The organism is Terrabacter sp. Soil810 (assembly GCF_001429645.1).
Lineage (GTDB): Bacteria > Actinomycetota > Actinomycetes > Actinomycetales > Dermatophilaceae > Terrabacter.
Genome location: NZ_LMSW01000016.1, coordinates 178,044 through 233,814, shown reverse-complemented (window position 1 = coordinate 233,814; position 55,771 = coordinate 178,044). Strand labels below are relative to the sequence as shown.

The 55,771-nt window shown below is 72.4% G+C and carries 55 protein-coding genes and 2 pseudogenes (2 of these 57 only partly in view); 26 read left to right on the top strand and 31 right to left on the bottom strand.

The annotated features are described in order from the left end of the window. From ASG96_RS21860 to ASG96_RS21840, 5 genes are all read right to left on the bottom strand, one after another. Positions 1–764, bottom strand: the 5' portion of a protein-coding gene (locus ASG96_RS21860; RefSeq protein ID WP_082591978.1) for a glycerophosphodiester phosphodiesterase family protein. The gene continues 274 nt to the left of window position 1, outside the view; 764 of the gene's 1,038 nt are visible here — the first part of the coding sequence; its start codon is at positions 762–764; its stop codon lies beyond the left edge, outside the window. A 13-nt stretch (positions 765–777) separates the two neighbouring features. Beyond that, the gene (locus ASG96_RS21855) at positions 778–1,761 is read right to left on the bottom strand and encodes an L-lactate dehydrogenase (RefSeq protein ID WP_057589466.1); all 984 of its coding nucleotides are present in this window, start codon (positions 1,759–1,761) and stop codon (positions 778–780) included. Between the two features lie 44 nt (positions 1,762–1,805). After that, positions 1,806–2,270 (bottom strand): MarR family winged helix-turn-helix transcriptional regulator, encoded by a 465-nt coding sequence (locus ASG96_RS21850; protein WP_056751680.1) that lies wholly within the window; start codon positions 2,268–2,270, stop codon positions 1,806–1,808. Then, the gene (locus ASG96_RS21845; protein WP_056751683.1) at positions 2,267–2,716 is read right to left on the bottom strand and encodes an EVE domain-containing protein; all 450 of its coding nucleotides are present in this window, start codon (positions 2,714–2,716) and stop codon (positions 2,267–2,269) included. Before ASG96_RS21845 ends, ASG96_RS21850 begins: the two co-directional genes overlap by 4 nt. 198 nt (positions 2,717–2,914) lie before the next feature. Next, positions 2,915–4,270 (bottom strand): aspartate aminotransferase family protein, encoded by a 1,356-nt coding sequence (locus tag ASG96_RS21840; protein ID WP_057589393.1) that lies wholly within the window; start codon positions 4,268–4,270, stop codon positions 2,915–2,917. Positions 4,271–4,422: 152 nt separating this feature from the next. Here ASG96_RS21840 and ASG96_RS21835 point away from each other — a divergent pair, with 152 nt between their 5' ends. The 3 genes and pseudogenes from ASG96_RS21835 to ASG96_RS24760 form a co-directional block, all read left to right on the top strand. Then, positions 4,423–5,805: an FAD-binding oxidoreductase gene (locus ASG96_RS21835; protein ID WP_057589465.1), complete on the top strand. Its 1,383-nt coding sequence runs from the start codon at positions 4,423–4,425 to the stop codon at positions 5,803–5,805. Positions 5,806–5,951: 146 nt separating this feature from the next. Then, positions 5,952–6,389 (top strand): VOC family protein, encoded by a 438-nt coding sequence (locus tag ASG96_RS21830; RefSeq protein WP_056754361.1) that lies wholly within the window; start codon positions 5,952–5,954, stop codon positions 6,387–6,389. A gap of 25 nt (positions 6,390–6,414) precedes the next feature. Further along, positions 6,415–6,585 (top strand): annotated as a pseudogene (locus tag ASG96_RS24760) (4-oxalocrotonate tautomerase family protein); the annotation flags it as partial. Between the two features lie 189 nt (positions 6,586–6,774). Here ASG96_RS24760 and ASG96_RS21825 read toward each other — a convergent pair. Then, positions 6,775–7,614: an alpha/beta fold hydrolase gene (locus tag ASG96_RS21825; protein WP_057589392.1), complete on the bottom strand. Its 840-nt coding sequence runs from the start codon at positions 7,612–7,614 to the stop codon at positions 6,775–6,777. Between the two features lie 287 nt (positions 7,615–7,901). Here ASG96_RS21825 and ASG96_RS21820 point away from each other — a divergent pair, with 287 nt between their 5' ends. Further along, positions 7,902–8,450, top strand: a complete 549-nt coding sequence (locus ASG96_RS21820; protein ID WP_157611108.1) for a DUF1062 domain-containing protein — start codon at positions 7,902–7,904, stop codon at positions 8,448–8,450. A 511-nt stretch (positions 8,451–8,961) separates the two neighbouring features. Here ASG96_RS21820 and ASG96_RS21815 read toward each other — a convergent pair. The 8 genes and pseudogenes from ASG96_RS21815 to ASG96_RS21785 form a co-directional block, all read right to left on the bottom strand. Next, on the bottom strand, positions 8,962–9,789 hold the full coding sequence (locus tag ASG96_RS21815; protein WP_057589391.1) for an LLM class flavin-dependent oxidoreductase: 828 nt from the start codon (positions 9,787–9,789) through the stop codon (positions 8,962–8,964). Between the two features lie 155 nt (positions 9,790–9,944). Beyond that, positions 9,945–11,915, bottom strand: a complete 1,971-nt coding sequence (locus tag ASG96_RS21810; RefSeq protein ID WP_057589390.1) for a right-handed parallel beta-helix repeat-containing protein — start codon at positions 11,913–11,915, stop codon at positions 9,945–9,947. Between the two features lie 132 nt (positions 11,916–12,047). Further along, positions 12,048–12,323 (bottom strand): annotated as a pseudogene (locus tag ASG96_RS22990) (NUDIX domain-containing protein); the annotation flags it as partial. Positions 12,324–12,383: 60 nt separating this feature from the next. Next, positions 12,384–13,241: a 2-phosphosulfolactate phosphatase gene (locus ASG96_RS21805; RefSeq protein ID WP_057589389.1), complete on the bottom strand. Its 858-nt coding sequence runs from the start codon at positions 13,239–13,241 to the stop codon at positions 12,384–12,386. 21 nt (positions 13,242–13,262) lie between these two features. Further along, positions 13,263–14,066 carry a CAP domain-containing protein gene (locus ASG96_RS21800; protein ID WP_057589388.1) on the bottom strand — a complete coding sequence of 268 codons (804 nt, stop codon included), beginning with the start codon at positions 14,064–14,066 and terminating at the stop codon, positions 13,263–13,265. A 76-nt stretch (positions 14,067–14,142) separates the two neighbouring features. Next, on the bottom strand, positions 14,143–14,550 hold the full coding sequence (locus ASG96_RS21795; protein ID WP_057589387.1) for an MmcQ/YjbR family DNA-binding protein: 408 nt from the start codon (positions 14,548–14,550) through the stop codon (positions 14,143–14,145). Positions 14,551–14,588: 38 nt separating this feature from the next. Then, on the bottom strand, positions 14,589–15,308 hold the full coding sequence (locus ASG96_RS21790) for a DsbA family oxidoreductase (RefSeq protein WP_056751706.1): 720 nt from the start codon (positions 15,306–15,308) through the stop codon (positions 14,589–14,591). An 85-nt stretch (positions 15,309–15,393) separates the two neighbouring features. Beyond that, positions 15,394–16,233 (bottom strand): alpha/beta fold hydrolase, encoded by an 840-nt coding sequence (locus ASG96_RS21785; protein WP_057589386.1) that lies wholly within the window; start codon positions 16,231–16,233, stop codon positions 15,394–15,396. A gap of 115 nt (positions 16,234–16,348) precedes the next feature. On the opposite strand from ASG96_RS21785, the gene ASG96_RS21780 reads away from it, so the two are divergent. Then, positions 16,349–18,049: an alpha/beta-hydrolase family protein gene (locus ASG96_RS21780; RefSeq protein WP_057589385.1), complete on the top strand. Its 1,701-nt coding sequence runs from the start codon at positions 16,349–16,351 to the stop codon at positions 18,047–18,049. An 88-nt stretch (positions 18,050–18,137) separates the two neighbouring features. Here ASG96_RS21780 and ASG96_RS21775 read toward each other — a convergent pair whose 3' ends face one another. Then, positions 18,138–18,974, bottom strand: a complete 837-nt coding sequence (locus ASG96_RS21775) for a DUF3626 domain-containing protein (RefSeq protein ID WP_057589384.1) — start codon at positions 18,972–18,974, stop codon at positions 18,138–18,140. A 93-nt stretch (positions 18,975–19,067) separates the two neighbouring features. On the opposite strand from ASG96_RS21775, the gene ASG96_RS21770 reads away from it, so the two are divergent. The 3 genes from ASG96_RS21770 (at position 19,068) to ASG96_RS21760 (ending at position 22,460) form a co-directional block, all read left to right on the top strand. Next, positions 19,068–19,808, top strand: a complete 741-nt coding sequence (locus tag ASG96_RS21770; protein ID WP_057589383.1) for a dienelactone hydrolase family protein — start codon at positions 19,068–19,070, stop codon at positions 19,806–19,808. A gap of 88 nt (positions 19,809–19,896) precedes the next feature. Next, complete coding sequence (locus ASG96_RS21765) at positions 19,897–21,612, top strand: alkaline phosphatase D family protein (protein WP_057589382.1); 1,716 nt, start codon at positions 19,897–19,899, stop codon at positions 21,610–21,612. 11 nt (positions 21,613–21,623) lie between these two features. After that, positions 21,624–22,460, top strand: coding sequence for a hypothetical protein (locus tag ASG96_RS21760; RefSeq protein WP_057589381.1), 837 nt, complete (start codon positions 21,624–21,626; stop codon positions 22,458–22,460). On the opposite strand, the gene ASG96_RS23910 is transcribed toward ASG96_RS21760, so the two are convergent. The 4 genes from ASG96_RS23910 to ASG96_RS21745 form a co-directional block, all read right to left on the bottom strand. After that, the gene (locus ASG96_RS23910) at positions 22,457–23,278 is read right to left on the bottom strand and encodes a hypothetical protein (protein WP_200962742.1); all 822 of its coding nucleotides are present in this window, start codon (positions 23,276–23,278) and stop codon (positions 22,457–22,459) included. The two genes, ASG96_RS21760 and ASG96_RS23910, sit on opposite strands and share 4 nt — an antisense overlap. Then, a complete protein-coding gene (locus tag ASG96_RS23905; protein WP_200962741.1) occupies positions 23,254–23,550 on the bottom strand; it encodes an MFS transporter in 297 nt (98 codons plus the stop codon). The genes ASG96_RS23910 and ASG96_RS23905 overlap by 25 nt, the downstream gene beginning before the upstream one ends. Before the next feature lie 208 nt (positions 23,551–23,758). Beyond that, positions 23,759–24,235: a MarR family winged helix-turn-helix transcriptional regulator gene (locus ASG96_RS21750; protein ID WP_057589380.1), complete on the bottom strand. Its 477-nt coding sequence runs from the start codon at positions 24,233–24,235 to the stop codon at positions 23,759–23,761. Between the two features lie 55 nt (positions 24,236–24,290). Continuing rightward, positions 24,291–25,559 carry a sorbosone dehydrogenase family protein gene (locus ASG96_RS21745; protein ID WP_057589379.1) on the bottom strand — a complete coding sequence of 423 codons (1,269 nt, stop codon included), beginning with the start codon at positions 25,557–25,559 and terminating at the stop codon, positions 24,291–24,293. 226 nt (positions 25,560–25,785) lie between these two features. On the opposite strand from ASG96_RS21745, the gene dnaK reads away from it, so the two are divergent. The 9 genes from dnaK to clpB all read left to right on the top strand — a co-directional run bounded on the left by dnaK (position 25,786) and on the right by clpB (position 37,454). Continuing rightward, positions 25,786–27,717 (top strand): molecular chaperone DnaK, encoded by a 1,932-nt coding sequence (dnaK, locus tag ASG96_RS21740; protein WP_057589378.1) that lies wholly within the window; start codon positions 25,786–25,788, stop codon positions 27,715–27,717. Then, the gene (locus ASG96_RS21735) at positions 27,714–28,391 is read left to right on the top strand and encodes a nucleotide exchange factor GrpE (protein ID WP_056751733.1); all 678 of its coding nucleotides are present in this window, start codon (positions 27,714–27,716) and stop codon (positions 28,389–28,391) included. The genes dnaK and ASG96_RS21735 overlap by 4 nt, the downstream gene beginning before the upstream one ends. 89 nt (positions 28,392–28,480) lie before the next feature. Next, positions 28,481–29,491: a DnaJ C-terminal domain-containing protein gene (locus ASG96_RS21730; RefSeq protein WP_056751737.1), complete on the top strand. Its 1,011-nt coding sequence runs from the start codon at positions 28,481–28,483 to the stop codon at positions 29,489–29,491. Positions 29,492–29,527: 36 nt separating this feature from the next. After that, entirely contained in the window at positions 29,528–29,980 is a 453-nt protein-coding gene (locus tag ASG96_RS21725) for a heat shock protein transcriptional repressor HspR (protein ID WP_056751739.1), read from the top strand. Positions 29,981–30,095: 115 nt separating this feature from the next. Continuing rightward, complete coding sequence (locus tag ASG96_RS21720; protein ID WP_057589377.1) at positions 30,096–33,236, top strand: ATP-binding protein; 3,141 nt, start codon at positions 30,096–30,098, stop codon at positions 33,234–33,236. Between the two features lie 153 nt (positions 33,237–33,389). Further along, positions 33,390–34,085: an ANTAR domain-containing protein gene (locus ASG96_RS21715; protein ID WP_057589376.1), complete on the top strand. Its 696-nt coding sequence runs from the start codon at positions 33,390–33,392 to the stop codon at positions 34,083–34,085. 9 nt (positions 34,086–34,094) lie between these two features. Beyond that, positions 34,095–34,352: a hypothetical protein gene (locus tag ASG96_RS21710; protein WP_056751750.1), complete on the top strand. Its 258-nt coding sequence runs from the start codon at positions 34,095–34,097 to the stop codon at positions 34,350–34,352. Positions 34,353–34,361: 9 nt separating this feature from the next. Further along, positions 34,362–34,793, top strand: coding sequence for a VOC family protein (locus ASG96_RS21705; RefSeq protein WP_056754368.1), 432 nt, complete (start codon positions 34,362–34,364; stop codon positions 34,791–34,793). A 99-nt stretch (positions 34,794–34,892) separates the two neighbouring features. Beyond that, entirely contained in the window at positions 34,893–37,454 is a 2,562-nt protein-coding gene (clpB, locus tag ASG96_RS21700; protein ID WP_057589375.1) for an ATP-dependent chaperone ClpB, read from the top strand. Positions 37,455–37,477: 23 nt separating this feature from the next. Here the strand turns inward: clpB and ASG96_RS21695 are convergent, their stop codons facing one another. Together ASG96_RS21695 and ASG96_RS21690 are read right to left on the bottom strand one after the other, a co-directional pair. After that, positions 37,478–38,074 (bottom strand): HAD family hydrolase, encoded by a 597-nt coding sequence (locus ASG96_RS21695; protein WP_057589374.1) that lies wholly within the window; start codon positions 38,072–38,074, stop codon positions 37,478–37,480. After that, on the bottom strand, positions 38,071–38,739 hold the full coding sequence (locus ASG96_RS21690) for a hypothetical protein (RefSeq protein ID WP_057589373.1): 669 nt from the start codon (positions 38,737–38,739) through the stop codon (positions 38,071–38,073). The genes ASG96_RS21695 and ASG96_RS21690 overlap by 4 nt, the downstream gene beginning before the upstream one ends. Positions 38,740–38,858: 119 nt before the next feature. Here ASG96_RS21690 and ASG96_RS21685 point away from each other — a divergent pair, with 119 nt between their 5' ends. Continuing rightward, complete coding sequence (locus ASG96_RS21685; RefSeq protein ID WP_056751761.1) at positions 38,859–39,569, top strand: LppX_LprAFG lipoprotein; 711 nt, start codon at positions 38,859–38,861, stop codon at positions 39,567–39,569. Positions 39,570–39,576: 7 nt separating this feature from the next. After that, the gene (locus ASG96_RS21680; RefSeq protein ID WP_369813648.1) at positions 39,577–41,346 is read left to right on the top strand and encodes an MFS transporter; all 1,770 of its coding nucleotides are present in this window, start codon (positions 39,577–39,579) and stop codon (positions 41,344–41,346) included. A gap of 54 nt (positions 41,347–41,400) precedes the next feature. Here the strand turns inward: ASG96_RS21680 and ASG96_RS21675 are convergent, their stop codons facing one another. Then, entirely contained in the window at positions 41,401–42,291 is an 891-nt protein-coding gene (locus ASG96_RS21675) for an alpha/beta fold hydrolase (RefSeq protein ID WP_056751764.1), read from the bottom strand. Further along, positions 42,288–43,112, bottom strand: coding sequence for an exodeoxyribonuclease III (locus tag ASG96_RS21670; RefSeq protein ID WP_057589372.1), 825 nt, complete (start codon positions 43,110–43,112; stop codon positions 42,288–42,290). Before ASG96_RS21670 ends, ASG96_RS21675 begins: the two co-directional genes overlap by 4 nt. A 52-nt stretch (positions 43,113–43,164) precedes the next feature. On the opposite strand from ASG96_RS21670, the gene ASG96_RS21665 reads away from it, so the two are divergent. After that, positions 43,165–43,941, top strand: a complete 777-nt coding sequence (locus ASG96_RS21665) for an SDR family oxidoreductase (RefSeq protein WP_057589371.1) — start codon at positions 43,165–43,167, stop codon at positions 43,939–43,941. A gap of 17 nt (positions 43,942–43,958) precedes the next feature. Here ASG96_RS21665 and ASG96_RS21660 read toward each other — a convergent pair whose 3' ends face one another. Then, a complete protein-coding gene (locus ASG96_RS21660) occupies positions 43,959–44,759 on the bottom strand; it encodes a maleylpyruvate isomerase family mycothiol-dependent enzyme (protein ID WP_057589370.1) in 801 nt (266 codons plus the stop codon). Positions 44,760–44,889: 130 nt separating this feature from the next. Between ASG96_RS21660 and ASG96_RS21655 the strand changes: the two genes are divergently transcribed. Both ASG96_RS21655 and pyrE read left to right on the top strand, forming a co-directional pair. Beyond that, positions 44,890–45,438, top strand: a complete 549-nt coding sequence (locus tag ASG96_RS21655) for a YciI family protein (RefSeq protein ID WP_057589369.1) — start codon at positions 44,890–44,892, stop codon at positions 45,436–45,438. A 24-nt stretch (positions 45,439–45,462) separates the two neighbouring features. Next, entirely contained in the window at positions 45,463–46,026 is a 564-nt protein-coding gene (gene pyrE / locus ASG96_RS21650; protein WP_056751776.1) for an orotate phosphoribosyltransferase, read from the top strand. Here pyrE and ASG96_RS21645 read toward each other — a convergent pair. Continuing rightward, positions 45,990–46,679 carry a hypothetical protein gene (locus ASG96_RS21645; RefSeq protein WP_200962740.1) on the bottom strand — a complete coding sequence of 230 codons (690 nt, stop codon included), beginning with the start codon at positions 46,677–46,679 and terminating at the stop codon, positions 45,990–45,992. The two genes, pyrE and ASG96_RS21645, sit on opposite strands and share 37 nt — an antisense overlap. Further along, entirely contained in the window at positions 46,676–46,969 is a 294-nt protein-coding gene (locus tag ASG96_RS21640) for a DUF1905 domain-containing protein (protein WP_056751778.1), read from the bottom strand. Before ASG96_RS21640 ends, ASG96_RS21645 begins: the two co-directional genes overlap by 4 nt. Positions 46,970–47,100: 131 nt before the next feature. Here ASG96_RS21640 and ASG96_RS21635 point away from each other — a divergent pair, with 131 nt between their 5' ends. Then, positions 47,101–47,838 carry a LemA family protein gene (locus tag ASG96_RS21635; protein ID WP_057589368.1) on the top strand — a complete coding sequence of 246 codons (738 nt, stop codon included), beginning with the start codon at positions 47,101–47,103 and terminating at the stop codon, positions 47,836–47,838. Here ASG96_RS21635 and ASG96_RS21630 read toward each other — a convergent pair. From ASG96_RS21630 to ASG96_RS21615, 4 genes are all read right to left on the bottom strand, one after another. Continuing rightward, positions 47,828–48,778 (bottom strand): TIGR03086 family metal-binding protein, encoded by a 951-nt coding sequence (locus tag ASG96_RS21630; protein WP_056751783.1) that lies wholly within the window; start codon positions 48,776–48,778, stop codon positions 47,828–47,830. The genes ASG96_RS21635 and ASG96_RS21630 overlap by 11 nt on opposite strands. A 117-nt stretch (positions 48,779–48,895) precedes the next feature. Continuing rightward, a complete protein-coding gene (locus ASG96_RS21625; RefSeq protein WP_056751786.1) occupies positions 48,896–49,624 on the bottom strand; it encodes a DedA family protein in 729 nt (242 codons plus the stop codon). A gap of 258 nt (positions 49,625–49,882) precedes the next feature. Beyond that, positions 49,883–50,509: a hypothetical protein gene (locus ASG96_RS21620; RefSeq protein ID WP_056751788.1), complete on the bottom strand. Its 627-nt coding sequence runs from the start codon at positions 50,507–50,509 to the stop codon at positions 49,883–49,885. Next, positions 50,506–51,414, bottom strand: a complete 909-nt coding sequence (locus tag ASG96_RS21615; RefSeq protein ID WP_056754373.1) for an SPFH domain-containing protein — start codon at positions 51,412–51,414, stop codon at positions 50,506–50,508. Before ASG96_RS21615 ends, ASG96_RS21620 begins: the two co-directional genes overlap by 4 nt. 158 nt (positions 51,415–51,572) lie before the next feature. Between ASG96_RS21615 and ASG96_RS21610 the strand changes: the two genes are divergently transcribed. Further along, a complete protein-coding gene (locus ASG96_RS21610) occupies positions 51,573–52,223 on the top strand; it encodes a TrmH family RNA methyltransferase (RefSeq protein WP_056751791.1) in 651 nt (216 codons plus the stop codon). Between the two features lies 1 nt (position 52,224). Here the strand turns inward: ASG96_RS21610 and ASG96_RS21605 are convergent, their stop codons facing one another. Beyond that, the gene (locus ASG96_RS21605; protein ID WP_082591955.1) at positions 52,225–53,463 is read right to left on the bottom strand and encodes a citrate synthase; all 1,239 of its coding nucleotides are present in this window, start codon (positions 53,461–53,463) and stop codon (positions 52,225–52,227) included. A gap of 37 nt (positions 53,464–53,500) precedes the next feature. On the opposite strand from ASG96_RS21605, the gene ASG96_RS21600 reads away from it, so the two are divergent. Together ASG96_RS21600 and ASG96_RS21595 are read left to right on the top strand one after the other, a co-directional pair. Continuing rightward, entirely contained in the window at positions 53,501–54,673 is a 1,173-nt protein-coding gene (locus tag ASG96_RS21600; RefSeq protein ID WP_057589366.1) for a citrate/2-methylcitrate synthase, read from the top strand. 236 nt (positions 54,674–54,909) lie between these two features. Next, positions 54,910–55,771 carry the 5' portion of an MFS transporter gene (locus tag ASG96_RS21595; RefSeq protein WP_056751800.1) on the top strand. Its footprint extends 380 nt past the window's final position, so only the first 862 of its 1,242 coding nucleotides appear in the window; it begins with the start codon at positions 54,910–54,912; its stop codon lies off the right edge, out of view.

Here is a 55,771-nt window from a genome sequence, read left to right as displayed (position 1 = left end):
GCGTCGATGTCGAGGCCGCCGAGCCACGGCGACGCGCCCTCCTTGCCCCGCTCGAGGCGTTCCGGCGAGACGAGGGCGACGAGCCGGGCGTGGGGGGCGATGCGGTGCACCGTCGTCAGGCTCGCCCAGTCGAACGACTGGATCGTGACCCGGTCGGCCATGCCGCCCTCCTCGAGCACCGACCACACCTTCTCGGCGTAATGCTCGCGCGGGACGGTCAGGTCGAGGTCGTCCGCCTGGACCTTGATCTCGACGTTGAGACCGACGTCGTCGGCGCCGCGGTCGCGCAGCAGGTCGACGACCTCGCGGAGCTCGGGCACCCTGGCGCCCGGGACGGCGCGCTGGTCCGGGTAGTCGGGCGCCGGCTGGTAGCCGCAGTCGAGGGTGCGGACCTGCGCCAGCGTCAGCAGCCGAAAAGGCTTGCCGGAGTAAGGAAAAAGGTCGTCCGAGGCCTTGGCCGGCGTCGTGTCGCGGCACTTGTCGGGGTTGACCCGGTTGTCGTGGGCGACGACGACGGCCCCGTCGCGGGTGACCTGGGCGTCGAGCTCCAGGGTCGTGACGCCGAGGTCGAGCGCCCGTGAGAACGCGGCCAGCGTGTTCTCCGACGTCAGGGCCGCGCCGCCGCGGTGGGCCTGCAGGTCGAAGGTCCGGGCCAGCCTCGTCGAGGCGTCCGTGGGTGTGTCGCTGCCGGAACAGGCCGTCACGACGAGGCAGACCGCAACGCCGAGCGCCGCGAGAGCAGCCGGGCGCGAGCCCCGACGCATGCCGACCACGTCGTCAGAACCCGAAGCGGTGGGCGGTGTCGCGGACCGCGTCCGCCGACGCCCGCAGTCCCGACAGCTCGGCATCGGTCATCGGCACCTCGACCCGGTCGCCGACGCCGCCGGCGTGGACGATCGCCGGCACCGACAGGCACACGTCGCTGATGCCGTAGTAGTCGTCGAGGAGCGACGAGACGGGCAGGATGCGGCGCTCGTCGTAGAGGACCGCCTCGATGACCCGCGTGGCGGCGAGCCCGATCGCGTAGTTCGTCGCGCCCTTGCCCTCGATGACGCGGTAGGCCGACTGCACGACGTCCGTCGCGATGCGGTCGCGGGCCTCCTCGTCGAGGGCGATCCGTCCGTCCGACGTGCGCCACTGCAGCAGCGGCACGGAGCCGATCGTCGCGGACGACCAGAGCGGCAGCTCGGAGTCGCCGTGCTCGCCGATGACGTACGCGTGCACGCTCTGGGCCGCGACGCCCGTGTGCTCGGCGAGCAGGAAGCGCAGCCGCGACGAGTCGAGGACGGTGCCCGAGCCGAAGAGCCGCTCGGCGGGGAGGCCCGACACCTGGAGGGCGGCATAGGTCACGACGTCGACGGGGTTGGTCACCATGACGTGCACGGCATCGGGTGCCACCTCGACGAGTCGCGGGAGGATCGCCCGCATGATCCCGATGGTCGACTCGGCGAGGTCGAGCCGCGACTGGCCGGGCTTCTGCTTGGCGCCGGCGGTGAAGACGATGACGTCGGAGTCAGCGAGGACCTCGATGTCGTCGGACCCGTCGACGTGCGCCATCGGGACGAACTGGATGCCGTGGCTGAGGTCGAGCGCCTCGGCGCGCACCTTGGCGGCGTTGACGTCGAAGAGCGCGACGTTCTGGGCGACGCCACGCATCAACGCGGCATACGCCAGCGTGGCGCCGACGGCGCCCGCCCCGACGATCCCCAGCTTGGTCGTACGGCGGCGGCGCGTGCTGCCTGTCAGTGCCTCCACGGTCATGGTCCGGTCCTCCGTCACTCGTCCACGTCGTCGGTGCGAGTGTGTCAGGCCGGGGGCCGCTCCGGGCCCGCCAGGCGGGCGAGGGCCGACACGAGTCCCGGAAGGTCGGGACCGGCGTCGGCGAAGAACGCCGCGTCGCAGTCCTCCACGGAGACGATCGCCGCATTGACGGTGTGCACGCCTGCCGGTGTGACGACGAGGTCGCGGGCGCGCGCGTCCGCCGGGTGGGGGCGGCGCTCGACCAGCCCCTTGGTCTCGAGGGCGCGCAGCACCTGCGAGGTCATCATGACGTCGGTCCTCGCGTGGGCGGCGAGGTCGCGCTGGGTGACCGGCTCGTCCCGTCCGCGCCGGAGCCACGTCAGCGAGGCCAGCAGGACGAACTGCGTGTGGGTCAGGTCGTGCGGCGCCAGGGCCTCGCGCACCATGGCCTGCCAGCGGTTGCCGACCCGCCAGAGCAGCAGGCCCGGGCTCTCGTCGGCCTCGGCGAAACGCGTCTGCAGGTCGCTCATGCGCGATGGGTCTCCGTCGGGGTCGGGGCAGGTGGCGGCGCGCCGGTCATGGCGGCCTCGATCAGGAGGAAGTCTGCCTCGTCGAGCGGGAGCAGGCCGCGGCGCAGCGCATAGCCCCAGTGCGGCGTGCTCGTCAGCAGGAGCCGGTCCTGCAGGTCCGCGATCAGCACGGGGTCTGCGCTGGCCCAGTCGACGCGGCGACGCCACGGGCGGAAGTCGCCCTCGTCGGCCTGCCAGATCTCGTCGTCGGCGATCCGACCGACGGCCGTGAACCGTCGGCAGGGGACGTCGCTGCCGAGCTCCTCCCGCGGCGAGTAGTAGACGAACCCGTCGCCGGCCGACATCCGCGCCAGACCCGGGCGGCGCCCGTGGTGGACCTGGGCGATGCCGAGACCGACGCCCCGGCGCACGTGGGCTGCCGACACGACGGCCAGCCAGTGCTTCACCGGGACGCCTGCGCGGTCGCGAGGAGGCCGATGACCTCGGGAGACACGGGGACCCGGGTGGAGAGGTGCGCGAGAGTGGTCATGACTCATAAACTAAGCGCGCTTATTAATTGTGTCAACACCTGGCCCGATGGCCGACCGGTCGTGCCGGTGCGAGGGCCGGGACGGCCGGGACGGCCGGGACGGCCGGGGGAGTGGCTATGAGAAGAGCTCGCGCAGGCACTCGCCGAACATCGTCGTGTGCGCCGCGACGTCTCTAGCCGTCGTCGCAGGACTCATCAGCGCCATGTTGTGGAACGGCGTGAGCAGGATGCCGCGGTTGAGGGCGTAGAAGTGGAGGTACTGCTGCAGCTCGAAGTCGTCGGCGTCGTGCGCCTCCTGGCCGTCGTGCGAGGGCCGCCCGGAGAAGTTGTACTCGGCTCGCGCGCCGAGCCGCGTCACGTGCCAGTCGGCCCCGGTCGCGTCGATGCCGGCCTGGACGCCGTCGGCCCACGCATCGGCGAGCGGCACCATGTGCTCGAACGCCTCGGCCGTCATGACGTGCTCGAGGGTGGCCTTCATGGCCGCCATCGACAGCCCGTTGCCGGCGAGCGTGCCGCCGATGCCGCCCACGTCGATGTCCTCCAGCTCGACGGAGCGGGCGATCCGGTCGGCGATGTCCTGGGTGAAGCCGAAGGTGCCGCAGGGGATGCCGCCACCGATGGACTTGCCGATGACGAGCATGTCCGGGGCGAGGCCGTGCGCCCCGGTGAAGCCACCGGGCCCGGCGCAGATCGTGTGCGTCTCGTCGTTGATGAGCAGCGCGCCATGGCGCGTCGCGAGCTCGCGCAGGCCCTCGTTGTATCCGGGGTCGGGCAGCACGATGCCGATGTTGGTCAGCGCCGGCTCGACGAGGATCGCCGCGACGTCGCCGTGGGCCAGGGCGCGCTCGAGCGCCTCGAGGTCGTTGAACTCGACGACCCGCGTCGTCTCCGACGTGTCGACCGGAGCCCCGATGTTGCTGCGCCGGTCGACCGTCGAGCCGTCCGGGCCCAACGTCGCGAACGCCTCGTCGACGGAGCCGTGGTAGCACCAGTTGTGCACGACGACCTTGCTCCGGCCGGTCAGGTGGCGGGCGTAGCGGATCGCGTGCCGGTTGGCGTCGGTCGCCGTCAGGGTGAACTGCCAGTAGGGCAGCCCGAATCGCTCGGCGAGACCCGTCGACACGGCGATCGCGTCCTCGGTGGGGAGCATGGTCGTGATCCCGCGCGAGAGCTGCCGCGTCACGGCCTCGACGGTCGGCGCGGGGGAGTGGCCCATCATCGCGCCCGTGTCGCCGAGGCAGAGGTCGACGTGGTCGATGCCGTCGACGCACGTGAAGTGAGCGCCCTCGGCGTGCTCGACGAAGACCGGGAAGTCGCCGGGCCACTTGACCATCCAGCTCATCGGGACGCCTCCGGGCATGTGCACCGCCGCCTGCTGCGCGAGGGCCCGGGACCGTGGCCGCGCCTCGGAGAAGGCTGCCCGCTCGCGGGCGTGCAGCTCGGCGAGACGCGCGCGGTCGACGGTGCTCATGTCCGCATCATGCCCCGGCGGACGACGCGGCGGAAGTGATTGCCCAAACCCCGCCAGGCCGCGGATTCCGAAGGTGTTGGAAGGGGATTCAAGCGAAAAGGCACAGGCTCGCAGGGCTTGCGGAGGGCCTGGAAGGTGGCATGATCCCGCCCATGCCCCCGAGTGGTTACCGCGGCCTGAGCCTCTGGCACGACACGATCGACGACATCGAGCCGCGCCCTTCGCTGACCACCGACGTCGACGTCGATGTCGCCGTCGTCGGGGCCGGCTACACGGGGCTGTGGACGGCATACCACCTCGTCACGGCCGACCCCACGGTCCGGGTCGCGGTCATCGAGAAGGAGGTCGCCGGCTTCGGTGCCTCGGGCCGCAACGGCGGCTGGTGCTCGGCCCTCTTCCCCGCCTCGCTCAAGCGGATGGCTGCCGAGCGCGGCCGCGACGCGGCGGTGCGGATGCAGCACCTCCTGCACGACACGGTCGCCGACGTCGGCCGGATCGCCGACGCGGAGGGCATCGACTGCCACTTCGACCAGGGCGGCTACCTCTCCGTCGCACGCAACCCGGCCCAGCTCGAACGGGTCCGCGAGGAGGTCGCCGACCACCGCGAGTGGGGCTTCGGCGAGGACGACCACCGCCTCCTCGACGCGCACGAGGTCACGGCCGTCGCCGGCGTCAGCGACGCTCTCGGGGGGTCGTTCACGCCCCACTGTGCGGCCATCCACCCGGCCCGTCTCGTGCGCGGTCTCGCCGACGCCGTCGAGCGGCGTGGCGTCGTCGTCCACGAGCGCACCCCGGCCGTCGACGTGCGCAGCCACCGCGTCGTCACGCCCCACGGCACGGTCCGCGCCGAGCACGTCGTCCTCGCGACCGAGGGCTACACGCCGACCGTCGCGGGGCGCCGCCGCGCCATCGCGCCCATCTACTCGCTCATGACGGCGACCGAGCCGCTGCCCGCCGACACGTGGGCGCAGATCGGCCTGGAGAAGCGCACGACCTTCGCCGACAACCGGCACCTGACGATCTATGGGCAGCGCACCCGCGACGGGCGGATCGCCTTCGGTGGCAGGGGCGCTCCCTACCACTACGCCTCCAAGGTCTCGCCGCTCTACGACCGCGACGAACGCGTCCACGGCGCGCTGCGTCGGATCCTCCTCGAGCTCTTCCCCGTGCTCGACGGCGTCGCCTTCACCCATGCCTGGGGTGGCAACCTCGGTGTGCCGCGCGACTGGTTCCCATCCGTGCGCCACGACCGCCACACCGGTCTCGCCTTCGCCGGCGGCTACGTCGGTGACGGGGTCGCCACCTCGGCGCTCGCCGGACGCACGCTCGCCGCGATGATCCGCGGCGACGACCCCGAGGGTCTCGCCACGCTGCCGTGGGCGGGCCGCACGTCGCGCGACTGGGAGCCCGAGCCCCTCCGCTGGCTCGGCGTCAACGCCGTCACCGCGCTCATGAGCTCGGCCGACTGGTCGGAGCGGCGCACCGGCCGCCCGTCGCGCGCCGCCTCGGCCTTCTGGACGGCGCTCGGGCAGTAGCGGGCCCCGCCGGCCGTATGCCGTGTCCCCGCGGGCGCGGCCGAAACCCTTGCGCGCGCGGCCGGCCTTCGGTCTGTTGGTGTGGTCGTCGCAGTGATGCGCACTGAGCGGTCGGGCCACGCGCGTCGATCGGTAGCGTGCAGGGCATGCCCATCAAACTCGAGAACGTCGGCATCGCCGTCGACGACCTGGAAGCGACGATCGCCTTCTTCACCGACCTCGGGCTGACCGTCCTCGGTCGCGACACGGTCAGCGGTGAGTGGACCGACACCGCCGTGGGTCTCGACGGCAACCACGCCAAGATCGCCATGCTGCAGACGCCGGACGGCCACGGTCGCCTCGAGCTCTTCGAGTACATCCATCCCCAGGCCATCGAGACGACGCCCACCCGACCCAACGAGATCGGCATGCACCGGGTCGCCTTCTCCGTCGACGACATCGACGAGGCCCTCGAGGTCGCCGCGAGGCACGGCTGCCATCCGCTGCGCGGAGTGGCCACCTACGAGGACGTCTACAAGCTCACCTACGTGCGCGGCCCCAGCGGGATCATCGTGATGCTCGCCCAGGAGCTCAAGGCCGGCTGAGCCTGGGAGGCGCTTCTCCGGCCGCTCGATCGCGGCCCAGCGGGAGCTCTACCGACAGATCGTGGACCGACTCGCAGAGCACGACATCCCTCGGGCCCACGTTTCCATCCTCTTGCGGGAGAGCCCGCCCGGGAACTGGGGCGCGGGCGGAATCGCGGCAAGTGACTACGACCTGGGTTTCGACATCAACGTCTAGGAACTGTTCGCGGCATCACTGGATGAGCGGCTGTCCGTCCGAAGCGTCTGGACGCCGCGAGTCCCGTGACCCGGCGACTCACGCGAGGCACGATGCCTGCTCGAACGTACGTCGCGTGACGACGCGCACCGGAGCCATCGTCAACGCCTGGGGCGAGGGGGTTCGCAGGACCTGGTTCGGGTTGACGGGCTAGGTGAGGAACGCCCGCATCGCTGCGAGAACGTCGTCACGGCGGTCGATGAACAGGTAGTGGCTGGCGCGGAGCTCGATGACGCGAGCATTCGCCGTCTCCGCTGCGAAACGGTCACGACAGGCGACCCGCCAGATCGCCTCGGGCCCCTGCCACTGGTCCCCGAGGGCGTAGATGGCCAGCGCGGGTGCAGTGATGTCGGAGTAGGGGTGCCGGAACGCCTTGAGGGCCTGAACGAACGGCGCGGCGGCCGCGGCGGAGAACGTGTCGACCACCGACCCGTCCGCCTGGGTGTCCACGGTGGCGGGCAGCATGGCGTCAAGGGCAGGTCCCCGGATGTCGTCGGGGAGCAAGGAGTGGACGAAGTCGACGTAGTCCTCGTACGAGGCGAACCGGTCTGGGCCCGCGGCCTCTTCCGGCCACTCGGGTGTTGGGCTGTCGGCCCAGTCGTAGGCCCCGTCAAGGTAGACGACTCTCGCAACGCGTCCGGGATGGCGAGCGGCAAGGGCCGAGACCTCACCCCCTCCCATCGAGTGCCCCCCGACGTGGGCACGCTCGATGCCCAGGCCGTCGAGGAGCCGTCGCGCGTCCTCGGCGGCGTCGGCGAGGGCGTGGCCGCTCTGGACCTGGTCGGTCAGCCCGTGCCCACGCCGGGTCAGGGCGAGCACCCGGAACCGGTCGCTCAAGTGCGGCGCGAGCTCCGCGAAGACGTGGGCGGTGCAGCCCAGGCCGGCCAGCAGCAGCAGCGGGTCTCCGTCGCCGCCCCAGTCCAGGTAGTGGAAGCGGACGCCGTCGAGGATGACGAACTGGTCGGAGGGTATGTCGATGGGACCCGGCACCCGGTGACCGTACCGCGACGGGCCCGGACGGAGACTGCCGCAGAGCGGATCACGACGGGGCGTTGTCCTGTCGCCCTCGTTGACGGCGCGGCTGGCGGCTTCCCTTCAGAAAAACCGTGGAGCCGCTCTTCCTCGCGCTGTTACGGTGCGGCCGCCCCCATCTCGATCACCGAGGACCTGCCGATGCACATCCTGTGAGACCTCTCGAGCGCTGATCCGTCGCGCGGCGCGCCTGCGCGCCGCGTTCCTTTCGCTTTCGAACTTCTCACGGGAACCGGTGTATCTCTGTGCCCAAGAGCTGGGTCGTCGTGCCCACCTGCCTGCCCACCATCGTCCGCCGCTGCCATAGGTGTGGTGCCGAGCGGTTCCGCGCGAACGGCAAGTTCCGCGCCAACGCACATCACAAGCTCCTCGACGCCTGGCTTCTCGCGCTCTGCGTCGTCTGCGGTGACACCACCAAGCTCACCGTGTTTGAGCGGATCAACGTCCGGTCGGTACGGCGTGGACTACTGGACCGGCTGCATCACAACGATCCCAGTCTGGCAGCCGAGCTGCTTCAGGATCCGGTCGTGCGGCGGCGTAACCGCATCGCTCTCGACTGGGAAGATGCGTGGCGCCTCGACACCGGCGGACCGGACGATCCGGAAAACGTGCCGATCGATGTCGTGGTTCGCTTCGCGGCGCGGATCCCCGTCCGGCCAGTGCGGCTGATCGCTGAGGGTCTCGGGCTGTCGCGGGCTGAGGTCGAGAGGTTGGTCGCCGAGGAAGACCTCACATCTGCAGTCCACCTGGGCGGCAAGCGCTCTGGCGACTTCGCCTTTACGCTCAGGCGCTGAGTCCAGTACCTGTCCGCGGCCCAGGCGAAGACGCGGCCGCTCGTGGGGTCCCAGCCGCTCATTCCCCGACTCTAGAGCGACACCCGCGTGCGAGCATCCGACAGGCGGCACGACCGATAGCGGCATGACCGGTCACCCCACACCGCTCCGCGCCAGGCAGGTGCATCACCAGGTCCGAATCGACATCGAGTTCAGCCTCCGGCTCAGCGCGGCAGGAGAGTGCGATCCCGTGGCCGTGTCGTCGTGCGCGGTTGGGCCCGGGGCTATCGGCTGAGTCGAAGGTGTCTCGCGAACTGCTCGCCGGCGTACTCGGTGGCGTCTAGGAGAGTCGTGAACCCCCACGACTGCTGCGGCCCACGCTCACGCCGATGCTGGTCGACCCAGATGTCCGCCGCTCGACGAAGATCGGGAGGCGCGCTGGCAGCCACGCGGTCCAGGAAGGCCGGCCAGTCCCGGATGATCCACTGCCCTCGTTCACACCACACCCAAGGCTGGAGCGCACCAGTCGGGACTACCGTCCGGCCAGCTCGGCGACGACTGGGGCGAGAGCGTCACTGACGTCAGCTCCGAACACGAAGTACGAGAAGCCGATCTCCTCCCGTCGTCGCTGGATCTCCTCGGCAGCGGCCGCGGGGTCGTTGGGGAGATAGGCCAGCGAGTCTGCGGCCCGGACGGCGGCGGTGTCGAGGTCGGGCCCGGCCATGAACGGAGCGACCGAGTCACCGATCACGGGAACATGCAAGGCCAGCTCGACGTCGCGGTGGTTGTCGAAGCGCCGTACCCGTTGCGTCGACTCGACTCGTGACTCGATCTGCGGCATGACGAAGGTCACCGTGTCCGCGATGTCTGCAGCAAGCGCCTGCGCCTTGGGACCGGCCACGGCCATGGCGACGGGGGTGTGCCGATCCGCACCATCAAGCTGCCGCAACGCCGTGACGACGTCACGCACGTGATCCGAGCGTCGGCTCGCTGAGTCGATCGGCAGGCCCAGTTCGCGGAGCTGCTCGGCGATGCCAAGCCGCCCGGTACCGATGCCCATCTCAAACCGGCCGTTCGTGAGCACCGACAGGGAGTGCGCCTCCCACGCGGTGGTCCACGCCGGCCGCACCGGAGAGGCGTACACCCAGGTGCCCACTCGCAGGTCGGTGAGGGTTGCCGCGACCGCCAGCGCCGGACCGGGCGCCGGCTGCCACTGCGGCACGTCGGGCATCAAGATCGTCGAGTAGCCACTGTCGGCCAGACGACGCAACTGGTCTCGCCAGGTCGCCACGCCGCGGGTGATCGGAGCAACGACCCCGAACCGCAGCGGTCTGGTGGCGCTTCTCGAGGTGACTGACATGGCGATGATCCTCCTATGGCTGCCTGGTGCCGGCTTCTCGATCACTCAACGATCGGGACGCGACGGATCGGACAGTCAGGACAGCGCCCAGACCGGCCGCCTCGCTTCAGCGCCGTCCTTGCTCCGGCCAGCGCCACCTGCCGATGGCCCAGGGGTCACCACAGGCGGATGCGAGAGGTGCCTGACGACAAGGTGGCGATCGGGCCGGCCGGGTAGGACGCGTCCGGGTCCTTGCGCGCCCCGAGGAGATCTCGGTCGATCGTCACCGGCGAGCCGTCACGCTCCTCGAAGTCCGCGTCGACGAACCGGACCCTGGGCAGGTCCGCGCCGGTGACGACGCCGACCTGGAGCCCGTCGAACGACTCGGGGAGGTCGGCGTCGAGGGAGACGGTGTCGCCCTCCTCAACGACTGTGAAGGATGCCGAGTCGAGTCGCAGCGGAGCGTCCTCAGCGGCATACGGGGTGGCCGCTCCGGCATACGCGTTGTGGTGGATGTAGACGGGCTGCGGCACGTCGGGGAAGCGGTTGTGGTCGCCCGGCGGCTGGGCGTCGATGAGCGCGAGGTAGTCCGCGAAGGTGGACGGGTGGCCGTCGTAGCCGGCGGTCCCGACCCAGGCGCCGTCGAAGGTGTGGGCGTCCGTGTTGTAGGCCGCGTCGATCTCACCGCCGGCGAACACGTTGCCGATCCAGCGGTCGTCGGCGCCGTAGATCACGGCGTAGCCGGCCACCTGAGTGCTGTGGGGACGGTGGTAGGGGGTGGCGCGGTCCATCACCCGGATCAGGCCGAGGGTGCCGCACACGAGGTTGCCGACGTAGGCGCCGCCCTGGCTGAAGGACTCGATCGAGACCGGTGAGGCCAGGACGTTGTGGTCGACGACATAGGGTCCGTGGCTCACCTCGACGAAGAGGTCGCGCGAGTTGCCGTAGAGGACGTTGCGCGCGACCCGGGTCCCCTGGGTCTGCCAGTCGAGCCAGATCCCGAGCGAGCAGGAGTGGATGCGGTTGTGGGTGATCTCCACGTCGATGGCCGCGTGCAGCTTGATGCCGGCGATCTCGTGCCCGTAGAACTCCCGCTTCAGGGCGATGCGGTGGATGTGGTTGTCCTCGATCGTGGAGAAGACACAGCCGAGATGGCCCGCGACGGCGCACTGCCCGCAGTCGTAGATCGTGTTGCGGCGGATGACGTGGGAGCCGATGTGCTCCTTGTCCCAGCCGATCTCCCTGGCGGAGAAGACGGACTCGAGCTGGTACTGGTAGCCGGGCTTGTCGCCGCGGTTCGTGTAGTTGTTGTCGCCCGTCGAGGCCTCCTTGCCGATGGAGATGGCGACGCACTTGGCGTCGTGGATGACGTTGTCCTCGATGACCCAGCCCTTGGCCCAGTTCGGCCCGATGAGTCCCGGCTGGTCCGCCGTCGGCGGGGCCCACGGTGTCGCCGCCTGGCACAGCTCGAAGCCGCGGACGGTGATGTAGTCGACGTGGTGCTCGGTGGGGTAGAAGACGGACCGTCGGACGTTGATCTCGACGAGTCGCTCGTTCGGGTCCGCGTCGTGGAAGTTGGCCCAGATGGTGGTCGCGTCAGGGCCGACCTGGGCGTGCCACACGTACCGCGTCTGGTCGGCGTCGGGGACGGGGACCGTCTTCCTCGTCCAGTCGTCGGTGACCTCGTCGCGGCGGTCTGGGTGTGACACCTCATCGGGACTGCCCACCTCGTAGAAGCTGCGGCCGTCGAGGTACACGTCACCGAGGTGCTTGCGCTGACCAGCCTCGATGGGGCGGACCACCCAGTCGCCGACGACTTCCTCCGCGAAGGGGTTGAAGGAGCCGAACAGCTCGTTGGGCACGCGCACCGTCCAGACCCCACCGCCCACCTGCTGCCAGTCGGTCACCCGCTCGGAGCCCTTGATGACGACGTGCTCGCCCGGCGCCGCCTCGTAGGTGATGCGACGCGCGTCGCTCAGCCCGCCCCGAGGGGGTGCGACCAACTCGCGGTACTCGCCCTCGTGGACGACGACCCGGTCGCCGGGCCGCGCCAGCTCTGCGGCGCGGCCGATCGTGCGGAAGGGACGGGGCTCAGACCCGTCCGCCTGGTCGGAGCCGGTGGGGGCGACATGCAGCACGCTGGTCACGGCGGTGTGTCCTCTATGTCGAGCGGTGGCAGGAGGCGCCGGTCCGGTGGTCATGCGCCCGTCATGGGCTCGGACACGGCGTGCGATCGACACTACGCAGGTTGCACTCGGGGATGAGGATTTCGCGGTTCTTCATGGCGACCGCTTGCCCCTCGGAAGCAGAGGTCGCGCGATGGAGCAGCCAGTCCTCGTGAACCTCTTCCTCACGCCCGTTGTAGCGGTAGGTGTGCTGACGCGTCCATACGGGTTCGCCGCAGGCAGGTCCTCGAGCCCGGGCTCCTCAGCGGCTTCACGAACGGCTGCCTGCTGGGCCGTCTCACCTGGCTCGCGACCGCCGCCCACGGGGTACCAGCACTCCTCTGCGCTCAGGGGATCCCGCGAGTGGATCAGCAGTAGTCGCTCGTGTTCATCCCGAAGGACTCGAAGAGGGTCGCCCGTGAGGACTTAGTCGGGCTGCCTCCACGCACGTCAGTCCCGCTTCGCCACCTGTCCCGTGAAGGCCCCGTCCGTCAGCACGGGCACGACGTCGGACGCGTCCAGCTCGGCCGCGACCGCCACGTCATCGGGCCAGCCCTGCTCGACGAGCTCGCGACCGCTCGCGCACGCATGCAGCGCCTCGCCGATCCGGTCCTCCACGGCCAGCCACGTCGTGCCGGCGGCCTCGGCCTCGGGGCTGAGCAGGAGCGGACCGGCCCGGTGCTCGAGCCGGCCGGCCAGGGCGGCGATCACGGCGCCGGTTCCCCAGAGGTCCTCGACGGCGGGGCGCAGCGAACCGTCGGGCCACCGCTCGCCGGCGGGCACGACGACCACGGCGGGCTGGGCGCGCGACCCGCCCGATCCGCCCGACCCGCCCGATCCGCCCGATCCGCGCGACGACTCGAGCCAGTCGACGAGCCAGGCGGCCACCGCGGAGCGGTTGCGCAGCGACGCTGCGACGACGTCCGCCCCGGCGCCGGCCAGGACGGCGCTGGTCGTCGAGCCGTTGGGTGAGGGCAGCACGAGGTCCCCGATCGGCCCTGCCGCGCGGATCGAGGACGGCGAGAGGCTGACCCCGCCGTCGACAGCGGTCGCCGACCGTGGCCGCGCCAGCGTCGCCCCCAGCCCGTCCGCGAAGGTCCGGGCCGGCGCGTCCTTCCAGCGGTAGGGGTGCACCCGGGTACCGGCGTCCACGGCGACGGACACGCACGTCGTGAAGCTGAGGACGTCGACGACGACCGCACAGACGGGCGAACCCGCGGCGACGGCATACGCCGTGAGGTCCTCGGCCGCTCCGGGCCCCCAGTCGAGGCGGACGACGTGCCGGTCCTGCGAGTGCCACGGCATCATGGCACCCAACCTACGGGTGGCTCAGCCGCCGAACGTCTGGGTCCAGTACGTGCCGTACGAGCCGCCGGTCGCGTAGCCGACGCCGATGTCGCGGTAGGAGCAGGTGAGGATGTTCGCCCGGTGGCCGGGGCTCGCCATCCAGCCGCGCATGACGTCCTTGGCGCTCGTCTGGCCGGCCGCGATGTTCTCGGCGATGGCACCGCCCTGGTAGCCCGCGGCGCGGATGCGCTCGGCGAAGGTGACCCCGTCGGGGCTCGTGTGGGAGAAGTAGTCGCGGGTGGCCATGTCGTCGCTGTGGTCCTGCGCAGCGCGCCGCAGCGCGGCGTTCACCGACACCGGGCCGCAGCCGGCGCGCGACCGCTCGACGTTGACGAGGGCCACGACCTGCTGGGCGACGCCGGCCCGCGGTGGTGGCGCCGGCTTCGCCGGTGTGGCCGTCGGGCTCGTCGCGCTCGCCGTGCCGGACGGTCGCGCGGCGGCCGTACGCGTGCCCTCCGGTGCGGTGACGAGCGGTGCCGGGGCGCGAGTGGTCAGTGACGGCTGCGGCGACGTCGGGAGGGTCGACGAGGTCGCACCGGAGGCGCTCGGCGACGTTCCCGGCGACGTGGACGGGGTGCGGCCGGGCTCCGTGGCGTCGTCGACGCGGCTGCTCGGCGTGACCGCCGGCACCGACGGCGTGGACGGGGTCGACCCGTGTCCGGGGCGGAACCCGCCCGCCTCGTGCAGGATCGCGAAGCCACCCACGACGAGCACCGCGGACACCGTCAGGGTCACCACGGCGGCGCGCCGCGATCCCACGACCGCGGGATCGGTGTGCCGTCCCATGTGCACCTTTCGTCGACCCGGCGAGCGGTACCTTACGCGTCCCGCGGGTGCGGGTGCACCATGAGGAGCCCTCGGCTCAGTCGGTGTCGAGCTCTCGCACGAGTCGAGCCGGGGCCGTGAGGCGGTAGGAGGCGTCGACGAGCTCGGCCACCTCCTGCCAGTCGACCTCCTCCGGCGCGCCGCACGCGCGCAGGTCGAGCCCCACCCAGCCCGACGGGCCGAGGTAGGCCGGGTCGTAGAAGCGCTCGTCCCCGAGCAGAGCCGGCCGTTCGGCTGCGTCGGGCAGCACGAGGACCGACTGGCGGTGCGGCTCCGGGTCGTGGTCGCCCTTCACGGTGCCGCCGTAGGTGACGAACACCTTCGTCGTGAAGAAGGTCGGGCGCCCGTGCGACACCTTCTCGTCGGCGCCGGGCAGCGCCAGGCAGATGTCGCGGACCCGGGTCAGGTAGGGGTCGGCGGCGTCGAACATCAGGGGGTGGGCCACCCGACCACGGTAGGGCCCCGTCCCCCGCCGCGAGGGTTTCAGGCGCCGCAGGCCCCGCCGCAGCCACCGGCGCCGCAGCCTCCACCGCACCCGCCGCCGACGGCGACCGGCTCGGGCACCTCGTGCCGCGTCGACCACGCGGTCTCGAGCGCCTGCGTGAAGACCTCGACGGGCTGCGCGCCGGAGACGCCGTACTTGCGGTCGAGGACGAAGAAGGGGACCGACTCGATGCCGAGCATCTTGGCGGTGGCCTCGTCGCTGCGCACGTGGTTGCCGTAGTCGTCCGACTCGAGCATCGTGCGCACGGCCTCGGCGTCGAGGCCGATCTCGGCGGCGAGGCGCACGAGGACCTCCCGGTCGCCGACCGCGAGGCCGTCGGTGAAGTAGGCGCGCATGAGCCGCTCGTGGGCGGCGTCGGCGAGCCCCTGCTCGGCGGCGAGGTGGACGACCCGGTGGGCGTCGAACGTGTTGCCGTAGCGGGCCTGCTCCCAGTTGAACTCGAGCCCGAGCTCGGAAGCCGCGGCAGCCATCGAGCGGTGCTGCGCGACGGCCTGCTCCCGCGTCGTGCCGTACTTGGCGGCGACGAGGTCGACGAGGGGGACGCCCGACACGGGCTCGGCGCCACGGTCGAGCTCGAAGCTGTGCCACGTCACCTCGACCTCGTCGGCGTGCGCGAACTGCGCCAGGGCCGCCTCGAGACGGCGCTTGCCGAGGTAGCAGAAGGGGCACACGATGTCGGACCAGATGTCGATCTTCACGGTCGTGCAACCTACCCGTGACCGGGCGTGTTCCCCGCATCGGGCGAGGCGTCCGTCACCCTCCGGGTGAGCGGGCGTATGCCGTTCAGCCGGCCCGGGCGACCCGGTGCAGGATCGCCGCGGCGGACTCCGCGTCGCGGGTCTCGGGCAGCCAGTGGCCCGCGTCGAGCTCGACGAGCTCGTAGTCGCCCGTCACGTGCTCGCGGGTCAGCTCGGCGGCGGTGCGGCCCAGGAACGGGTCGCGCGAGCCCCAGACGTAGGTCGTCGGCACGGCGACGCGGTGCGCGGAGACGCCGGAGCGCCGGGCGGCGCGGTACCAGTTGATCGGCCCGGTGAGCGCATCGGCGTGGGCCAGCCGGACGGCATACCTCGTCCGGTCGGCGGTCGGGAGGCCCGAGCGGGCCATCAGCCGGTCGAAGCGGGCGGCCAGGGCCCGCTCGGGGAGGCGCGGCACCTGGAAGGCCGCCATGTACCAGGACTTCCGCTTCTGCTCGGTGCCGGAGCTCCACGCGCGCGACATGGCCGCCGGGTGCGGCGTCGACAGGACGGTCAGTGACGCGATGCGCGTCGGGTGGTTGCCCGCGACGAGCCACGCGACGGCGCCGCCCCAGTCGTGGCCGACCAGGTGGACCCGCTCGCGACCGGAGGCCTCGATGAGACCGAGGACGTCGGCGACGAGCTCGTCGAGGCGGTAGGCTTCCCGGTCGGCCGGGCTGGCCGTGGGGCAGTAGCCGCGCTGGTCCGGGGCGAGGGTGCGCAGGCCCGCCTCGTGCAGCCGGGCGGAGACGCGGTCCCAGCTCGTGCGGTCGGTCGGGAAGCCGTGGAGGAGCACGACGACCTCACCACCCAGCGGACCTCCGTCGGTCACGTCGAAGCGCAGCCCGTCCCGGCCGAAGGACGTGATCCGCTCGTCGAGGGCTCGCATGCCCCCATCGTGCCCCGGCGGGCCGAGGAGCGCCCGACCGGGTGCTCGGGTCAGGGTCATCACCTAGGGGCCAAACCCGAGGCGGCGTGACAGGGCGGCGACCTACTGTGGAGCCATGCCCGACGTGTCCGACCAGCGCATCCAGCCCGGCGCGGGCCGGGCCTGGTGGCACGTGTCGCGCACCGGGCTCTTCTTCGGCGCCGCCTACTTCCTCACCTCGATGGCCCCGAGCCTGCTGCCGCGCACGTGGTACTACCAGGGCCTCATCAGCGGGCTCTGCGTGGTGGCCGGCTATGCGCTCGGCGTCGTCGTCGCGTGGGTCGTGCGCCGGGTGGCGCGCCTCATCGACCTGCGCGTCACCGTCAGCGGCGTGGCACGGCACTGGCTGCTCGTCGCCGCCCCGGTCTTCGGGGCCGTCGCGGTCCTCGGCCTCACGGTCGCCAACGTGCGCTCGCAGGCGCGCACGGCGGCGTTCGTCGAGCTCACGCCCCTCGACCCGTTCGACTGGGCCCTGGCGCTCGCGCTCGCGGCCCTCGTGGCCGTCCTCTTCCTCGCCGTCGCCCGGGGTCTGCGCGGTGCGACGCGCCAGCTCGCCGAGGCCGCGGGCCACGTGCTGCCCAAGACCATCGCGACCCTCATCGCCGTCGTCGTCGTGGCCCTGGCCACGGCGTGGGTGACCGACAGCGTGCTCTTCCACCAGGGCATGCAGGCCTTCGCCGGCGTCGCCGCCAAGGTCAACACCGCTCCGACCGGCCGTGCCGCGCCGACGTCGCCGCTCCGCTCGGGCGGGCCGGGGTCGCTCGAGTCGTGGGACAGCCTCGGCTACCAGGGCCAGATGTTCGTCACGAGCGCGCCGACGGCCGCGCAGATCACGGCGGCGACCGACCGTGGCGCGATCGAGCCGATCCGGGTCTATGCCGGCCGGACGCCCGACCGCACGGTCTCCGACGTCGCCGATGCCGTGGTCGCCGAGCTCAAGCGCACCAACGCCTTCAACCGCCGCGTGCTGGCGGTGTTCACGACGACGGGCACCGGCTGGGTCGACGACTGGTCCGCCCAGTCCGTCGAGTACCTCAGCAACGGCGACAGCGCGATCGCCGCGATGCAGTACTCCTACCTGCCCAGCGCGATGTCGATGATGACCGACCGTGACACCCCGCGCGAGGCGGGCAAGGCCCTCTTCGACAAGGTGTATGCCGTGTGGCGCACGCTGCCGGCCGACGACCGTCCGCAGCTCGTCGTCGGCGGGGAGTCGCTCGGCTCCTACGGCGGGCAGGCGGCCTTCAAGGACGCCGACGACATGCTGGCCCGCGCGCAGGGCGGGGTGTGGGTCGGCACGCCGAGCTTCACCGACATCGCGGCGTCGCTGACGGCCCGGCGCAACGAGGGGTCGCCCGAGATCGTGCCGGTCGTCGACGCGGGCCTGCACATCCGCTTCGCGGCGAGCGGCGACCAGCTGACCCACGACTACTACGGGCGCGACTACGGCGCGTGGGACTTCCCGCGCTTCGTCTACGCCCAGCACGCGTCCGACCCCGTGGTCTGGTGGAACCCCGCCCTGCTCGGCGCCGAGCCCGACTGGCTCCGCGAGCCGCGGGGTCGCGACGTCAACCCCGACGTCACGTGGATCCCCTTCGTGACGTTCTGGCAGCTGACCACCGACATGGCCGTCGGGCACGACCCGCCGGACGGCTACGGCCACCGCTACGGCCCCGAGCTCGTCCCGGCGTGGGGGTCGGTGCTCGGCGGGTCGCCCACCGACGACTACTCGAAGCTCGTCGCCGGCATCGAGGAGACGGTCAACCGGGTCGAGTGACCGCGGCTCCCCGCTTCTCGTCGACACCCCGACGTCCGTCGGTGACGACGGTGGTGACGACCGTCGTCACCGGCGAGGCGAGCACGCCTCAGGCAGAGGCGGATCCGAACCGCGCGACGTAGTGCCAGACCCGCTTGAGGGCCTGCTCGTCGTACCGACCCGTCCGTGACGCGTCCCCGAGGACCTGCGGCGTGACGACGCCGTCCACGGCGAGTGCCACGCCGAGGGCGACGTGCTCCGGGCCGCGGTAGTCGGGGTGGGCGCGCAGCGTCGCGACGTCGAGGCAGTATCCCGGGTGCCACTCGACGGGCACCCCGAGGCGGTGGGCATCGGCCTCGACGCCGGTGCCGCGGTAGCAGGGGTCGAGCACGAGTGCCTCGACGTCGGTCGACAGGGCGACCACGCCGTGGACGTGCGCCTCGACGTAGTCGTCGAGGAGGTCGTGGTCGGCGGAGTCGGCGAGGGCGCCGAGCGCGAACGCCGTTGCGGTGCCGAAGTGCTCGGGCTCGAAGACGCTGTCGGGGAAGCAGAACGTCGTCCGCTCGAGCGTGTGCGCGGCGAGCCTCACGTGCGCCGACCCGAAGCGCGGCGCCGCGCCGTACGGACGGCGGTGCAGGTCGAGCGCGCCGTACTTCGGCCGCAGGGCCGGCTCGGCCCCGTCGTAGGCACCGCCGAAGATCCTGCTCTCCCAGCGCCACCGGTCACCGCCGGGGTGTGCCGTCAGCCCGCCGTTGCTCGTCCCGGTCTCGAACTGGGAGCGGTAGACGCCGTCGCGGGCCATGACGGCGATAACAGGCTCGCCGCGCACGAGCCGGTCCGGGTGGAAGTTGAGGGTGACGCGCAGCGTCGGGTCGAGCGCCGGCCCGGCCGAGAGCCCGCGGACGTGCGCGAGCGCGCGCCGGACGGCATACGGCTGCGAGGTCACGGGCTCATCCTCACATCCGCGCCTCGCCTCGCGGCGGCGTCCGCGGGGACCCTGACACGCGGCACCCTCCGGGTCACGGGGTAGGAATGGTGCATGGGCACGAAGATCGACCTCCCCGAGCACGACCTCACCGCCTACCGGGCCGACCCCACCGGAGCGCCGCGCGGCGCGGTGGTCGTGATCCAGGAGATCTGGGGCCTGGCCGACCACATCAAGGACGTCGCCGACCGCGTCGCTGCCCAGGGCTACGTCGCCGTCGCTCCCGACCTGCTCGGGCACGTCGGTCTGACTCCCGAGGTGGGCGCCCGGATCTTCGAGCTGATGTCCAGCGCGTCGGAGGAGGACCGGCTCGCCGCGCAGCCGCAGATGCGCGCTGCGACGACCCCCGCCCGGCAGCCGGAGTTCGCCGCGTGGGCGGTGCCGGCACTGCGCGCCGTCGTCGACTCCCTCGTCGCCGAGCCCGGCGTCGACGGCCGGGTGGGCGTCATCGGCTTCTGCTTCGGGGGGACGTACGCGTTCGCCCTCGCGGCCGCCGACCCGCGGCTGCGCGCGGCGGTGCCCTTCTACGGGAGCTTCCCCGAGAGCGCCGACCCCGCCACGATCGGCTGCCCCGTCCTCGCCTTCTACGGTGAGGACGACCACGGCATCACCGACGGGGTGCCCGAGCTCGAGTCGCGCCTGGAGCAGGCGGGCGTCGACTTCACGGCGCGGGTCTACCACGGCGTCGGGCACGCCTTCTTCAACGACACCTCGCCGTCGAAGTACCACGCCGAGGTCGCCGCCGACGCGTGGGAGCGGACGCTGGCCTTCCTCGACGAGCACCTGCCCTCATGACCTCCCCACCCCGCCGGGCGTGGCCTGCCACAGGGTTCTCGCCGGTCTTTCGTCCCACGGGCACACCCGCGTGCGGTAGGCCTGTGGGATGACCGACACCGCCACAGCGCCGGACCCCGGCAACCCGCTCGTGCTCGGCCCCATGCTGCGCTACATCGGCGAGACGGACGCGACCGTCTGGGTCGAGGCCTCCGGCCCCGGAGTTGTCACCGTGCACACCGACGGTCGCGACTGGACCGCTCCGACGTTCATCGTCAAGGGGCATCACTACGCGCTCGTGGTCGTCGACGGCCTCGAGCCGGGCGGGTCATGGGACTACACCGTCAGCATCGACGACACCCCGGTCTGGCCCGAGCCGGACAGCGCCTTCCCGCCACCGCGCATCCGCACCATCGACCGCGGCCGGCCCACCCGCCTGCTCTTCGGCTCGTGCCGTACCACGGTGCCGCACGACCGCGAGGGCCACCGCACCAACGGCGTCGACGCCCTGCGGACCCTCGCGCTCGCCCTGGCGCGGGGCGAGGAGGAGTGGCCCGACCTCGTGGCCTTCCTCGGCGACCAGGTCTACGCCGACGAGACGTCGGAGGCGATGCGCGAGTTCATCGCCGCCCGCCGCGACATCACCGAGCCGCCGGGCGAGGAGATCAAGGACTACGAGGAGTACGCCCACCTCTACCAGCTCGCCTGGGGCGACGCCGCGAACCGGTGGCTGTTGTCGACGGTGCCGAGCTGCATGATCTTCGACGACCACGACATCCGCGACGACTGGAACACGTCCTGGACCTGGCACGAGGAGATCAACCGGACGCCGTGGTGGCACGAGCGCCTGATGGGCGGCCTGTCGTCGTACTGGGTCTACCAGCACATCGGCAACCTCTCGCCGTCGCAGCTCGCCGACGACGAGATCTACGCCAGGGTGCTCGAGGCCGCCGGCGACCGCACCGCAGACCCGACGGCGGGTGAGCTCGACCTGACCGAGGCCGTCTTCGACCTCTCGCGCCGGTCGGACCGCCACCCCGAGGTCTACCGCTGGAGCTTCCGGCGCGACCTCGGCGACGTCCGCCTCGTCGTCGTCGACTCGCGGGCCGCTCGAGTCCTCGAGCCGAAGCACCGCTCGATGCTCGACCCCGACGAGATGCGCTGGCTCGACGAGCAGCTGACAGGCGACGTCGAGCACCTGCTCATCGGCACGTCCCTGCCGTTCATGCTCCCGCCCGGCCTGCACGACCTCGAGGCGATCGACGAGGTGCTCGCCATGGGCACCCACGGACGTGTCATCGCCGACCGGGCCGAGAAGGTCCGGCAGTCCATCGACCTCGAGCACTGGGCCGCCTTCAACGACGGGTTCGTCGAGGTGTTCGACACCGTCATGCAGGTGGCGCGGGGTGAGCGCGGCGCGGCTCCGGCGAGCGTCGTCTTCCTCTCCGGCGACGTCCACAACTCCTACGTCGCCGAGGTCGTCGACGCGAGGACCCGCCACGGCGCGACCTCGCGCATCATCCAGGCCGTCTGCTCGCCGATCCGCAACCCCATGCCGCGGATGGTGCGCGTCATGATGTCCGCCTTCGCCCGCGGGCTCGTGGGTCCCATGCGGTTCGTCGCCGAGCACTCGAAGCGCGTGCCCGACCCTGCCTACCCGTGGGTGGTCACCGACGGGCCGTGGTTCGACAACTGCCTCGCCGAGCTCACGGTCCAGGGCCGGGACCTGTCGATCGTCTGGCGGGGCGGCGAGATCCGCGACGGCGACGACGCCCACCCGGTGCTGACGACCGTGTCCAGCGTGCGCCTCCCGGCAGCAGGCTGACGGGCCAGCACGTGGACGAGGTCGAGCGGCGGATCGCGCTGGCGCGCAAGGCCGTCCGAGCGTATGCCGAGAACCCCAAGGTCGCGGCGGCGCTCATCGGCGGCTCGGTGGCCCGTCGGCTCGCCGACGCGGCGTCCGACATCGAGCTCGACGTCTACTGGTCCTCACCGCCGACGGCGGCGGACCGCGAGGCAGCCATCGAGGGCGCCGGGCTCACCCGGGTCTACGCCGAGGAGGACGAGCACGAGTGGGCCGACGGCCTGCTCGTCGGCGGCGTCAAGACCGACGTCAGCGGCTTCGTGACATCGACCATCGACACCTACCTGGACCGGGCGCTCATGGGCGACACCGAGGCGGAGCTCCAGGTGCGGGTCACGGCCCTGCGCGACGGCATACCGCTGCACGGGCACGACGTCATCGACGCGTGGCGCGCCCGCTGCGACGGCTACCCGGAGGCGCTGGCCGTCGCCCAGGTGCACCAGGCCCTCGACCTGCGACCCCGCGAGCGGCTCGAGATGCTCGCGGACCGGGACGACGTCGTGCTGCTGCACCGCGACCTCCTCGACGGGGTGCAGGGCGTCCTCGACGCCCTCTTCGCCGTCAACCGGGTGTGGATGCCACACCCCTTCCACAAGTGGCTGGACCGTGAGGCGACGCTGCTGGCCCACCGTCCGGAGCGGCTCGTCGAGCGCACCCGGGCCCTGCTCGTCGCGTCCCCGCACGTCGCGGTCGCCGCGCTGGTCGCCCTCGTCGAGGAGACGTACGACCTGGCCCTCGAGCACGTGCCGGACGCCGACGTCGCCCCGCTGCGCGCGGCGTTCGAGCAGCGCCGGGTGGTCGAACCCTAGGTGCGGCGCAGCCGTCCGCCGAGTCCCTGCGGCGCGTCGGGCACCGGTGGTGTGGCGGGGTCCGGCCCGAGGGCGGGTGCGGCTTCGGGGCATCGGCGGCGGAGGGAGCGGTCTATGGCCGACATCGCGAGGAGCAGGACCGAGACGACCGTGAGCACCACGGCGAGGGCGTGCAGTCCTGCGGTGTCGGCACGCTCGGGGAACGCGGCGGCGTTGGCGGCGGCGGCGACCATGGCGCCGAGGTACATGGAGGTGCGCAGCAGCCCGGCCGACGAGCCGAGGCGGTCGGGGTGGGCCTGTCGGTAGAGGGCGTTCTGGTTCGCCAGGCCGATGAGTCCCTGCGGCACCCCGACCACGCCGACGACGGCGACGACGAGCCAGAGCGGTGAGTCGTCGTGGAGCAGGGGCAGCCCGAGGCAGGCGAGCACCTGCAGCGCGCCGCCGACGACGAGCTTGCCGCGCACCTGCTCACGACGACCGAAGACCGTCGTCACCGCGATGGCCACGACGAACATCGGCAGCAGCGCGAGCCCCGCGCCCGTGGCGGTGAGGCCCCGGCCCTGCTCGAGCCACTGGGTGAAGCCGTAGAGGAAGGCGTAGCTCACCGTGGAGGCGAGCAGCTGCCGGACGTACGTCGCGACCAGGGGAGCGTTGCCGGCCAGGAGGCGGACGTCGATGAACGGGTCGTCGGCGCGCCGCTCGCGCAGCACCAGGCCCGTGACGGCGACGGCGACGACGAGCAGGAGCGGCCAGCGCGCCGCCGCCGGCTGCATGAGGAAGAGCAGCAGTGCGGTCAGGGTCGCGGCGAAGAGCGCCATGCCGGTGACGTCGAGCCCCCGTGGGCGCCCGTGTCGTCGTCGCGGTGCAGCTGCTCCTCGCGGGGCAGGCGCAGCGACCCGAGAACGAGGCAGGCGAGCGCGAGCGGCACGTTGACGGTGAAGATCGTGCGCCAGCCGCCGAGCCCGATGAGCAGGCCGCCGACGGTCGGGCCGATGACGGCCACCGTCTGGTTCGCCGCGGAGAGGGCGGCGAGCACGCCCGCGGGCGAGTCGGTGCCGGTGCGCACCGACTCGCTGCGGATGAGCACCATCGAGGCGGGAGCCAGATCGTCGAGGATGGCGGAGCACCGAGGGCCAGGCCGATCGGGACGAGCGCGACGGCGAGCATCGAGGAGTTGACGGGGTTCAGCACCGACCCGAGCACCATCGGCGCGACGAGGCGCCGGTCGAAGCGTCCGGCCGGCGGGGTGCGTGCACGGTCCGTGGCCTCGGCGGCCGCGCCGGCCTCGGCAGCGCGGGTCATCGGCGCGCGAGCCGGTCGAGCAGGACCATGGCGTCGATGACGGTGCGGCGCTCGGCCTCGGTGAAGTGGTCGGTGAGGGCCCTCGAGAGCCACTCCTCGCGGGCGGCGCGGCTGACGTCGATGCGGCTGCGCCCGGCGGTCGTGAGGGACACCAGCTGGCGGCGGCCGTCGGTGGGGTCGGGGCGGCGTTCGACGAGGCCGCGCTCCTCGAGGACCGCGAGGGTCGCCGCCATCGACTGCGGCCGCACCTGCTCGCCGGCCGCCAGGGCGCTGGCGGTCGCGTCGCCGTCGCCGAGTAGCCGGCTCAGCACGGCGGTCTGGGAGGGGGTGAGACCGTCGAGCTCGGCGACGTCGCGCAGCCGGCGACGCAGTCGGCTGAAGGTCACCCGGATGTCGTGGGCGGCGCGGCCCGCGGTCGGCGCGATGGCGTGCGAGCCGTCGGTCGCGACTCGGGTGGTGCTCCTTGATGCCATGACTCGACCGTAGAACTCGACAGGTGAAACTGTCCAGTCACACCTGTCGAGTTGGTCACGTGACGCGGACGAGCAGGATGCGGTCGTCGCCGGCTCCGGGGCTCTGGCGACCGTCGCGGTTGCTCGTCGTCACGAGCAGCGTGTCCGGCCCGACCGTGAGGACGCCGCGCAGCCGGCCGTAGCGTCCGACGAGGAAGTCCCGGGGAGCCGCCGCGGTCCCCGTGCCGTCGAGGGGGATCCGCCACAGCCGCTGCCCGCGCAGGGCAGCCATCCACACCGAGCCCTGGGCGATCGCGATGCCGCTCGGGGAGTCCTCGGGTGGGCCCCACTGGGCGACGGGGCCGGTGACCCCGGCCCTGCTCGTGCGCCCCTCCGTCTGCGGCCAGCCGTAGTTGCGACCCGGCCGGATGAGGTTGAGCTCGTCCTCGCTGTGGTCGCCGAACTCGGAGGCCCAGAGCCGACCCGCGGCATCCCACGCGATGCCCTGCACGTTGCGGTGCCCGTAGGACCAGACGAGCGTCCCGAAGGGGTTGCCGGGAGCCGGGCGCCCGGCCGTCGTCATCCGCAGGATCTTGCCGCCCAGCGAGCCCTTGTCCTGGGCCACCGCCGGTTGCTGCGCCTCGCCGGTCGTCGCATAGAGGTAGCCGTCCGGGCCGAACGCGAGACGTCCGCCGTTGTGGTGCACGTTGTGGGGGATGCCCGTGACGAGCACCCGCGGCGTGCCGAGCTGGCGACCGGCCGGTGCCGTCGGGTCCCAGGGGATGGCGGCGATCCGGTTGTCGCCCGCGGTCGAGTAGTACGCGTACACGAGGCGGTCGTGCGCGAAGGTGGGCGAGACGGCGATGCCGAGCAGGCCCGCCTCGCCCTGCTGGGCGACGTTCGAGACGACGCCGGGCACGGTGCCCACACGGGTGAGGTGAGAGGCGGCGACGTCGAGCCGGTAGATGCGGAAGCTGTCGCGGGCCGAGACGAGGACGGTCCCGTCCGGTAACCGGGCCAGGCCCCATGGCACGTCGATCCCGGTGGCGAGCGTGCGCACGACGGTCGCGCTGCCCGTCGCCCGGCCGGCCCTCGACGTGGGTGCGGGGCTCGTCGGGGTGGCCGGGCCGCTGGACGTCGTCGTCGAGGACGGCGTCGGAGTCGTCGGTGAGGGTGCGCTGCTCGTCGTCGGGCTGGACGGGGGCGCGGAGGTCGTCACCGCTCTCGTGGTGGCGGCGGTGGTCCCGGTCGGCGCCGGCGGGCCCGACGAGCAGGCTGTCGTCGAAAGCCCCACCAGGCCGAGGACGGTGGCCGCGGCGAGCGCGGTGCGGGTCGTGTGCGGCATGAGGCACCTCCCGCCACCGACGCTAGCGACGGACCCTGTGGCGTGCACCGGGCGCCCTGCCCCGGCGGGAACAATCCCAGCGACCCCAGAGTTGAGTGGGGTGAGCGCAAGATTTGCGAGTGCGGTTTTGACAATCACGTCGGAGCCGGAGCAGATTGAGCGAGGACCTGTTTCACCAGACCACCAGCAACACCCGGTCTCCACCTAGATCATCAAGGAGTCACCCATGGCACGTGCCGTCGGAATCGACCTCGGTACCACCAACTCGGCCGTCTCCGTCCTCGAGGGCGGCGAGCCGAGCATCATCTCAAACGCCGAGGGCGGTCGCACGACCCCATCCGTCGTCGCGTTCTCCAAGAACGGCGAGGTGCTCGTCGGCGAGGTCGCCAAGCGCCAGGCCGTCACCAACGTCGACCGGACGATCCGCTCGGTCAAGCGCCACATGGGCACCGACTGGAAGTCGCCCGAGATCGACGGCAAGACGTACACCGCCCAGGAGATCAGCGCGCGCATCCTCCAGAAGCTGAAGCGCGACGCCGAGTCCTACCTCGGTGAGACCGTCACCGACGCCGTCATCACCGTCCCCGCCTACTTCGACGACGCCGAGCGCCAGGCCACCAAGGAAGCCGGTGAGATCGCGGGCCTCAACGTCCTGCGCATCGTCAACGAGCCCACCGCTGCCGCCCTCGCCTACGGCCTCGACAAGGGCAAGGAGGACGAGCTCATCCTCGTCTTCGACCTCGGTGGCGGCACGTTCGACGTGTCCCTCCTGGAGGTCGGCAAGGACGCCGAGGACGGCTTCGCCACGATCCAGGTGCGCGCGACCAACGGTGACAACCACCTCGGTGGCGACGACTGGGACGACGTCGTCGTCCAGCACCTCATCACCCAGGTGAAGAACAAGACCGGCCAGGACCTGTCCAAGGACAAGATCGCGATGCAGCGCCTTCGCGACGAGGCCGAGCGCGCCAAGAAGGAGCTCTCCACCGCGACGAGCACCAACATCTCGGCGCAGTACATCTCGATGACGCCCGAGGGCCCGATCCACCTCGACGAGAACCTCACCCGCGCGCAGTTCGAGCAGATGACGAAGTCGCTCCTCGACCGCACCAAGGCGCCGTTCCACAAGGTCATCGAGGACGCCGGCATCAAGGTCGCCGACATCGACCACGTCGTGCTCGTCGGCGGCTCCACCCGCATGCCGGCCGTCAGCAGCCTCGTCAAGGAGATGACCGGCGGCAAGGACCCCAACAAGGGGGTCAACCCCGACGAGGTCGTCGCCATGGGCGCGAGCCTGCAGGCCGGCGTCCTCAAGGGTGAGCGCAAGGACGTCCTGCTCATCGACGTCACGCCGCTCTCGCTCGGCATCGAGACCAAGGGTGGCCTGTTCACCAAGCTCATCGAGCGCAACACCGCGATCCCGACCAAGCGCTCCGAGATCTTCAGCACCGCCGACGACAACCAGCCGTCGGTCCTCATCCAGGTCTTCCAGGGTGAGCGCGACATCGCGCAGCACAACAAGTCGCTCGGCACCTTCGAGCTGACCGGCATCGCGCCGGCCCCGCGTGGTGTGCCGAAGATCGAGGTCACCTTCGACATCGACGCCAACGGCATCGTCAACGTCTCCGCCAAGGACCAGGGCACCGGCAAGGAGCAGAAGATGACGATCACCGGTGGCTCGGCCCTGTCGAAGGAAGAGATCGACAAGATGGTCAAGGACGCCGAGGCGCACGCCGACGAGGACCGCAAGCGTCGCGACGAGGCCGAGGCCCGCAACCAGGCCGAGCAGCTCGTCTTCTCGACCGAGTCCTTCCTCAAGGAGTCGGGCGACAAGGTCCCGGCCGACGTCAAGACCCCGGTCGAGGAGTCGCTCGCCGACCTCAAGGCCGCCATCGCCGAGGGCTCAGAGGCCGGCGCCGACGAGATCAAGGCCAAGGTCGAGGACCTCAACACGAAGTCCCAGGCCATGGGCCAGGCCGTGTACGCCTCCGAGCAGGCCTCCGCGAACGCCGCCGCGGGTGCCGCCGGGCAGGACGGATCGCCCTCCGGCGACGGCGCGTCCGGCACGTCCGGCACGTCCGGTGCCTCCGACGCGTCCGACGACGACGTCGTCGACGCCGAGGTCGTCGACGACGACGAGGTCAAGGACGCCAAGTGACCGAGTCCCCGAAGCACGGCACGTCCGGCGAGCAGCCTGACGTGACCGCATCGGGCGCGACGGGTGCCGGCGGCGACGCCGCCGGCACCCCGCCGCGGGGCGGTTCGGCCCACGGCGAGCGCCACCACACGTACTACGAGGGCGGCCCGGGCGCCTCGTCCGAGCCCGGTGGTGAGGACGAGTTCGACCACACCGCAAGCGAGTCCGGCGAGCCCTCGGAGGCCGAGGGCGTCGTCCTCGCCGAGGAGGACACCATGGCCGCAACGCTGCTCGCCGACCTGCAGCGACTGCAGGCCGAGTACGTCAACTACAAGAAGCGCGTCGACCGCGACCGCGAGGTCATCCGCCACACCGCGGTCGGCAGCGTCGTCGAGTCGCTGCTCCCGGTCCTCGACGACATCCACATGGCCCGCCAGGCCGGCGACCTCGCCGACGGTCCGTTCGCGTCCATCGCCGACAAGCTCGAGGCGACCCTCGGCCGCTTCGGCGTCGAGCGCGTCGGTGAGGCCGGCCAGGAGTTCGACCCCAACGTGCACGAGGCCCTCATGCACGTCGAGGCCGAGCTCCCCGAGGGGGCAACGGGCACCACCGTCGTCCAGGTGCTCCAGCCCGGCTACCGCATCGGTGACCGGCTGGTCCGTGCCGCCCGGGTCTCGGTTGCCGACCCCGCCTGAGACGTCCGCCGCCGGGCTGCACACGCAGCCCGGCGGCATACACGATGATGGGAGCAGCGTGAGAGTCACCGTGAACGAGGAGGTGCGCCATGGCTAGTCAGGACTGGTTCGAGAAGGACTTCTACGCGATCCTCGGCGTGCCCCAGGACGCCGACGCCGCGACGATCAAGAAGACCTACCGCAAGGTCGCGCGCACGATGCACCCCGACCACAACGTCGGCGACGCCAAGGCGGAGGAGCGCTTCAAGGAGGTCGGGGAGGCGTATGCCGTCCTGTCCGACCCCGAGAAGCGCCGCGAGTACGACGCGATCCGCGCCATGTCGCACGGCGGCGCCCGCTTCACGGCAGGTGGCGCGGGTGGGCAGGGTGCCGGCTTCGAGGACATCTTCTCCGCCTTCGGCGGAGCGGGGGCTCCCGGCGGCCAGCGCGTGCGCTTCGACACCGGCGGCGCAGGTGGTCAACCCAACCTCGAGGACATCCTCGGTCAGATGTTCGGCGGTGGTGCTCCCGGCGCCGGCTACGGCGGCTACGGCGCGCCGGCCGGGCCTCGCCCCGGTGCCGACGTCCAGGCGAGCACGCGCATCGGCTTCCGCGACGCCGTCGAGGGCTCGACCGTGTCGCTGAGCTCGCCCGACCTCGGCCGCATCAACGCCCGCATCCCCGCCGGGGTGAAGGACGGCCAGCGGATCCGCCTGCGCGGCAAGGGTCGTCAGGGCGACCCGGGAGCTCCGGCCGGCGACCTCATCCTCACCGTGGCCGTCGACAAGCACCCGGTCTACGGGCGCGACGGCGACAACCTCACCCTCGACCTGCCCGTCACGTTCGCGGAGGCGGCGCTCGGTGCGACCGTCGCGGTCCCGACGCTCGACGGCGGCTCGGTCAAGGTCAAGGTGGCCCCGGGCACGCCGAGCGGACGCGTCCTGCGGCTCAAGGGCCGCGGCGTCAAGCGTGGCGACCACACGGGCGACCTGCTCGCCAAGGTCCAGGTCGTCGTGCCGCAGCGGCTCACCGACGAGGCGCGCGAGGCCGTCGAGCGGATGGCCGCCGCTGAGAACGGCCACGACCCGCGGGCCGACCTCTTCCAGCGCGCCCGAGCCTGACCACCACCGACGAGACCCGACGGACGGAGGACGACGATGGCCCGCAAGAGTGCCCGCCCCGGTGGGCACGACGACGACGCGCCGGTCTTCGTCATCTCCGTCGCGGCCGAGCTGGCGGGCATGCACGCCCAGACGCTCCGGCAGTACGACCGGCTCGGTCTCGTGTCGCCGTCGCGCACGCGTGGCGGCGGCCGGCGCTACAGCACGCGCGACGTCGAGCTGCTCCGCGAGGTGCAGCGACTGTCGCACGAGGGTGTCTCACTGGCCGGTATCCAGCGCATCCTCGACCTCGAGAACCACGTGGCGGCGCTCCGGTCGCGGGTCGAGGAGCTCGCCGCCGAGCTGGCGGCGGCCCAGGCCGCCCTGTCTGCCGGGGCCCGGGTCTTCGCGGTCGGTCCGCGCGGAGAGGTGGTCGCGGTCCGACCCGGCCAGCGTCCGCCGCGCGCCCCGTCGTCGCAGGCGCTCGTCGTGTGGCGGCCGGAACGCTAGCGTCCCGGCTCGCGGGACCCCCCGCGTGTGCCACACTGTGCTCGCCTCAAGCAGACGGGGCGCCGTTGTGGAATGCCGCCGGAGGCAGCTTCTTGACCCCAGTCCCGGAGGTCGTGTGACCCCGCACCACCCGGAGGGCGCCCTCTTCGGCGCCCCCATGACGAACCCGCACGGCGTGCCGCCGCGTCAGGGCGAGATGCTCGACCTGTTCCGCCGCACCGACTGGTCCGCGACACCGCTCGGCCCGGTCGAGACGTGGCCGGCCAGCCTGCGCATCCTCGTGGACGTGTGCCTGTCGTCGCGCTTCCCCATGCTCGTGTGCTGGGGTCCCGACCTCGACATGGTCTACAACGACGGCTACCGCACCCTCCTCGGCGAGAGCAAGCACCCCGATGCGTGGGGCCGGCCGGTGCGTGAGGTGTGGCCGGAGGTGTGGGACGTCATCGGACCGATGTTCGAGGGCGTCACCACGGGTGGCCCCGCCACGTGGGTCGAGGACGAGCTGCTCGTCGTCGACCGTGCCGGCTACCTCGAGGAGGCCTACTTCACGTGGTCCTACGGCGCCATCCACGACGAGGCCGGAGCCGTCGTGGGCGTGCTCAACGTCGCGACCGAGACCACCACGAAGGTGCTCGCCGAGCGTCGTGCCGACGTCTCGGCCCGTCTCGTCGCCGCGCTGGCCGACGCCGAGGACTCCGAGGACGTACGCCGTCGCGCCCTCGACGTGCTGGGTGCCGACAGCCACGACCACCTCGCGAGCGACCTCCGCTGGGCTGCACCCGGTGACGCGCTGCCGACGGTCGACGACGAGGGCCGCCCGGTCCGGGTCGTCCCCGTCGTCGAGCCCGGCCTGCTCGAGCCCACGGCACACCTGCTGCTCACCGAGAACCCCCGTCAGCCGTGGGACGCGACGCTCCAGGTCTATGCCGAGCTGTGCGCCTCCCACGTCGCGATGGCCCTGAGCGGTATCCGCCGCCTCCAGGACGAGCGCGACCGCGCCGAGGCCCTGGCCGAGCTCGACGTGGCCAAGTCCGACTTCTTCGCGAACGTCAGCCACGAGCTGCGCACGCCGCTGACCCTCATCGCCGGCCCGGTGCAGGACGCCCTCGCCGCCGACGGCCTGGACCCCGAGCAGCGCCAGCGCTTCGAGCTGATCCGCCGCAACACCGACCGCCTCGCGGGCCTCGTCGACCGCATCCTCGACCTCACCCGGGTCGAGGCCGGGGCGGTCGAGCCGCACTGGGTCCCGGCCGACGTCGAGGAGCTGACGACCGGCATCGCCGCGAACTTCCGCCCGGCCATCGAGCGCACGGGACTCGCGTTCGAGGTGGTCTGCGACGACCTCGACCACGAGGCCTACGTCGACGTCGACATGTTCGAGCGCATCGTGCTCAACCTGCTCTCGAACGCCCTGAAGTTCACCGCGCGCGGCCGGATCTCGCTCCACTTGGGCGGCGACGAGCACGGGTACGCCGTGTCGGTCACCGACACGGGCATCGGCATCGCCGAGAAGGACCTCGACCTCGTCTTCGACCGGTTCCGGCAGCTCGACCGCGGTGACGACCGGCGGTCGCGCGAGGGCGCCGGCATCGGCCTGTCGCTCGTGCGCCAGCTCGTCGACCTGCTCGGGGGCCGGGTCGCCGTGCAGTCGCGGCAGGGCCAGGGCAGCACCTTCACCGTGTCGTTCCCGTGGGGCCGGGCGGCCGAGCGTGCCGCGTCGCGCCCGTCGATCACGCCGCGCTCGGCCGAGTCCTTCATCCACGAGGCGAGCAGCTGGGTCGTGCGCGACGAGGTCGCGGCGGAGGTGCAGCCCGCCACCGACGGTGCGACGTACCTCCCCGGCCCGGCGTCACCGACCTCGAGGGGCGGCGACGTGCGACCGACGCTCCTCGTCGTCGAGGACAACCACGACATGCGCGACTACATCGCGCGCCACTGCGTCGTCGACTTCGACGTCGTGTCGGTGCGCGACGGGGTCGAGGCCCTCGACCACCTCCGCACCCGGCGCCCGTCGATCGTCCTCGCCGACGTCATGATGCCGCGGATGGACGGCCTCACGCTCGTGCGCGAGATCCGCGCCGACCCGGGTCTGCGGGACCTGCCGGTCGTCCTGCTCTCCGCGCGTGCGGGCGTCGAGGCCAGCACGACCGGGCTGCTCGAGGGCGCCGACGACTACGTCGTCAAGCCCTTCCAGCCGCAGGAGCTCCGCGCGCGCCTCGCCGCCAACCTCGTGCGCGCTCGGTCGCGCTCGCGCGACGCCGCCTGGCTGCGGGCCATCCTCGGCGCCATCCAGGAACCGTTCGTCGTCGTCGACGGCGAGGGTCTCGTCATCCAGGTCAACGACGTGTTCACGCGGACGTTCGGCTGGTCCCTCGCGGACGGCCCGATCGTGCCGCCCTACCCGTGGTGGGTCCCCGAGTCGGAGTCGTCCGACGAGCGTCGCCAGCACCAGCGACGGATGGAGCTGCTCCAGTCCGGACGACCTGTCGAGGACGACCGCTACCGCATCCTGCGCCGTGGTGGCGGCGAGGCGTGGGTTCACGTCCGGTCGGCGAGCGTGCCCGGCACGGCCGAGCACGACGGCTTCGTCATCGTCGTCGTCCGCGACGAGACGCGCGAGCGCGAGTCCCGGATGCGGCGCGAGCTCGCGGCCCGGATTGCTGTCGACCTCGCCGTCGCCGAGGAGCTCGACCAGGTCCTCGCCACGGCCGTCACCGGCTTCACCGTGCTCTTCGACGGTGCGGTGACGCTGCGCGTCTCGCCGACGAAGGGGGAGCCGGTCGTGCTGTCCCCGCGCGGACGTGTGGCGGTCGGCGACCTCGACCCGGGCGTACGCCAGGGGCTCGAGTCCTCGCCGCACCGGCACGACGTGCTCGTCGGCGACAAGCGAGAGGGCCTGCTGCTCCTCCCGACGGTGCACGAGTCCGACTGTCGCGCCTGGGTCCAGTTCGACGAGCCTCGGCTCGTCTCGAGCGACGAGCTCATCGTCGGCGACCTGCTCGCGCAGTCGCTCGGCCAGGCCGTCGACCGCGTGGTCGCGCAGCGGGCCCGCGCGCAGAAGGAGCACCAGCTCGAGCAGGCCATCGAGAGCCACCGGCTCATCGGCCACGCCGTCGGTGTCCTCATCGAGCGCCACCGGATCACGGCGACGCAGAGCTTCGAGATGCTGAGGCAGGCCTCGCTCAACCGCAACATCAAGCTGCGCGAGCTCGCGGCCCGGGTCGTCGAGAGCGGGCAGGACCCCGACCAGGCCTGACCGCCTCTGTCGCGTGCGTGCGGCCTTGTGCCGCGCGGGAATTGGCCGTGCCTCAATTTGGTCGTGTCGTGTTTTGTCCGGCGGCGTGGCGGGATGCAACACTGTGCTGCCTCCAAGTTCGCGGGCCTTCCCACGCATACCCTGGAGGCCCCGTTGAGCGTCCTGCGTCCGGCGATCACAGCGAACGACGACGACCGTCCGCTCGACACGGCAGTGCGCATCACCTCGGCGGCCCGCCAGCTGGTGCGCTCGGAGGACCTCGAGGAGGCTCTCGCGGTGGCCGCCTCCGCGATCGGCGAGGCACTCGCCGGCGAAGCCGTCCTCCGGGTCACGGCGACCCAGCACGACCTCCTCGCCAGCGCCTCCGGCGTCGTCCCGCCCTCGGCGCTGTCGCCGGCGGTCCGGGAGGTCCTCTCCGGGCCCCTCGAGACCGGCGGGACGACGGCAGACCCCCGCGCCGGCGACGGCGCCCGCGGCATCCTCCTGGAGTCGTCCGGCATCCACGCCACGTGTCGGGCCTGGGCCGGGGTGGGTCGCAGCCCCGGTCCGGGCACGGCCCAGCGGACCGTGGCCGAGCTGCTCCTGCACTCGCTGGCACAGGCGGTGGACCGGATCGTCACGGTCGACCGCTTCCGCCAGAACGAGGCCAACCTCGAGCGGGCCGTCGAGAGCCACCGGCTCGTCGGCCAGGCGATGGGCATCCTCATCGAGCGCCACCGGATCGTGTCGGAGGAGGCCTTCCACGTGCTCCGGCGCGCGTCCCAGGACCACAACGTCAAGCTGCGCGAGGTCGCCCAGCGCGTCATCGAGACCGGCGCGGAGCCCGACGACGTCGTGGGACGGCCCTAGTCTGGGACCGTGAGCCCGACGGACGACGCGCCGCACCTCATCGTGCTTCCGGAGCGCGAGGCTGCCGAGGCGCTCGCCGACGAGCTCGAGGCCGAGGGGCTCCCCGACGTCCGGGTGGTGCGGGAGGCGCTCGCGGGCGAGGACGACTCCGAGGACCACGAGTGGGCCGTCTACGTGCGCACCCCCTCCGACCCGGCGTATGCCGTCCGCTTCCAGGCGCTCGCCGCGGCCCACGACGGCTGGTACGACCCCGACCCGCACGACTGAGGAGTGATGATGGCGCGCGCTTTCCAGGTGACGATCGACAGCGGCGACCCCCGTGCGCTCGGGGGCTTCTGGGCCGAGGTGCTCGGCTACGTCGAGGACGCCCCGCCGCCGGGCTTCGCGACGTGGCCCGAGGCGCTCACCGCCTGGGGGCTGCCGCCCGAGCGGCACAACGACGCGTACGCCGTCGTCGACCCCGACGGCGCCGGGCCACGGGTCTTCCTGCAGAAGGTGCCCGAGGGCAAGACGGCCAAGAACCGGCTGCACCTCGACGTCCGTGTCAGCGGCGTTCCCGGTCCGGCCGAGGGCAAGGGCGAGCTGCTGCAGGCCGAGTCCGACCGTCTGGTCGCGCTCGGGGCCACCGTCGTCCGCGAGACGGTCACCGAGATGGACCACTACATCGTCATGCAGGACCCGGAGGGCAACGAGTTCTGCCTGACCTGAGGGCCCGGTCACCTTCTGGTTCCGCAGGAAGTTGAGTGGAATAGACTCAACTCCGCGCCAGTTGATCCCAGTGAACCGATCCCCGCACCAGGAGTACGCATGGACCTACAGCTGACCAACAAGGCTCAGGAGGCCTTCGCCCAGGCCGCGACCACCGCGACGGGCAAGCACCACCCGAACATCGAGCCGGCACACCTGCTGCTCGCGTTGGCAGCCCAGAGCGGCACGACCACCCCGGCCCTGCTCACCGCCGGGGGGTCCAGCGTCGCCGCCGCGACCGCCACCGCCGAGCGCGCCATGGCCTCGATGCCGCAGGTCACCGGCGGCACCCAGCAGCCGCAGCTCTCGCCCACGGCCGCCCGCGCCATCTCGCAGGCGCAGCAGTACATGACGGCGATGGGCGACTCGTACGTCTCGACCGACCACCTGCTCCTCGCCCTCGCGCGCACGGGTCAGCTCGGCCTCGACGCCGACGCCGTCGAGGCCGCGATCCCCGAGCTGCGCGGTGGGCGCCCCGTCACCTCCGACAACCCCGAGGGCACCTTCGAGGCGCTGTCGAAGTACGGCACCGACCTCACCGCCCGCGCGCGCGAGGGCAAGCTCGACCCCGTCATCGGGCGTGACGCCGAGATCCGTCGCGTCGTGCAGGTGCTCTCCCGGCGCACGAAGAACAACCCCGTGCTCATCGGCGAGCCCGGCGTCGGCAAGACTGCCGTCGTCGAGGGCCTGGCCCAGCGCATCGTCGAGGGCGACGTGCCCGAGAGCCTGCGCGACAAGACCCTCTACTCCCTCGACCTCGGCTCGATGATCGCCGGAGCGAAGTACCGCGGCGAGTTCGAGGAGCGGCTCAAGGCCGTCCTCGAGGAGATCAAGGGCAGCGACGGCCAGATCGTCACCTTCATCGACGAGATCCACACCGTCGTCGGCGCAGGCGCCGGCGGCGAGGGTGCCATGGACGCCGGCAACATGCTCAAGCCCATGCTCGCCCGCGGCGAGCTGCGCCTCGTCGGCGCGACGACGCTCGACGAGTACCGCAAGCACATCGAGAAGGACGCCGCGCTCGAGCGTCGCTTCCAGCAGGTCTTCGTCGGCGAGCCGTCGGTCGAGGACACCATCGCCATCCTGCGCGGGCTCAAGGAGCGCTACGAGGGGCACCACAAGGTGACGATCGCCGACTCGGCCCTCGTCGCCGCGGCCAGCCTGTCCGACCGCTACATCAGCGGCCGCCAGCTGCCCGACAAGGCCATCGACCTCATCGACGAGGCGGCCTCGCGACTGCGCATGGAGATCGACTCGAGCCCCGTCGAGATCGACGAGCTGCGCCGCGCCGTCGACCGGCTCAAGATGGAGGAGTTCGCCCTCGAGCAGGAGAGCGACGCGGCGAGCAAGGACCGGCTCGAGCGCCTGCGCAAGGACCTCGCCGACCGCTCCGAGGAGCTCGCGGCGCTCAACGCCCGGTGGGAGGCCGAGAAGTCGGGCCTCAACGCCGTCGGTGACCTCAAGGCCCGGATCGAAGACCTGCGCACGCAGGCCGACCGGCTCCAGCGCGAGGGCGACCTCGGCGCTGCCTCCAAGATCCTCTACGGCGACATCCCGACGCTCGAGAAGGAGCTCGCGACCGCCCAGGAGCGCGAGGCCGCGGCCGCGCCCGGCGACGACGAGCCCATGGTCAAGGAGGAGGTCGGCGCCGACGACATCGCCGACGTCATCTCCGCCTGGACCGGCATCCCCGCAGGCCGGCTCATGGAGGGCGAGTCCGAGAAGCTGCTGCACATGGAGCAGCACATCGGCGCCCGCCTCGTGGGCCAGGCCGACGCGGTGCGTGCGGTGTCCGACGCGGTGCGCCGCACGCGCGCCGGGGTCTCGGACCCCGACCGGCCCACCGGCAGCTTCCTCTTCCTCGGCCCGACCGGTGTCGGCAAGACCGAGCTCGCCAAGAGCCTCGCCGACTTCCTCTTCGACGACGAGCGGGCCATGGTCCGCATCGACATGTCGGAGTACTCCGAGCGGCACTCCGTGGCGCGCCTCATCGGGGCGCCCCCGGGCTACGTCGGCTACGAGGAGGGCGGCCAGCTCACCGAGGCCGTCCGTCGCCGGCCCTACTCCGTGATCCTGCTCGACGAGGTCGAGAAGGCCCACCCCGAGACGTTCGACATCCTGCTCCAGGTGCTCGACGACGGCCGACTGACCGACGGCCAGGGCCGCACCGTCGACTTCCGCAACGTCATCCTCGTGCTCACGTCCAACCTCGGGTCGCAGTACCTCACCGACCCGACGCTGAGCCCCGAGGCGCGGCACGAGTCGGTCATGGGTGTCGTGCGCTCGGCGTTCAAGCCCGAGTTCCTCAACCGCCTCGACGAGGTCGTCGTCTTCGACGCCCTGAGCCGCGACGACCTCGCCCACATCGTCGACCTGCAGGTGCGGGCCTTCGCCGAGCGGCTCTCCGACCGGCGCATCACCCTCGAGGTCACCGACGGGGCTCGCCAGTGGCTCGCCGCGCGCGGCTACGACCCGGCCTACGGCGCCCGCCCGTTGCGCCGTCTCGTGCAGCGCGAGATCGGCGACCGGCTCGCCCGCGGCCTGCTCTCGGGCGAGGTCCGCGACGGGTCGACGGTCGCGGTGGGCGTCGACCCCGACGGGGAGACGCTCGTCCTGTCCTGACCGTCCGGGTGCTGCCACACGGCTCAGCGAGTAAAGAGCTCCGCGTCCCAGCCGAACTCGCGGGCGGCCGTGACGTTGTCGTCACGGTCGTCGGTGAACCAGACGTCGTGACGGGCCACCGCGCGCCCGAGGTCAGCCTCGATCGCGCCGTGCGCGGCGGCATACGCCAGCGGGTCCGGCTTGGCGACGCCGAAGTCGGCGCTGTTGAGCAGGCCGTCGAAGAGCCGGGTGATCCCGAGCAGCTCCATCTCCTGCGGCACGTAGTCGGTGCCGTTGGTGAAGACGTAGGTGCGGTGGCCGCCCGAGCGCAGGACCTCGAGGCGCTCGACGGTCTCGTCGATCACCGTGCCGCGGTGCTCGCGCCAGGCCGCCATGTGCTCGCGCACCCGCGCCGGCTCGGGGACGACCTCCTCGAGCGCGGCGCAGACGGCGGCATACCAGTCGTCGAAGCTGCGCCGGCCGGTGATGGTCGGCAGGAGCAGCTCGCTGCGGAACGCCGTCGCCGCGACGTGCCCCGCGGGCAGCCCGAGGGCTGCCTCGATCGCGGGGTTCGCGTCACCCGGGGCGAAGTCCCGGACGACGCCGTCGAGGTCGAAGACGTATGCCGTGTGGTCCCTCACACCGTCGAGTCGCGCTGCTCGCGCTCGTCGGCGGTGGACTCGTCGGCGGTGGACTCGCCGGGCGTGGCGTCGGTCTGGTCGAGCGCGTCGCTGCGGTCGGCACGGCGGCCGGTCCGCGTCTCGGCGGGTCGCTCGACACTGCCGGCGGAACGCGGCTCGTCGGTCCACGACGCGGTGCCCTCGTTGACGTTGCCCTCGGCGCGGCCGGTCACGACGTCGGCCACCGACGGACTCTCGCGCTCGCGCCACTCGGCCTCGCGGCGCGACAGCTCCGCCTCGCGGGTGTCGAGGCCCTCGTGGCGGGCCGACAGCTCGCTCTCGCGGCGGCGCAGGTCCTCGTCACGCAGGCCGGCCTCCTGGATGCGGCGCTCGTGGTCGAGGCGCGCGGCCTCGGCGCTCTCCTCGACCTCGGTGAGCCGGGTCGTCTCCTTGTCCTGGCGACGCAGGCGGGCACGACGACGGGCCGCGGCCGAGACCAAGGCCCAGCCGAGCGCGAAGAGCAGCACCGCGACGGCGCCGTAGACGACGAGCTCGAGCGGCGTCGCGTTGCGGGTGAAGCCGAAAGCCGCGACGGCAACCGTCCCGGACGCGGCATGGGTCGCCAGGTAGGCGACGACGCCGGCTCCGACGCCGACCAGCAGCAGGATGACTCCGAGCAGGGCCATGGGTTCGTGCTCCTTCATCTGGTGGCGGGTTGTCCCGCCGTGATCGTCCCCGACCCTAGCCATACCCACATTCCCGTGGCGGACCGAAGCCGTCGCCCTCCTCAGTTAGCCTGACCCCCATGCGCATCACCGGAAAGCTCGCCGCTGCTGCCCTCTCGGCGCTGTGCGTCGTCGGGGTGGCCTCCTGCTCGAGCGACCCGGAGGCGACGACGCCGAGCGCCTCGCAGCTCTCGCCGGCGCAGCAGCTCGCGGCCGCCAAGGCCAAGGTCGACGCCGCAGCGTCCGTGCACCTGAAGCTCGCGAGCAGCAACGTCCCGGAGGGCTCGAGCGGTGTCGTGTCGGCCGACGGCTGGGGCAAGCACCCGCCGGCGTTCAAGGGCACCTTCAAGGTGGCGCTCAACGGTGTGCAAGCCGATGCCGAGATCACCTCGCTCGACGGTGAGGTCTACGCCAAGCTCCCGCTCATCCCGGGCACCAACAAGATCGACCCCAAGACCTTCGGCCTGCCCGACCCGGCCGTGCTCTTCTCACCCGACAAGGGTCTGACGACGCTCCTCACCGCGACGACGTCCCCGGTCGCCGGCGAGAAGGTGCGACAGGGCTCCGAGGTGCTCTCGACGATCACGGGCACCGTGCCGGGCAAGGCCGTCACCGACCTCTTCCTCATCGGCGACAGCAACGGCACCTACCAGGTGACCTACGGCCTCACCGACTCCGGGGAGCTGCGCCAGGTCGTCATCACGGGGCCGTTCTTCGGCGCCGGCACGACGTCGACCTACACCCTGACGCTCGACCAGTACGGCCAGCCCGTCACGATCACCAAGCCCTGACGCGCCGGTGACGTCACCCGCCTCGCCCACGACCGCGCCGCAGCCGGGGCCGGCCGACGGCAGGCACCGCCTCGCGCTGCTCTCGGCGGCGTCGGCTGCGGTCGCCCTGGCCGCCGCCGACACGTACGTCGTCGTTCTCGCGCTCACCGACATGATGGCCGGGGTCGGCATCGGCATCGACGCCCTCCAGCGGGCGACGCCGATCATCTCCGGCTTCCTCCTCGGCTACATCGCGGTGCTTCCCCTCATCGGCCGCCTGTCCGACCTGCTCGACCGCCGGCGCATCCTGCTCGGCTGCCTCCTCGTCTTCGTCGTCGGCTCGGCCGTCACGGCGCTCGCCGTCGAGATGCCGGTGCTCGTCACCGGTCGGGTGCTCCAGGGCATCGGCGGTGGCGGACTCGTCCCGGCGACCCTCGCCCTCGTCGCCGACCTCTGGCCACCGCATCGCCGGGGCACCCCGCTCGGGGTCGTCGGCGCCGTGCAGGAGCTCGGCTCGGTGCTCGGCCCGGTCCTCGGTGCGATCGTCCTCGCGTGGTCGGGATGGCGGGCGATCTTCTGGCTCAACGTCGCTGCCGCCCTCGTGCTGTATGCCGTCATCCACCTCCTCGGTGTCCGCTCGGGGACGTCGGCCCCGAGTGCGGTCCCCGACCCGGCGCGTCCACGGCGCCGAAGGGTCCTGTCGGTGCTCGCCGGAGTGCTCCTGGTGCTCGGCCTCGGCGTCACCGGCCTCGCGCTCGCGGCCCCCGAGTCGCTCGTCACCGACGTCGCGCTCGGGGAGCCCTTCGTCCCCTTCGCCGGCACGTCGCGGGTGCTGACGCCGATCGGGGTCGTGGGTCTCGGCCTGCTCGTCGTCGTCGCGGTGCTCACCGCGCCCCGCTGGGGGCCCGTGCTCCGACGGGCCGACCTCGTCGGTGCCCTGCTCGTCGCCGTCGCACTCGGCAGCCTCGTGCTGACCTTCGCCTCGTCCGACCCGGAGAAGGAGGTCGTCGGTCCGCTCGGCTACAGCCTGCTGCCGGTCGGCGCCCTCGCCCTCGTGGCGCTCGCGTGGTGGCACCGGCACGCCGCCGACCCGCTCATCCCACGTGGGGTCGTCGGGGCGCGCGGCCTGCGCTCCCTCGTCGTCAGCCTCCTCGTCGGCGCGGCGCTCGTCGCGGTCGTCGTCGACGTGCCCCTCCTGGCCCGCCTCACCGACACCTACGACGAGACCGGCGCCGCGCTCGTCCTCGTCCGGTTCCTCCTCGCCGTGCCCGTGGGGGCCCTGCTCGGTGGGTGGTCGCTGCGCCGCCTCGGAGACGGTGCGGTCGCCGGGACGGGCCTGCTCCTCGGCGGGGTCGGCCTCGTCGTCATGTCCCGCTGGACCCTCGACTCGGTGAGCGACACCGTGCCGGCCACCGCCGTCCTGGTCGTCGTCGGCCTCGGCATGGGCCTCGCGCTGGCGCCGGTCAACAATGCGGCGCTCGCCGACTCACCGGCCGACGCCCACGGTGTCGCGAGCTCCCTCGTCGTCGTGGCCCGGATGGTCGGCATGGTCGTCGGGCTCGCGCTGCTCACCTCGATCGGCCTGAGCCGCTACTTCGACGCGGTGCGTCGGCTGCCCGACCAGCTCGACACCGACGCCCTCATCGGGGCCGGCGTCGTCCAGGTCCAGACGGTCTTCCTCGGTGGCGCGATCGCCGCCCTGCTCGGGGCCGCGGTCGCCTTCACCCTCGGTGTGCGCGGCCGCGCCGGCGCGAGCGAGCCGGCGGACGCCGACGCCCCCCGCTTCGTCGCCCTCTGAGACATCCGGCAGACCCGGCAGACCCGGCCGGCTGGGCCTGCCGGAGCCGGGGCCTCACACCGAGACGGGGCGGGCGCGCAGCTCGGCGAGCAGGCCGCGTACCTCGTCGGCGACGACGTCGGTCGCCTCCCACGGCAGCATGTGACCGGCCCGCGGCATGTCGACGAACGTCGCGTGCGGCAGGGCGACGCGCATCGCGCGTGCCCGCGTCACCGGCATGAGAGGGTCGAGCCGGCCCGCGACGATGGCGACCCGCACGCGTTCGAGGGCGGGGAAGCCGCCGCGCTGGTCGACGGTCAGGAGAGCCCCGTAGAACGCGGCGAACGTCGTCAGCTTCGTCGACGCCACCTGGTCGCAGGCGGTCTCGACGTCGGCGGGGTCGGCGTCCTCGCCGAAGAGCCCGCGGACGAGCGCGCGGATCCGGCCGTTCCCGCCGGGTGGCAGCGGCATGCCGCGGGCCGCCAGGCGCATGACGGCGGCCTCCCCGGTGCGCTCGCCGAGGGCGACGTGGGAGGAGGCGGTGGCGACGAGGAGCGCCGCCTGGACGCGCGAGCCGAAGAGCTCGGGACGCTGCTCGGCCAGCGCCAGGACCGTCATGCCGCCCATCGAGTGACCTGCGAGCAGGACGGGGGAGGTCGGCGGCACGACGGCGCGCAGCACGACGTCGAGGTCGCGCCCGGTGAGCGACACCGACATCGACGCGAGCTCGGTCCGGCGCAGCCCGATCGTCGAGCGCCCGTGCCCGCGCTGGTCCCACAGCACGATTCGGACCGGCTCGTCGGCGAGCTCGTCGACGACCGGCAGCCAGCTCTCGTGGTTGACGGCCCAGCCGTGCGCGAGGACGAGCGTGGGCGCCTCCGGCGGCAGGTCGGGCTCCGCGTACGTGTGGACGGACAGGATGGCGCCGTCGGGGGTGACGATGCCGCGGCGGTCGTGGCGCTTCACGCGTCCGTCCCCGCCGCCTCGACGCGGTCGGCGTCCCCGACCTGGAAGACGACGGGTGCGTGGTCGGACGCGCCCTTGCCCTTGCGCTCCTGGCGGTCGATGGCGGCCCCGACGACGCGCTCGGCGAGCGCGGGGGAGCAGAGCGCGAAGTCGATGCGCATGCCCTGCCGCTTCTGGAAGCGCAGCTGGGTGTAGTCCCAGTAGGTGAAGGTGCCGGGCTCGCTCGTGTGCGGTCGCACGACGTCGCTGAAGCCGGCGTCGACGACACCCTGGAAGGCGGCGCGCTCGCCGGGAGAGGTGTGCGTCTTGTCCTCGTAGTAGGGGACGCTCCACACGTCGGCGTCGGTCGGCGCGATGTTCCAGTCGCCGAGCAGGGCGATCTGCGCCTCGGGGTCGTCGGCCAGCCACCCGCGACCGGCGGCTGCGAGGGCCTCGAGCCACTTCAGCTTGTAGCCGAGGTGCGGGTCGTCGAGGGAGCGACCGTTGGGCACGTAGAGCGACCACACGCGGACGCCGTTGCAGAGGGCCCCGATGGCGCGCGCCTCGGGCGCCACGGGCTCGCCCCAGCCGGGCATCCCGTCGAAGCCGACGCGGACGTCGTCGAGTCCGACGCGCGAGACGACCGCGACGCCGTTCCACTGGCTCAGGCCGTGGTGGGCCACCTCGTAGCCGAGGGCCTCGAAGCGCTCGAACGGGAACTGGTCCTCGCGCGCCTTGGTCTCCTGGATGGCGAGCACGTCGACGTCGGTGCGTTCGAGCCAGGCGGCGACGCGGTCGATGCGGGATCGGATGGAGTTGACGTTCCAGGTGGCGATGCGCACAGTCGGCCACCCTAGACCGACGCGCCGACGGCGTGTGCCTAGGGTGAGCCACATGACTGCACCGCGGACGACGCGACCCACGGCCCTCGTCACCGGCGCCAGTGCCGGCATCGGACACGAGTTCGCGCGGCAGCTCGCGGCCCGGCAGCACGACCTCGTGCTCGTCGCCCGCGACCGCGAGCGCCTCGACGCGGTCGCCGCCGAGCTGACGAGCAGGTATGCCGTCACGGCCGAGGTGCTCGTCGCCGACCTCTCGGACCGGTCGGCCCTGCAGACGGTCGCCGACCGGGTGGCCGACCCGGAGCGGCCCGTCGACGTGCTCGTCAACAACGCCGGCTACGGCCAGCGCCGCAGCTTCCTGCGCAACGACGTCGCCGTCGAGGAGGCGGCCTTCGACGTGCTGACGCGGGCGGTGCTCGTCCTGTCGCACGCCGCGGGCGTCGCGATGCGCGAGCGCGGTCGGGGCCGCATCGTCAACGTGTCGTCGGTGGCCGGCTTCATCGCCTCCGGGTCCTACTCCGCCGCCAAGGCGTGGGTGACGACGTTCAGCGAGGGGCTCGCGAGCGAGCTCGCCGGCTCGGGCGTCACCGTGACGGCCCTGTGCCCCGGCTTCACCAACACCGAGTTCCAGCAGCGCGCGGGGATCAGCAAGCCGGGGCCCGACTTCATGTGGCTCGACCCGACGCGGCTCGTCTCCGACTGCCTCGACGACGTCGACAAGGGCCGGGTCGTCTCGGTGCCGGGCCTGCAGTACAAGGCGATCGTCGGCCTGCTCCGCATCGTGCCGCGGTCGGTCGTGCGTCGCCGGGCCCGTCTCGTCCGCCGCTGACCGCCGGCCTACTCGGCCTACTCGGGCTCCCAGGCGATCAGCCGGTCCACGACCCGTCGGTCGCCCTCGATCGTCAGGGCCTCCAGCGGGCGGCGGCCGTAGAAGGCGGCGAGGACGATCTCGCTCGCCGTGCCGGTGGCGCGGGTGTCGGCCGTGTCCCGGCCGGTGGCGGCAGACCCCGGCGCGTCGGCCCCGGCCAGGCGTGCGACTCGGGCGCCGTCGGCGGAGAGCCAGAGCCGCCACGAGCGACCCTCGGTCGCCTCGTAGTCGACGACGGCGGGCTCGTGCGGCCAGGCGCTTGTCGTCGCGCAGCAGGTGGAGAGGAACTCCTCGACACCGTCGAGCGCCACGTCGGTGGGCAGCGGCTGGGGCGCTCCCGCCGTCAGCTGGGCGTCGTACGTGTGCACCGCGACCTCCTGGAGCTGGTGCCGGGCCACGGCGCCGCACGTCTGCGGTGACTGCGAGTCTCCCCACCACGTCCAGCAGGCACGGTCGGGGCCGGCGTCGCGCAGCGCGTCGAGGAGCAGCTCGGTCGACGCGGCGAGCCAGGCGTCCAGGGCCCCGGGCTCCCGCGGCGCGGCCGCGGCGCCGTCTGACGGCGGCCGGATCCGGGAGGTCGCGGCGGGGCCGGCGGCGACCGTGGCCGCCCAGGAGCGTCGCCCCTCGCCCAGGTGCTGCACCAGGTCGCGCAGCGTCCAGTCGGGACAGGGCGGCACCTGCACGTCGAGGGTGGACGCCGTCGAGACGGCGGAGCGGAAGGCCCGCGACCGCTCGTCGATGAGGCGCAGCAGGTCGGGGAACTCGAGCTCGCTCGTCACGGCGGTCTGTCTACCACCCGGCCGCGCCCACCCGACAGCGCTTTTCCGGTCCGACGGCCGGCAGCACCCGGGCGTCGACGTGACCCCCCGTCCGTTGCGCGTGCCCGGGGGCCTCGGCGACGCTGGGCGCATGGAGTTCTTCTGCTACCACCGCGACCGTCCCGGGTCCACGCCGTTGCGCAACCGGATGGTGGAGCAGCACTGGTCCTACATGGACCGGTTCGCCGCGACGATGATCGCGCGCGGGCCGACCTTCACCAGCGACGGGACGCTGACCGGCAGCGTGCACATCCTCGACCTGCCGGATCCCGCGGCCGCCCGCGCCTTCGCCTTCGACGAGCCGGGCTACCAGGCCGGGGCCTACCGCGACGTGCTGCTGCGGCGGTGGCACAACTCGCTCGGTCGGACGATGTGGGACTTCGGTGACGGCCGACCCGGTCTCGACCGCTACCTCGTGCTCGGCTTCACCCTGGAGCCCCTGGCAGACGCCGTCGAGCCCCCGCAGGGTGAGGCGCTCATCGCCAGCGGGCCGCTCCTGTCCGACGACGCTGCCCTCGTCCTCGGGATGGCCGTCCTGCTGGAGGCGCCCGACGCGGACCGGGCGCGGGAGGTCCTGGCCCCCGACCGGTACGTCGGGGTCGAGGTGCACCTGTGGCAGTTCGGGGGGCGGCCCGACTGACGCGGGGGCCTACGATGGAGCCTCGTGACCGCTACTGACGCCGCCGCTGCCCGTGCACGCCTGCTCGAGATCATCCGTGAGAAGGCGATCGTCCACGGTCGGGTGACCCTGAGCTCGGGCAAGGAGGCCGACTACTACGTCGACCTGCGCCGCATCTCGCTCGACGGTGAGGCCGCGCCCCTCGTCGGGATCGTCATGCGCGAGCTGACCAAGGACCTCACGTATGCCGCCGTCGGTGGCCTGACGCTCGGCGCCGACCCGGTCGCGACCTCGATGCTCCACGCCGCCGCGGCCGCTGGTCAGCGGCTCGACGCCTTCGTCGTGCGCAAGGCCGGCAAGGCGCACGGCCTCCAGCAGCGCATCGAGGGTCCGTCGATCACGGGCCGCCAGGTGCTCGTCGTCGAGGACACGACGACGACCGGGGCCTCGCCGCTCGCCGCCGTCGAGGCGGCCCGCGAGGACGGCGCCGAGGTCGTCGCCGTCGCGACCATCGCCGACCGTGCCACGGGAGCCGGTGAGAAGATCACCGCCGAGGCCGGCGTGGAGTACCGCTACGCGTTCTCGCTCGAGGAGCTCGGGCTCGCCTGAGACGTGCCCGGACGTCGCCCGACGTGCACCTCGTAGCCGGCGCGCAGGGCCTCGACCGACGAGGGTGGGGTGATCACCGTCGCGACGCCCGCACGGGGCCGCTCGAGGCGCGAGGCGGCATACGTGTTGTCGGGCTGCCAGGGCAGCAGGCCTCCGTCGGTGACGACGGCCGGACCCGACCCGAGCAGCACGTAGGCGCCGTCGGGCACGTCGCCCCACGCGTACGCGTGCAGCCGCCGGGTGCGGCGCCTCGCGTCCCAGCGCTCGTCGTGCAGCAACCCGTCGAGTCCGGGGGCCGGCAGGTGGGTGGTGCGGTGCGCCGCGGCGACGAGGTCGCGGAAGCGGGAGAAGTCCGCGCGTCGGCACTCGGCGCACGGCCGGTGCCCGGCTGCGAGGGCGAGCGCCTCGTCGAGGAAGAAGAGGGGCGTGTAGTGGGCCGGGTCCCACTGCCGGACGCGGCGGCCCCGGAAGTCGAGCACGCACGTGATCCACGCGCGTCCGACGTGGTGCCGGCGCACGTCACGCGTAACCGCACCGTCGTGGAGGCGACCGCGGTTGCCCATGAGGTCGCCGCGCCCGGCAGCCGCGACGACGTCGCCGAAGGGGTCGACCCGGTTGCGGGCCGGACCGTTCGACGGGCGCGACGCCGTCACTCGAGCACCTCGAGCACGACGTCGGCCGGGTCGCCCTCGTCGAGGCCCTCGGCCCGCCGCACGGCCTTCTTGACCGGGAGCACGTAGGCACCCCGGGCGGCGTCGGGGAAGACCGAGGTGGTCCACGACGTGGCCCCGACCGTGGCCCGGACGCGCACCGACCCGAAGCCCCGCGGCGGACGCGGCACCTCGCGGATGCGGGCCGAGGCGTCCTCGCCGACCGTCACGAAGAACCATCCCGTCTGCGCCTCCCAGCGCCACAGGTCGGCCGTGAAGCGGAGCGTCGTCATGCGACCACGCTATGACCCGGCACCGACAGGAACCCCGGACGGCGGCGCGTCGTCGCACCAGCGCCCCGGTCCGCAGGCGCGTCCCCCGCACTAGGATCGGCACACTGACCGCCCTGCATTCGGGAGAACCCATGATCATCGTCTGGATCCTGCTCGGCCTCGTCGTGCTCCTCGCCGTCGTGGGCGTCGTCATGTACAACGGCCTGATCGGCCTGCGCAACAAGGTCGAGGAGGGCTGGCGCCAGATCGACGTCGAGCTGAAGCGCCGCCACGACCTCATCCCCAACCTCGTCGAGACGGTCAAGGGCTACGCCGCCCACGAGCGCGGCACGCTCGAGGAGGTCATGGCCGCCAGGTCCGCAGCGATGTCCGGTGCCCCGACGCCCGCCGCCGCGGCACAGGCCGAGGGCCAGCTGAGCCAGGCGCTCGGTCGCCTCATGGCCGTGGCCGAGGCCTACCCCGACCTCAAGGCCAACCAGAACTTCCTCGCCCTCCAGCAGGAGCTGACGAGCACCGAGGACCGCATCGCGAGCTCGCGCCGCTACTACAACGCCCTCGTGCGCGAGCTCAACACCAAGGTCGAGTCGGTGCCGTCCAACATCGTCGCCAACATCGCCGGCGTGAAGCGGGCCGAGTACTTCGAGACCCCTGCCACCGAGGCCGTCGTCCCGAACGTGTCGTTCGACGGTGACGGGCCCGGCGGCGCGGGCACCCCGGCCGTCTCGGCGTCCACGCAGCCCGGCGCCGTGGGGGGCCCGTCCACGCAGCCCGGTGGCGCTCCCGGCGCGCTGCCCCAGGCGCAGGCCCCGGGTGGGGCCCAGCCCGACCCGACGTCCGACTCCCAGGCGGGCCCGGGCGTCAGCCCTTGACGTAGGAGAGCTTCTCGCAGACGAGGCCGTCGCGCAGGCGCACGACGTCGACGCCACGGACGTGCCCCGGTGAGCCGTCGGGAGCGACCCAGGAGAAGCGCCAGCGCAGCACGCCGCGGTCGCCCGCGACGAATGACTCCTCGGCCGTGAAGGCCGGGCTGCCGGTCTCGGTGAAGAGCGACTCCCACACCGAGCGCACGTCGGCGGCACCCTCGTGGCGGATGCCGTCCGGCGCCGGCCCCGTCGCCTCGAAGACGCAGTCGTCGGTCATGAGCGCCATGATCGCCTCGACGTCGCCGCGACCGAAGGCCGCGACGAAGGCGGAGAAACCGGCGTGCGTCGCACCCCACGCGGCGTCCCGCCCGAAGCGGGCGAGCAGGTCGGCCTGCGCGTCGCCACCCGACGGCGTACGCGGTCCGACGGCGCCGCCGGAGCGGTAGGCCTCCTCCATGGCGTCGAACCACGTCGCGACCTCCGTGACGAGCCCGGGGTCGAGAGTGCGGTCCTGTCCGATCGCGGCGGCCAGGTCCCAGCCGTGCACGAGGTGGTCGGCGACGAGCTGCCGGACGTACTCGTCCATCGACTCCTCCCCGTAGGACAGCTGCACGGTGCCGTGCGACGGGAGCGTCTCGTCGACGGTGCCGACGGCCTCGGTCGCGGCCGACGCCGCGGCGTCGCGGGGGTCCTCACCGAGGAGGTCGCCGTCGAGCCGGCTGCCGACGTCGGCGATCGTGCGCCCGCGCATCAGCGGCGACGTCCAGAGGTCCTCGCCGGCCACGTGGTTGACGAGGTCGCGGACCGTCCACTCGCTGCACGGCGTCGGCAGGCCCCACTGGTCGTCGGCGACCGCGGCGACCTGCTGCGACCACCACTGGACGCTGCGGCGGTAGCTCCCGCCGAGGTCGGGCCCGGTCTGCGGGGTCTCGGTCGCTGTGTCCATGACGTCCTCCGATCACCCCCCGGCACCACCAGTGTGCTCCGGGCGCGCGGCGCTCGTCAGGTCATCGCGCCAAGATGTGCCGACGTGCGGGGACGCTTGGGGACGCGTGGGACGAGGTCAGGAGGTGCGGTCGCCGCCCGTAGCGTGGTCGGCGATGTCGCTCGCCGCCTCGGCGGTCTCGGCGGCGAGGGCCTTGGCCTGGCGGCGGTGCTTGACGAACTCGAAGAGCACGGGCACCAGCGAGACGGCGACGACGAGCAGGATGGCGATCTCGAGCTTGTCGGTGAGCCACGGGAATGCCTGCCCGAGGAAGTAGCCGAGGAGCGTCACGCCGGCCACCCACAGGACGGCGCCGACGGCGCTCCACGTGAAGAAGCGGCGGCGCTCCATCCGGCTGACACCGGCGACGACGGTGATGTAGGTGCGCACGATCGGGACGAACCGGCCGATGACGAGGGCCTTGTTGCCGTGCCGGTCGAAGAAGTCCGTCGTCTGGTCGAAGTACTTCTTCTTCAGCACCTTGCCGTCGCGCGCATAGAGCGGTGTGCCGAGGGCTCGACCGATCTCGTAGCCGACGACGTTGCCGAGGAAGGCCGACGCGCACAGGATCACGATCGCGATGCCGAGGTTGACGTGCACCTGGCCGGTGGCGATGAAGAGTCCCACGGCGAAGAGGAGCGAGTCGCCGGGCAGGATCGGGAAGAGCAGCCCGCACTCGATGAAGACGATGGCGACCGCGATCCAGAAGAAGGCCTCGCCGTACTGCTGGAGCAGGTAGGTGGGGTCCATCCACTTGGGGCCGAGAGCCGGTGCGATGGCCGGCAGGGCGGCGGCGAGTGCGTGCATGGGTCACAGGGTATGCCGTGTGTCCGGGAGCGCCTGAATCCGCGCTGTCCTCCGCCTGTGGGTCTCGGGCGGGTCTCGAAGGCGTATCGATGGGACGACGTCCCTTCCGTCGGCGCGCGGCGGCGGTTCACGATGGACGCGGGAGCGAAGGAGGAGCGGCGGCACCTGCCGGAACACTCGGGGTCGTGGACGCCACGGCGGACACGACGGCGGACGTGCCGTCCTCCTCCTGATCCCGTGCCGCGCCGGCAGCCGCCCTCAGGCGACGGGCAGGTCCGCGAGGTTGACGGCGGCCACTGCCACGGTGGCGATGGCGGCCACGACGAGCAGCAGGCGCGCCGGTCGGTAGCGGAAGCTCGACAGGACCCCGGAGAAGAAGAGCGCGACCGCGAGCAGGATCGTGTTGATGACGTACTCGTGCGCGGTGTCCCCCGCCAAGAGGGCCACCTTGCTCGAGGCGTCCGCCTTCGCAGTGGCCGTCCGGTAGGGGCCGAGCTGGCCGTCCATGTAGCTCGTGTCGTCGATGAGTCGCGTCGGGGTCGCGCCCGCCTTGATCTCGGCCTCCCAGCGGTCGATGACGGGGAGCAGCTCCTCGCGGATCAGGGTCGCCCGGTAGAAACCGACGAGCTGGGTGTTCTTCGCCTGCACCGCCTGCGCGTACTGCGCGATCATGCTGCTGTCGTAGCTGACCCGCTGGGTCGCGACGCCGAAGAGCCGGCTGGCCTCGACGCGCTGGTCGGTCGACGTGCTCGTCGCGGTGCTCTGCACCCCGTTCCACTGGGCCGCCTGGTAGCCGCACCACGCGGTACCGACCGTGGCGAGCCCGAGCACGAGCACGGTGATCATCTCGATCAGCCGGTCGATGAACGACCCCTCGCGGTTCATTGCGGCTCAGTGCTCGCCGGCTGGTCGGCGGTGGCGGACGGGTCGACGGGGGTGTCCTCGCGGACCGTGAGCCCGAGCCGGCCGGGTCCGTAGCCGGGTCGGCGACGGCCCACCTGGACCCCGTCGGAGCGCTGCACGAGGTCGCGCCACAGGTCCGTCTCGCGGTAGCGCCAGGCGTCCTCGCGTGCGGTCGTGATCTCCTCCGCGAGCCGGCCGTCGTTCTGGGCCTGGGCGATCCGGGTGGCAGCCTCGGCCTCCTCGAGGGCGAGCTCGAAGCCGGCGCGCACCGTGGCCTGGATGACCTCACCGGTGCGGCCGAGGTCCACGGGTCCGAGCACGAAGCCCGCGACGCGGATGCCGTGCTCCTCGAGGGCGGCGGTGACGGCCTCCGCGAGCCGGGTCTCGGTGTCGGACCGGGCGCGACCGAAGAGGGCATCGACCGTGACGTCCGGATCGCTCAGCGCGCGGCTGATGGCCCGACCGCTCTCGTCGCGCACCAGGCCGTGAACGCCCTGGGGCCCGAACCGCTCGTGCACGGTGCGGAGCCGCTCGGGGATGATCGCGTAACGCACTGTGTAGGCGACGTCGGCCAGGGCCCGGTCGCCGAGGGCACAGCTCAGGCTCGGCCCGGTCCGGTCGAGCTCCGACACCGCCGACGAGGCGTCCTCGCCGGCGCGGTAGGCCATCTCGACCGAGGGATACTCGACGACCATCGTCTTGCGCAGCAGCGGGACCCAGTGCCGGCCGGGAGTCAGGGAGTGGTCGGTGGCCCTGCCGTTCTTCAGCACCAGTCCCAAGGCTCCCGCCGGCACCTTGATGACCGAGGCCGCGATGACCATCCACGCGAGGATCCCGAGCATCGGGATCAGGAGCACGAGGAGGATGACGACGGCTGCGGTGCTCATGACGGTCGCCGAGAGGTCGTGCGGGTCGTCGAGGTCGTGGATCGCATCGCAGGTCTCCTGTCGCCACTCGGCCGTGCGGCTGCGTCGTCCGGCCGGTCGCCCGGTCGTTAGTCTTCCGGGCATCGGATGTGACACCAGAATGAGCCGGAAGGGGACCCGTGGCATCGCCTGAAGGGGGTGAGACCCCGCAGGAGCCGGCCGCCGTCGTGGGGGTCGGCCCGTGGGAGGGCCGATGGCCGGCCGGCGACCAGTGGGACCCCGACCTGCTCGAGCACGGCGACCGGCGCAACGTCGTCGACGCGTACCGCTACTGGCGACACGACGCGATCGTCGCCGACCTCGACACCAGGCGCCACGACTTCCACGTCGCCGTCGAGAACTGGGGCCACGACTTCAACATCGGCTCGGTCATCCGCACGGCGAACGCCATGGGTGCCCGCGCCTTCCACATCGTCGGCCGGCGGCGCTGGAACCGTCGCGGCGCCATGGTCACCGACCGCTACCAGCACGAGCACCACCACCCGGATGCCGCCTCGCTCGCGGCATGGGCCCGGCTCGAGGGGCTCACGCTCATCGGTGTCGACAACCTGCCGGGCTCGGTGCCCATCGAGACCTTCGACCTGCCCCGCCGGTGCGTGCTCGTCTTCGGTCAGGAGGGCCCGGGCCTGTCCGAGCCGATGCGCGGCGAGTGCGCGGCCGTGCTGCACATCGAGCAGTTCGGCTCGACCCGTTCGATCAACGCCGGTGCCGCCGCGGCGATCGCGATGCACGCCTGGGTGCGCCGGCACGTCTTCGACCAGCAGGTGTAGCTCAGCCCTGCGGGTCCCGGCCCCGCCAGCGCAACGGCTCCTCGGCGTACTCCTCGACGACGTGTGCGGCGACGCCGACCGACCTGGCCACCTGGAAGACGACCTCGCCCGACTCGGCGGGGAGGCCGAGGGCGTGGAGCACCGCAGCGCTCGCGAGGTCGATGTTGGGGAGCGCGCCGGTGCGCTCGGCGACGAGCGTGGCGAGGCCCTCGACGCGTCTCCGCAGCCGGGTCGTGCCGCGCCGCCGCCACAGGGCGTCGAGCACGACGTCGGCCCGCGGGTCGCCGTCGGGGTAGAGGAAGTGGCCGAAGCCCGCGACCCCACCGCGCTCGCGCAGCGACCGGGCCACGAGCACGGCGGGGTCGACGCCGTCGGCGAGCAGGGCATGGGCGGCCACCGGGGCGGCCCCGTGGAGCGGGCCGGCCATCGCCGCGTAGGCGGCCGACAGGCAGTCATCGAGGCCGGCACGGGTCGAGGCGGCAACCCGCGCGGCGACCGTCGAGGCCGTGAGTCCGTGGTCGAGCAGGGCGACGAGCAGGACCCGGAGCACGGCGACGTCGGCGCGGGCCGACGGCGCGCCACCCAGTGCCGCCAGCGCGAGGCCGGCGAGGTCGAGCCGCGCCGGATCGGGGGTCCCGGCAGCGCCCGCGACGAGCGTCAGAGCGGCCCGCAGGGTCGGGAGCGCTGCTGCCCTCACCCGGTCGGGGTCGGTGTCGGAGGCGAAGGGGTCGGCCGCCGCGAGCAGCTGCACGGCCACCGGCATCCGGCGTTGGAGGGGGAGTCCCGACAGGTCGACCGGGGGCGTGGGCAGCCGGGCTGACGACGACGGCGGCGGCACCGCGGTCCCCAGCACGACGGCCGCCGCTGCCTCGAGCGAGGGCAGGGCGACGACCTCGCCCAGCGGGCGGCCGCGGTAGAAGAGCTCGCCCTCCGCCTGGCTGCTCACCGAGGTGGCGATGCTGCGGAACCGGAGCACGGGCTGCGGGCCGCCCGGGGGACGCGTCGCCGAGGCCATGGCGTCGATCTGCGTCCGGTCGAAGAGGCTCTCCTGCTGGCCCGGTCGGCGTTCGCTGCGCAGCAGGCCGCGGCTGACGTAGGCGTAGAGCGTCGCACGCTTCACGCCGAGTCGCTGCGCCGCCTCGGTCGTCGTGATCCAGGTGCCTGGTGTTGCCGCCACGTCCGCCTCCGGGTTGATCGGGTCAACATTGACGCGATCAACATTGACGGTGTTGATCAACATCGTTGAGAGTGACGAGTGAACCTGAAAGGAGGACACCATGTCCACCACTCCCACCGGATTCATCAGCGTCCCGAGGGGTCTCGCCAAGGTCGTCGTCACCGACACCGAGCTCGGCGACGTCCGCGGCGACGAGGGCTTCTTCCACTACCGGCAGTACTCGGCCGTCGAGCTGGCCGAGCGGGTCGGCTTCGAGCAGGCCTGGCACCTCCTCGAACGCGGCCACCTGCCCGACGACGCCGAGCTGTCGGCCTTCACCGCCGAGGTGGGGCGCCTGCGCGTCATGCCCCGGGGTCTCGCCGACCTGCTGCCCGCCATCTGCGCGACGACCACCGACTCGCTCCAGGTGCTGCGCACGGCCCTGTCGGCGTGGGGCGGCATCGCCGGTCTGCGGCCGCTCTACGACTGCGACGAGGACGAGAAGGTCGCGGCAGCCCTCGCCGCCGTCGCCGTCACGCCGACGATCCTCGCTGCGGCCCACCGCCTCCACCAGGGGCTCGAGCCCGTGCCGGCCGACCCGACCCTGCGCCACGCCGAGGACTACCTGCGCATGGTGACCGGACGTCTGCCCTCGGCGCGCGACGCCCGCGCCGTCGAGCAGTACCTCGTCGCGACGATGGACCACGGCTTCAACGCGTCGACGTTCACGGCGCGGGTCGTCGCGAGCACCGGCGCCGACCTCGCCGCCTGTCTCGTCGCGGCCATCGGCTCGTTCTCGGGCCCGAAGCACGGCGGTGCGCCGAGTCGGGCCCTCGAGGCTCTCGACGAGATCGGCACCCTCGACCGGGCCGACGGCTGGGTGCGTGAGCGCATCGCGTCCGGCGACCGGATCATGGGCTTCGGCCACGCCGTCTACCGCACCCGCGACCCGCGATCGGAGATGCTCAAGGAGATCGCCCGCGGGTGGGACGACCCCCTCGTCGACCTCGCGGTCGGTGTCGAGGACGCCATCGAGCGCGCGCTCGCCGAGCTCAAGCCCGGGCGGGAGCTCCACGCCAACGTCGAGTTCTACGCCGGCGTCGTCATGAGGCTCGCGGGCCTGGAGCCGTCGATGTTCACGCCGACGTTCTGCGTCGCGCGCGTCGTCGGCTGGACCGCGAACGTCCTCGAGCAGAGCCGCGACCCCAAGATCATCCGGCCGGCGGCGCGCTACGTCGGGCCGCCGCCGCCCCAGCCGGTGCCTGCCGGCAGGCGCGCTCCGCAGCCGGCCTAGGCCTGGTCCAGGAGGCGGGCATCGAGCAGACCCCGACGCATCCGGTTGCCGGGGCCTGCTCGGCGCGACCGGGGGAGCATCCGGTCGCTGGGTCGCCCGGAGCCCTCCGAACGTCATCTCCACGGTAGGGCAGGACCGACCCCCTCCGGTCGACGATCGGGTCAGAACTCGACAAGGTGGTGTCAAGGAACCGTCGGCATCGCGTAAGGAGGACCCCCAGCGTGGGAGCGGCACGGGTGGAAACCTCCCGCAATGCCGCATTCGTCCGCTTCTGGATCGCCGACGCCGTCTCCAACCTCGGCACCTTCGTGTCGGCGCTCGCACTCCAGCTGCTCCTCATCGAGACCCTCCACGCAGACCAGACGGCCCTCGGGATCGTGCGGGCGGCGACGTGGCTGCCCTACCTGCTCTTCGGCATGCTCGCCGGCGTCGTCGTCGACCGGGTCCGGCGCCGCCCGCTCCTCATCGGGGCCGACCTGCTGTGCGCGCTGCTCATCGGCACGATCGGCGCCCTCGCCCTGACCGGCCACCTGACGGTGCCGCTCGTCGCCGTCCTCGTCTTCGGCGCCGGGTCGGCGTCGATGTTCTTCAGCGCCGCCCACCTGTCCTTCCTGCCGACGATCGTGCCGGAGACGCGCCTGGCCTCGGCGAACGCACGCCTGGCGCAGACCTACTCGGCGACCCAGTCGCTCGGACCGCTCATCGGCGGGGCGCTCGTGCGGCTGCTGTCCGCCCCCGTGGCGGTGCTCGTCGACGCCGTGTCGTATGCCGTGTCGGCTCTCGTGCTCATGACGGTCCGCGCCGAGGAGCGGGCACCCGAGCGCACCGCCGAGCGGCACGTGTGGCGCGAGCTGCGCGAGGGCGCGGCCTGGGTCTACCGGCACGCGGTGCTGCGCCCGTACGCCATCTCGCTCCACCTGTGGTTCTTCGCCAACGCCATGGTCACGACGGTCCTCGTCTACTTCGCCACGACGGAGCTGCACCTCGACCCGCTCGCGATCGGGCTCGTCCTCGCCGCGACGGGCGTGACCGGCGTCCTCGGCGCGGGCCTGTCCCCGCGACTCGGCCTGCGCTTCGGCACCGGACGGGTGATCACGA

Coding starts and splice junctions, on each gene's coding strand:
- ASG96_RS21770 (WP_057589383.1), top strand. CDS start 19,068: ATGGGCACGAAGATCGACCTCCCCGAGCACGACCTCACCGCCTACCGG.
- ASG96_RS21635 (WP_057589368.1), top strand. CDS start 47,101: ATGATCATCGTCTGGATCCTGCTCGGCCTCGTCGTGCTCCTCGCCGTC.
- ASG96_RS21665 (WP_057589371.1), top strand. CDS start 43,165: ATGACTGCACCGCGGACGACGCGACCCACGGCCCTCGTCACCGGCGCC.
- ASG96_RS21785 (WP_057589386.1), bottom strand. CDS start 16,233: ATGCGAGCCCTCGACGAGCGGATCACGTCCTTCGGCCGGGACGGGCTG.
- ASG96_RS21605 (WP_082591955.1), bottom strand. CDS start 53,463: ATGTTGATCAACACCGTCAATGTTGATCGCGTCAATGTTGACCCGATC.
- ASG96_RS21815 (WP_057589391.1), bottom strand. CDS start 9,789: ATGTCAGTCACCTCGAGAAGCGCCACCAGACCGCTGCGGTTCGGGGTC.
- ASG96_RS21690 (WP_057589373.1), bottom strand. CDS start 38,739: ATGGCCCTGCTCGGAGTCATCCTGCTGCTGGTCGGCGTCGGAGCCGGC.
- ASG96_RS21780 (WP_057589385.1), top strand. CDS start 16,349: ATGCCCGACGTGTCCGACCAGCGCATCCAGCCCGGCGCGGGCCGGGCC.
- clpB (WP_057589375.1), top strand. CDS start 34,893: ATGGACCTACAGCTGACCAACAAGGCTCAGGAGGCCTTCGCCCAGGCC.
- ASG96_RS21730 (WP_056751737.1), top strand. CDS start 28,481: ATGGCTAGTCAGGACTGGTTCGAGAAGGACTTCTACGCGATCCTCGGC.
- ASG96_RS21850 (WP_056751680.1), bottom strand. CDS start 2,270: ATGAGCGACCTGCAGACGCGTTTCGCCGAGGCCGACGAGAGCCCGGGC.
- ASG96_RS21855 (WP_057589466.1), bottom strand. CDS start 1,761: ATGACCGTGGAGGCACTGACAGGCAGCACGCGCCGCCGCCGTACGACC.
- ASG96_RS21600 (WP_057589366.1), top strand. CDS start 53,501: ATGTCCACCACTCCCACCGGATTCATCAGCGTCCCGAGGGGTCTCGCC.
- dnaK (WP_057589378.1), top strand. CDS start 25,786: ATGGCACGTGCCGTCGGAATCGACCTCGGTACCACCAACTCGGCCGTC.
- ASG96_RS21800 (WP_057589388.1), bottom strand. CDS start 14,066: ATGGGACGGCACACCGATCCCGCGGTCGTGGGATCGCGGCGCGCCGCC.
- ASG96_RS21835 (WP_057589465.1), top strand. CDS start 4,423: ATGCCCCCGAGTGGTTACCGCGGCCTGAGCCTCTGGCACGACACGATC.
- ASG96_RS21630 (WP_056751783.1), bottom strand. CDS start 48,778: ATGGACACAGCGACCGAGACCCCGCAGACCGGGCCCGACCTCGGCGGG.
- ASG96_RS23910 (WP_200962742.1), bottom strand. CDS start 23,278: ATGGCGCTCTTCGCCGCGACCCTGACCGCACTGCTGCTCTTCCTCATG.
- ASG96_RS21705 (WP_056754368.1), top strand. CDS start 34,362: ATGGCGCGCGCTTTCCAGGTGACGATCGACAGCGGCGACCCCCGTGCG.
- ASG96_RS21640 (WP_056751778.1), bottom strand. CDS start 46,969: ATGACGACGCTCCGCTTCACGGCCGACCTGTGGCGCTGGGAGGCGCAG.
- ASG96_RS21830 (WP_056754361.1), top strand. CDS start 5,952: ATGCCCATCAAACTCGAGAACGTCGGCATCGCCGTCGACGACCTGGAA.
- ASG96_RS21750 (WP_057589380.1), bottom strand. CDS start 24,235: ATGGCATCAAGGAGCACCACCCGAGTCGCGACCGACGGCTCGCACGCC.
- ASG96_RS21840 (WP_057589393.1), bottom strand. CDS start 4,270: ATGAGCACCGTCGACCGCGCGCGTCTCGCCGAGCTGCACGCCCGCGAG.
- ASG96_RS21685 (WP_056751761.1), top strand. CDS start 38,859: ATGCGCATCACCGGAAAGCTCGCCGCTGCTGCCCTCTCGGCGCTGTGC.
- ASG96_RS21765 (WP_057589382.1), top strand. CDS start 19,897: ATGACCGACACCGCCACAGCGCCGGACCCCGGCAACCCGCTCGTGCTC.
- ASG96_RS21615 (WP_056754373.1), bottom strand. CDS start 51,414: ATGAGCACCGCAGCCGTCGTCATCCTCCTCGTGCTCCTGATCCCGATG.
- ASG96_RS23905 (WP_200962741.1), bottom strand. CDS start 23,550: ATGGTGCTCATCCGCAGCGAGTCGGTGCGCACCGGCACCGACTCGCCC.
- ASG96_RS21620 (WP_056751788.1), bottom strand. CDS start 50,509: ATGAACCGCGAGGGGTCGTTCATCGACCGGCTGATCGAGATGATCACC.
- ASG96_RS21725 (WP_056751739.1), top strand. CDS start 29,528: ATGGCCCGCAAGAGTGCCCGCCCCGGTGGGCACGACGACGACGCGCCG.
- ASG96_RS21625 (WP_056751786.1), bottom strand. CDS start 49,624: ATGCACGCACTCGCCGCCGCCCTGCCGGCCATCGCACCGGCTCTCGGC.
- ASG96_RS21805 (WP_057589389.1), bottom strand. CDS start 13,241: ATGATGCCGTGGCACTCGCAGGACCGGCACGTCGTCCGCCTCGACTGG.
- ASG96_RS21655 (WP_057589369.1), top strand. CDS start 44,890: ATGGAGTTCTTCTGCTACCACCGCGACCGTCCCGGGTCCACGCCGTTG.
- ASG96_RS21745 (WP_057589379.1), bottom strand. CDS start 25,559: ATGCCGCACACGACCCGCACCGCGCTCGCCGCGGCCACCGTCCTCGGC.